We start from the raw sequence: 57,671 nt of genomic DNA on the forward strand, positions 1-57,671 counted from the left end.
GTCGGCCTATGGCACAAGTTCGCCTAACCCAATGGCGATTGGCCCCAGACGCGCTCGGCGACGCGACGGACCAGCGCGACCTTGGCCCACTGCTCATCCTCGGTCAAGATGTTGCCCTCCTCCGTCGAGGAGAAGCCGCACTGGGTGGAGAGGCGGAGCCGATCGAGCGGAACGTACTTCTCGGCTTCGCGAATGCGGGCGACAAGGGCATCCTCGCCCTCGAGCTCTGGCGTCTTGGAGGTGACGAGCCCCAGGACGACGACCTGGTCACGAATGTGCGCGAGCGGAGCGAAGTCTCCCGAGCGCTCGGAGTCGTACTCCAGGAAGAAGCCATCGTAGTTCGCCTGGGAGAAGAGCGCCTTGGCGATGGGACCGTAGCCGCCGGACGAGAACCAGGTGGAGCGGAAGTTCCCGCGGCAGATATGGGTCGTGATGGTCATGTCGGCAGGACGGGCCTCGAGGGCCTTGTTGATCGTGTCGACATAACGCTGCGCCAGGCGGTCGAGGTCGAAGCCCTGCCCCTCGTACGCCGCGCGCTTCCGGGCGTCGCAGAGCTCCCCCCAGCTGGTGTCATCGAACTGCAGGTAGCGGCAACCCAGGTCGTAGAAGGCCCTGATGGCATGCTGGTAGGCGACGGCGATGTCATCGAAGAGGGCGCCTTCGTCCTGATAGCGCTCTATGGGCTGGTAGCTGGCCTTGCCACGTACGCAGGGGATGAGGTGGAGCATGGAGGGCGCGGGGATGGTCAGCTTGGTGGGATAGCCGTCCGCAATCCGGACGAGCCTGCGGTAGTGCTCGAGGAAGGGATGGTCGGCGCCAAAGTCGACCCTGCCGGAGAAGCGCAGCTGGGCGCCCTTGGGCTTGGGGCCCTTGAACTCGACGGACCACCGTTCGGCATCGACGTGCTCCACGCCCTCGAGCGCCTCCAGGAAGTCCAGATGCCACATGGCACGGCGGAACTCGCCATCGGTCACGGCCTTGAGGCCGGCCTTCTTCTCCTTCTGGACGAGATCGGCAATCGCCTCGTCCTCCACGGACGTCAGCTGGGCGCGGTCGATCCTCCCGGCAGCAAAGTCCTCGCGCGCCTGCTTGAGGCCAGCGGGACGCAGGAAGCTGCCGACGATGTCGTAGGTGTAGGGCGGCTGCTTGAGAGTGGGCATGGGGGCTCCTGTCGGGTGGGACTCTGTCGTGGCAAGGCCATCATGACACGTCCTCGTGGCAGGGGGTATGACGAGATTCCTATGGTCTGCTATAGCCAGAGACGATAACGGCGGAGCACGGAGAGGTGCCCGTCACGCACTCATCGCCCGCCCGCCACTCGCGCGACACCCCTGCTACTCCTGCACCTTGAGGGCCTCGGCGAGCGACACGTGACGTACGCGCGCCACGTGGGCAAGGGCCACGACCGCATAGGACAGCGCACCGATCGCGATGGCCTGGGCCAAGGTCGACGGCGGCAGCCAGAGCTCGATGTTGCCGGAGTACTCCGCAAGCCAGGTCTTCATCAGCAGTTCGACCAGCCAGATGACGAGGGGGAGGCTCAGCACGAGGGACGCGAGCACCGTGATCGTGATGGAGCGCACGTAGAGCCCTTGGATCTCGCCGTCGTGGTAGCCAAAGACCTTCATGTACGAGATGTAGCGTGATGAACGGTCGATGACCGTCTTGGTGAGCAGGTAGATGAGCACGATGGAGATGGGCACGGCTATGCAGAGCATCATGGTCATGATCGAGCCCATGGAGGTCTCCATCTGGTCTGCGATGGCGGACATCTGGCTCGGGGTCATCTCGGAGGCAACGTAGCGCTCGTTGAGGTTGAGGGTCTTGTCGGACGCATAGCCATCGAAGTCGTCAGGGTCCGTGCCGAAGATCTCGGCATAGGTCTCGCGGCTCATGTACACGTTCGTGTCGGTCGGCTCGCCGGCAATCACGTCGGGGGAGATCGCGTAGCTGTCTCCTGTGTACTTGTTGGTGAAGGTGGCCTGCTTCCCCACCGCAAGGCCGCACTTCTCGGCCAGGCCCGTTCCCACCACGACCTTGCCGCCCGAGACGTCGAACTTCCAGTACGACGAGCTCACGGGGACGCCATATATGGCCACGTCCTCGCTGGAGTCCGCACGCAGGCGCTTGACCTCGAGAGAGACGGTGCTGAACTTCTCGGCGTCATCGATCACGACCGACGAGTTCTCCCTCGTGTTGAGGGGGTGCCCGGACAGGACGCGCGCGTCAGAGGCGATGGACTGCGCACGCGAGACGAGCCTGAGATAGTCCGCAGACGAGAGGTCCCTCTCGGGGTCCTCGAAGTCGGCCAGCTCGTCGGCTGCCTCCGCGGCGTCGCGCTGGGCCTCGGTCACATCCACCTCGAGCGGCGCCTTGAGGTAGTAGACGTGACCGGCCGGGACGCTGCGTTCCAGCTCGTCGGCGTAGTGCCTGATCATCGGCAGCATGCACAGGCCAAAGAGCAAGAGCAGCGTCGAGAACATGATCCCCACGAAGAGCACCGCGAAGTGAGAGGCGTTGCGCAGGAAGACGCGGACGCGAAAGCGCGTCGGAAAGCCCCAGCCATCGGGAAGCGAGGCGGTGCTGCGCCGTGACCTGTGGCCGATCTCGTGACGCAGAAACGCCAGGGGCGTCGCCCCCAGCTTGCGTCTCACCCCAATCCACGTGATCGCCACCAGCATGACGACAGGCACCACGGTGGTCATGCAGAGGACCTCGAAGGAGAAGTACGCCCTGAACGGTGGCAGGTCGTAGGAGCGGTAGTAGAGCCCGGACATCACGTCGACGAGACGGGCGTAGCCCACGGCGTTGCCCACGATGGCGGCAAGCACGCCCACCAGCGTGGGGAGCACCAGGTAGTGACGGACCAGCTCCCCCTTGCGATAGCCGGAGGCCAGCAGCATGCCGATGACCGGGCTCTCCTGCTCGATGGTGGCGTCGGTCAGGACCACGAACACGAAGGCGGAGATCACCAGCAGCAGGCCGCACATGACGGTCCATCCCAGCTGGTCCCCCTCGATGTCGTCGTCCGCGTAGGCGAGGGCCTGGTTGGCATCCCGGTCGACAAGGGAGCTCACCGTGGCGCCGTGGGCCTCGAGCGCATTGTAGGCGTCGGTCTCGTAGTCGGTACGGTCAACGAGAGGCATGTCCCTCTCGTCCAGCACGACGGAGTAATGGTAGACCACCGACTCCGCCAGCTCGTCGAAGGCCTCCGGCGTGACCTGGGCCACGCTGAAGCCTTGGCCGTCAAAGAGCAGGTCCGTGTTCTTGCGTATGAGTGCCTGGTAGTCGGGCAGGGAGACGAGGCCGCAGATGGTGAGGTCGCGTCCGTTCACGCTGACCGTGTCGCCGACGGAGAGGCACCTGTTCTCGCAGAAGGTGCGCGAGAGGGCGATCTCGTCGGTCGCTTGGGGCGCATGTCCCTCAACGTAGCTGGCCAAATCCACTTCGCTGCGGTTCTCGTACAGGCGCACCGTGACGTCGTTGACCGAGGGGCCGGCGGAGAGGGGCAGCTCGGCGTAGAAGTTCCGATGCACCTCGCAGCCAGACCGCACGCGCTCGACTGCGTCAAGGGCCTCGTCGGAGGCCTCGAACTGCGTCGTGAACGCAAAGTCCTCGACGTTGCTGGACGCCCTGGTGTCAGCGATGACGCGCTGGATGGAGCGGGCTGCCACGAGATATCCGGTCACCATCGCGATGGTGAGGGAGATGAGGAGAAAGAGGCCCAGGTACTTGCCGAGGTTATGCCTGAGCTCGCGCGGGAGGCGACGGCCGAGAGGTGACATCGCTCCTCCTACCACTCGAGTTCGGCGGCGGGGACCAGCTGGGTATTCCCCTCGTCCTCGACCAGGAGACCGTCGCGCAGGCGCAGGATGTGGTGGGACATGTGCCGGATGGCGTCGTTGTGCGTCACGATGACCATCGTGCAGCCGTAGGTACGGTTGACCCCCTCCATCAACTGCAGGATCTCCTTTGACGTCTTGTAGTCCAAGGCGCCGGTGGGCTCGTCGCAGAGCAGCAGGCCTGGGTTCTTGACCAGCGCACGGCCGATGGCGCAGCGCTGCTGCTGGCCGCCTGAGACCTGGCTGGGAAACTTCTTGCGCTGGTCCCACAGGCCCAGGGAGTCAAGCAGGTCGTCCACCGGCAGGGGGCTCTTGGAGATGTGGCGGCAGACCTCTATGTTCTCGCGGATCGTCAGGTCCGGGACGAGGTTGTAGAACTGGAAGATGAAGCCGAGCTCGCGGCGGCGATATTCCACCAGGTCACGAGGGGAGAGTCCGCACACCCGCTCGCCGCCCACGACGATCTCGCCCGAATCGGGCGGCTCGAGGCCCCCCACCAGGTTGAGGAAGGTGGACTTACCCGAGCCCGACGGCCCGAACAGCACGCAGACCTCACCCTTCTGGATGTCGGTCGTGATGCCACGCAGGACCTCGACGCGCGCATCACCGACTCCGTATGCCTTGCGCACGTCATCCATGTGCAGATATGCACCATCACCCATGCCGTCTCCCATGTCGTCGCTATGCCACGCCGTCACTGCCAGCGGGCCGCCGCCATGCATGGCAGGCGGTCCCCGACGTTAGTCCGAACCCGGGTCGAGTTTACAACAACTAACTATGCGACTTGCAAACGGACGGCTTTCCGCGGGAAGCTGTCGAACCTGACGGACCCTTTCCAGGGGAAACGCTCGGAAGGCTGCAAAAGACACGGGAGCGGAGTCACGGGAGCGGAGCGGAGGGCGCGGAAAGGGGTGGGGGCATATCGCATACGCTCGACAGCGCAACGCGGGAGGAACGGCAGGGCCTATCGGCGCGGGCGGGGCAGCAGGGGTCGCGCATTGAGCCCCGTCACCGCGAGCGTCGAGACGTTATGCAGGTAGGCAGCCGTCGTCAGGGGCAGTGCGCCCGCAACACCCAGGGCGATGAGACCAGTGTTGAACCCGACGATGAAGCGGTAGTCGCGGTGGATGCGGGCCATCAGGCGCTGGGCCAGGCAGCGCATGGTCACCAGCGACTCCAGCGATGCGTCCAGGACCGAGACGTCGGCGACCGCCCGGGCGATGTCACTCGCATCCGACAGGGCGACCGAGACGTCTGCGGCGGCGAGGGCCGGGGAGTCGTTGATGCCATCCCCCACCATGATCACGACATGGCCCTGTCTGCGCAGCTCGCCTACGTAGAAGCTCTTGTCCTCGGGCAGCACCTGGGCATGGCAGGCGTCGATGCCCAACCGATCGGCAACATAGCGAGCGCTCGTCTCGGCATCGCCCGTGAGCATGACGACCCTTTCGATGCCTAGGGACCGCAACTGCGCGAGGACGCCCGCGGCTTCGTCGCGTAGGGGGTCGCTGATGCAGAAGGCCCCCACCAGGACACCGTCCTGGGCCATGTAGACCACCGAAGCCGTGGGCGCGGCCTCATGGATCGCCTCCTCGATCCCCTCGGGCTTGGGAACGCCCTCGTCCTCAAAGACGAAGTGGGCGCTGCCGATCACGGCTCCCAGGCCATCGATGCGTGTGGAGATGCCATGGGCGACCACATATTCGACCTCGGCGTGCAGCTCGTTGACGTGCGTGAGGCCGCGCCGCTTGGCCTCGGCCACGATGGCGCGCGCCATGCTGTGGGGGAAGTGCTCCTCGATGCAGGCGGCGTAGCGCAAAAGGGTGTCCTCCCCCACCCCCGTGAAGCTCAGCACGCGCTCGACCTGTGGTGACGCATGGGTCAGGGTGCCCGTCTTGTCAAAGACGACGGTGTCGGCGCCCGCGAGGGCCTCAAGGTACCTGCCGCCCTTCACGACCACGTTGCGACGCGACGCCTCGTCCATGGCGCTCATCACGGCCACCGGCATCGACAGTTTGATGGCACAGGAATAGTCCACCATGAGGACGGCCATGGCCTTCCCGACGTTGCGCGTGAGGGCGAGGATGGCGAAGAACGCGAAGAGGTTGAGGGGGACGAGCGCGTCGGCGAGGCGCTCCGCATCGCTCTGCACGCCAGCCTTGAGCTCGGCAGACTGCTCGACCATCGTAACGATGTCGTCGATGCGGGAGTCCCCGGGCGCAGCCGTCACGCGAACCCTGAGGTCACCGTCCTCGAGAGCAGTGCCTGCGAAGACCGTGGAGCCCTCTGCCTTGTGGACCAGGCGCGACTCCCCCGTCATGGACGCCTCGTCGACCTCGGCCTCCCCATCGACGACCTTACCGTCCACGGGAAGCACCGAGCCCGCCATGAGGTGGAGCACCTGGTCGCGTTCGACTTCGTCGATGGGTATGCAGACGTCACCGTCCTCGCCGGAGAGCCAGACGCTCTCGGCACGCGTGACGATGCCGTCCCTCAGCGCAAGGTGCACCCGGCTTTGGACGTGGCGCTCCATGGTGGACGAGAGCCCCAGCAGGAACATGATGGTGTCCGCCCCGTCGAAGCTCCCCCGCAGGAGCGATGCCACGACTGCGGTGGCATCGAGCACCTCGACGGTAATCCGACCGTCCAGCAGCCGCCTCAGCCCCTCGGCCACAAAGCCGATCGAACGCAGCACCGTCCAGGCGACGCGCAGGGGAGCGGGCAGGAGGAGGCGCCTCAGCAGGCGCCAGGCTGCCAGCGAGGCAATCTCGAGCCGAAAGCGGTTGTTCTCTGCCGCGACCTCGATGGCAGCGGAGAACCCCTCGATGCCGACCTGCTCGCGTGGCAGGTCCAGCACATCGAAGGCGTCTATGGCCGAGAGCACGCGTCTCCGCTCGATGGGATCGAACGCCACAAGTATCGACCCGTTTGCCGGATGGACCTCGGCATGGCGGACCCCCCGAGTACGCATGAGCGCGTACGCGACGCCACGAGCCTCCTCGTCGTCAAAGAGGCCGGCCTGCGTCCTGAGCCGAAGGCGACCCGGAATGTCGGAGACGATCCTGTACAGCATGGGGCTAGGCCTGGGCGCCCTCGGCATCGACCTTGGCGGTGACCTCCCTGCGGATGTCCTCCTCGACGGCCGCCAGGCGCTCCCTGACGGCAGCGTCGATCTTGGACTGGCGACGCGCCTCGGCGGTGGCGTCAGAGGCATCGTCGACAATGCTCTGCGTCTCCGCAGAGACGACCTCGGCAACCCTCATGGCGCCTGTCGTGACGGCGACGGCACCCCTGTGCAGGACACCCTTGGAGGCAAGACCGGCCACGCAACCAGCGGCAGTGGCCCCAGCAGCAGCGATCCAGAAGTGATGAAGACCCATATCCTTCTCTCCCTCTCCCGAGGGGGACGCCGTACGCGCCCCTCCACATGCGAAAAACTCTGGGGCAGACGGTATATGGTGCCCAAGGCGCACACAACTCCAAGCGGTCAAAGGCAATCCATTCGGACGGCCTTGGGACGGATCATGCGCAGGTTGCCCACCCGAGGAATCGGGCTAGCCCTTCCGGCATGCCTTGCGCCAAGCGCTCGGAGGACAGCCCATGCAGTCGCAGAAGGCTCGGGAGAACTTGGAGGGGTTGGAGTAGCCTACGGCCAAGGCGATCTCGGAAATGGGCCTTGAGGTCCCCAGCAGCAGGTCGGCAGCCCGATGCATGCGGTACGAGCGATACCATGCGTAGACGGGAATGCCAAAGGTCTCGCGGAACGACTCCTTGAGCACGGTCGCAGAGACGCCGCAGCGCCCGGCAAGGGAGGGTATGGTGAGCGCTTGGGCCACGTTGCGCACCATCTCGCCCTGCGCGGCATGTGCGATCTGCTCGTGCGTGCGTCGCGCACCCGCGACGCCAGGCGCGCCGACGCCGCCATCTCTTGACCCACCGTACGTGGGAACGGACGAGAGGTCCCGCAGGAGCTCGACGAGCTTGATCTTGAGGTATCCCAGCGCCCCATGCCGCGGGACGCAGCAGAGCTCGCCAAGCACGCGCATCAGCTCCAGGCAGTCTCCCAGGAGACGAAACGATGGGCCCTGGCTGACAAGGAGACGCAGGGCCTCCGTGTCGATCTCGAAGTCCTCGAACGTCACCAGGGTCTGACGGGGGAGGCGATGCGGGTCCAGAAGCACGAACGCCCCTGAGAAGGGCCCTGCGGGAGACACGCCCCCCTCACGTCCGCCACCCCTTGGGCACAAAAAGCCGTCACCGGTCGGGACGTGTCGGGAAAGGCCCCGGACGGACACTTCGCATGACCCGCTGCGGCAATAGCCGACAAGGAGCTGACCCTCGCGCCAGCAGGGTGACATGCGGACGTCGCGCACCGTCGAGTGCACGTCGGCCAGGACGAGCGCGACGCCTTCGATCGGCTCGAGCGAGACGCCGCAAGGCAGCTTGCCGAGGAGACCGTCACCCATCTAGCGGCCGATCCCTTGGGTGGCACGCGGCAGGAGGCCCCGAACCGCAACGGCGGCGGGCGAGACGGCGGCCGCCAGAAGCACTGCGTCAAAGGCGCTCATGTCCCTCTCCCCCCAAGCTAAGACCAACCACATCTGACAACGAAACGGTAGGGACGCACCACCCAAGGCCTCCTGGGCGGTGCGTCCCACGACTCACGGATCACAGACCATATCGTGGCTCGTGACCGACCCCCTTCGCCCGGAGGGGCACGACGGGGTCTAGGCCAATCGCCACGCGCTGGCAGCTACGCCGCGTCATCGACGAGGCTGCCGAGGATCTTCTCGTCCCTCTTGTCCCACTTGGGCGTGGGACGGAAGAGCTGGAAGAGCATGGCGGCGAGCAGGACGAAGGCCACGACGGTCCAGACGCCGAAGTTACCGAAGGCGATCAGCTCGTAGAACTGGTTGATGAACAGGCCGATGACCCAACCGAAGACGCATTCGTAGATGATGGCGAAGGCCGTCCAGGCGGCGGAGTCCATCTGCTTGCGAATGGTGCCCATCGCCGCGAAGCAGGGCGCGCAGAGCATGTTGAAGGCCACGAAGGCGCACATGGCACCGACGTGCAGCGTGCCCGCGACCGTGAACATGCCGGCAAAGCCCTGCCACATGGAGACCGAGTTCTCGGTCGCATCGCCCAAGCCATAGAGGACACCGAAGGTGGAGACCAGGTTCTCCTTGGCTATGAGGGCCGAGATGGTCGAGGCGGTCGCCTGCCAGTTACCGAAGCCGAGCGGGGCGAAGAGGAAGCTCAGGGCGCCGCCGACGCCCGCGAGGATGGAGTAGTCCATGTAGCCCTCGGGCACGCCCTCGGCGGAGGGCAAAAAGCCGAAGGTGTTGGAGCCGCCCTCCCAGCCGGAGATGCCAAAGTTGGAAAGTGCCCAGATGCCCACGGCTGCGGCGAAGATGATGGTGCCGGCCTTCTTGACGTAGGCGGAGACGCGCTCCCACACATGGAGCGCCCAGGAGCGGACGGCCGGGAAGTGGTAGTCGGGCAGCTCCATGACGAACGGCACGGGCTCGCCCGAGAAGGGCTTGGTCTTCTTGAGCATGACGGCGGAGACGATGATGGCGACGATGCCCATGAGATAGAACATGGGGGCGACCCACCACATGCCGGAGCCGCCGGCGAGGACGCCCATGACCAGCGCGATGATGGGCAGCTTCGCGGAGCACGGGATCATGGTGGTGAGCATGGCGGTCATGCGGCGGTCACGCTCGTTCTCGATGGTCTTGGTGGCGAGCACGCCCGGGACGCCGCAGCCCGACGAGACGATCATGGGGATGAAGGACTTGCCCGAGAGGCCGAAGCGACGGAAGACGCGGTCCATCACGAAGGCGACACGGGACATGTAGCCGCAGTCCTCGAGGAAGCAGAGCATCACGAAGAGGACGAAGATCTGCGGGATGAAGCCGAGGACGGAGCCCACGCCCCCGATGATGCCGTCGACCACGAGGGACTTTACGACGGGCGAGGCGCCCGCGGCCTCAAGGGCGTTGGTCGCGGCGTTGGGGATGGAGTCGACGAAGCCGTCGTAGTCATGCTGGTCGGGCTTGGCGGCGGCAACCGCCGCCGCGAAGTCAGCCGACGTGACGCGGTCGATGACCTGGAGCTCCTGGTCACTGTCTAGGACGGGCTCGCCGTCTGCGGTCTCGGAGGTGATGGGCTCGTCGTCGGTGTCGAGGTAGTTGCCATCCTCGTCGTGCACGGGGACGTCGGTCGCGACGACGCCTGCCTGGGCGGCCGCAGCCTCGAAGTCGGCGACGGTCGCCTCGTCCTCGGCAGTGGGCTCCTCGGCGGCAACGGCATCGGCGACGCCCTCCGTGTCGACGCCGGCCTCATCGGCGGCCGCGATATAACCGTCGATCTGGTCCGAGTAGTGATGCGACGCGTACTCGTCAGACGCCTCGCCGTAGGCCTGCTCGCTGGCGCCGTTCACGAAGAAGCCGTCGGAGAACAGGTTGTCGTTGACCCAGTCGGTCGCCGGAGTGCCCACGGCGACGAGCGCGATCCAGTAGACGAGGACCATGGCGGCCGCGAAGATGGGCAGTCCCAGCCAGCGGTTGGTGACGACCTTGTCGATCTTCTGGGAGCGGGTCAGCTTCTTGGGGGCCTTCTGGACGCAGGCATCCATGACCGTCGCGATCCAGTCGTAGCGATCGGAGGTGATGATGGACTCCGAGTCGTCGTCACGGTCCCTCTCGACCGCGGCGATGAGGGGCTCGATGGCGGCGAGCGTCTCCTGGGAGAGGGAGAGGGGGGCGATGGCATCGGCATCACGCTCGAAGACCTTGATGGAGTACCAGCGGGAGAGCCCTGCGGGACAGCTGGACGAGATGCGCTCGGCGATCCTTGCGAGCACGTCCTCGACGTCGTCCGAGAAGCACCTGACCCCCTGGGGGGCCACGTTCTTCTCGCCAGCGGAGATGGCCTCGCCGACCAGCTTGTCGAGGTTCTGGTTGCGCAGGGCCGAGACCTCGACCACGGGAACGCCGAGCATCTTGGAGATGGCCGCCACATCGATGACGTCGCCGCGCTCCTTGAGCAGGTCGCACATGTTGAGGCCCACGACCACGGGACGGCCGGCCTCGAGCACCTGCGTGGTGAGGTAGAGGTTGCGCTCGAGGTTGGTGACGTCGATCAGGTTGATGACGGCGTCGGGGCGGTCGTTGACGACGTAGTCGCGGGAGACGACCTCCTCGGGCGAGTAGGGCGAGAGCGAGTATATGCCGGGAAGGTCGACGAAGGTGACGTCATGGTTGGCCTTCCAGGTCGCCATCTTCTTCTCGACGGTGACGCCCGGCCAGTTGCCAACGTAGCCGTTGGAGCCGGTGAGCTCGTTGAACAGCGTGGTCTTGCCACAGTTCGGGTTGCCGGCGAGGGCAATGTTGATCTTGTCAGACAATATAGTGCCTTCCTGCGAGTGCATCCACAATTGTTACCTTGACCATACTATTTGTTAGAATTCGGTAACTATTGGACCGAAAAAAAGAGCCACGTGCGAAGCCATCGCGACTGCGACTCCGCCTACGCGTTAGCCTTGGCGACGTCCGTGACCTCGACGCACTGGGCCTCGTCCTTGCGGAGCGACAGCTCGTAGCCACGGACGGTGACCTCGATGGGGTCGCCGAGGGGAGCCACCTTGTGCACCAGGACGTGGGTGCCCTTGGTTATGCCCATGTCCATGATGCGGCGCTTGATTGCGCCGGTACCGGAGAGCTTGGAAACCGTACAGCTCTCCCCCACCCTCACGTCTCTGAGACTTGCCATCTTTCCCCCTATACCTTCATCCGCCCGAGGGCGGCGTGTACAAAACCCGCAGAGACCGGCACCCGCCCGCAGCTGGCTAGCAGGTGACGATCTTCATCGACATCTGACGGCTGAGCCCGAAGGTGGCGCCCTTGACGCTCACGACCACGTCACCGTTGACGCGCGAGACGACCTTGACCTCGGCGCCCTGGACAAAGCCCAGCTCCGACAGGTGCTGACGGAGCTCGGCCGTACCACGGACCTTGGCGACGCAAACGGTCTCGCCCTCGGCCACCAAGGCAAGCGGCAGCTGTGCCCCGCTCAGGCGAGACTGTGCGTCAAAGTCCGCACCCACTACACCCATCGTCGCTTCCACATCTGCCTCCTTGGGCGCTCGTCCAAAATAAGCTCAGGGTAACTAACACAAAGTAGTATAGGGCTTACTCGCGGACAGGCAACCCAGGGAGCCAACTTCCCCACACAGTCCCCTCGGCGGATGTCCCAAAAGACATGGCACGGAGCCCCGGTGGTGCGGGTGGCCCGTCACCCCGTGTTCTGCAGACCGGCGGACACCCCGGAGACGGTACAGAGGATGAGGTAGATGAAGCGCTCGCGTTCCTCGGGGGTGAGCTTGTCCCCCTTGGTGCGCATCGTGGCGAGGGCACGGGCCTGCATCACGGAGAGCACGTTCACGAACGGCAGGCGCATGCGGATGACGGGCCCCAGGACGCGACGGTTCTGGAGCGGCCAGTCGTTGCCGGTGATGGCGAGCACCCACTTCCTGGTGAGGGCCATCTCGTCGAGGACCTTGGCGTTTAGATCCTCGCGGTCGCCCAGCGCGAGGTACATCCGCGCGATGCGCTCGTCGGTCTTGGAGAGCGACATCTCGATGTTGTCGACGAACGTGGTGAAGAGCGGCCACTCGGCATAGGCCTCGCGCAGGCGTTCCAGGTCGCCGAAGCGCTCGCAGGCGCTGCCCAGGCCATACCAGGCGGCGAGGTTGGTGCGCGCCTGGGACCAGGAGAAGATCCAGGGTATGGTGCGCAGGTCGTCGAGGGACTTGGCGCCCAGTCCGCGCTTCGCGGGACGCGAGCCTATGGGCATGAGGCCGATCTCGGTCAGCGGGGTGACGGTCGAGAACCATGCGGCGAAGCCCTCGGTCCCAAGGAGGTCCAGGTAGCGCTCGCGCGAGGCACGATCGAGCTCAAAGGCGAGCTCGGCGTACTTGTCCGTGGTCTCGGTGTTGATGTACTCGATGGCGGGCGCCGACTGCAGAAGCGTCGCGCCGGCGACGGACTCGACGTGGCGGCGGGCCAGGGTGGGGTCCCCGTAACGGGCGAAGATGACCTCGCCCTGCTCCGTCAGCTTGAAGCGGCAGTTGACGGAGCCCTTGGGCTGCGAGAGGACCGCACGGTTGGCGGGGCCGCCGCCTCGGCCGACGGCCCCGCCACGACCGTGCATCAGCACGAGGTCGATGTTGTTCTCGTCCGCCCACCGGGCGATGCGCTCCTGGGTGGCATGCAGGACCAGGGTGGCGGAGGTGGGGCCGGCGTCCTTGGAGGAGTCGGAGTAGCCGAGCATGACCTCCATCCTGCGGCCCGTCTGGGCCAGGCGGCGCTGGACGTCCGCGAGCTTGATGACCTCGTCCAGGGTGTCGACGGCGTTCTCGAGGTCTTCGACCTGCTCGAACAGGGGGATGACGTCGAGGGTGGGCACGTCCTGCTCGTGTGCGAACGCAAGGCGCGCGAGCTCGTAGACGTCTGCGACGTTCTGGGGGCTCTGCGTGAACGAGATGATGTAGCGTCGCGCCGCCTTGACGCCGTTCTTGCGCTGTATGGAACCGATGGCGCGGAAGGTGTCCAGGACCTCCTTGGTCATGGGCGCGAGCTCGCCCCGCTCGCCCCAGCGCCCATGCTCGCGAATGTCGGCAAGGGCACGGGAGTGGACCAGCGAGTGCTGGCGGAACTCCATCTCGACCATGTGGAAGCCGAAGGTCTCGGCCTGCCAGATGAGGCGCTGGAGGGGGCCGTAGGCCGTGCGGACGGCGCCGGCATGGGCAAGGGAGTGCTGGACGACGCGCAGGTCGGCTATGTAGTCCTCGGCCGAGTCGTACATCATGTCCGCCGTGCGGCCGATGGTCGCCTCGAGCCTGTTGGAGATCACGATCATGACCGCACGGTGGAGCTCGGAGGCGGAGACCTCGAGCGCGTGCGCGGTCAGGACCTCGCTCATCTCGACCTGATGGTTCCAGAGGTTGAGCAGCTGGTCGGAGGGCTTCGTCGAGGACGCGTCGAGCGTGAGGTTGCGGCCCGTGCGATAGGTGGCCTCGGTCAGGGTCTCGAGCATGTGGGTACGGAACTTCTCGGCCACCCTGCGGCTGACCCTGGCGGTGACGTTGGGGTTGCCGTCGCGGTCCGAGCCGATCCAGCTGCCCGGGTGGAAGAACGCGGGGCAGATGGGCGCCACGGTGCCGGCCTTCTCGCCCAGCTCCCAGTCGTCGAAGCGGCGATAGACCTCGGGCACCATGTCGAAGAGCGTGGCGTCGAAGATGTCGAGGATGGTGTCGGCCTCCTCGACGGGGGTCGGCTTCTTGATGGCGATGGGCGAGGTGCGCAGGAGCGCGTCGATCTCCTCGAGCATGCGCCGCTCGTTCTCGGCCAGCGAGGCGCCGCCCAGCCGCGGGCGCTCCTCGAGCAGGGCGGATATGCGACGGATCTTGCCCTCGACCGCCTTGCGGCGGGCCTCCGTGGGATGCGCGGTGAAGACGGGATGGAACTCCAGGCGGTTGAGCAGGGCCAGGGCCTTGCCGCGCCCGCACTCGTCCACCAGCTGGTGGTAGGCAACCGTGATGTCGTTGATGGGATCCTCGTCCTCGGTCGTGGGGACGGCCTGCTCGCGGGTGCGCAGGGACTTGACGCGATAGTTCTCCTCGCAGATGTTCGCCAGGTGGAAGTAGGCCGCGAATGCCCTCGTCAGCATGGTCGCGGGCCCGACGTCCAACGAGTCGATGATGGAGACGGCGTCGGCGAAGGCGGCCGCGCGGCCCTCGCTGTCGATGCTGGTGGCATCCTCCTCGATGTTGGCACGGATGGCGTCCGCCAGCAGGGCGTCGAAGGCATGGCGCAGTTCTGGGTCGTACTCGGTCAGGACCTTGCGCACCAGGCGCAGGAAGAGCGCCATGTTCTCCTTGAGGTCGTCCGGGATGTGGACCTGGGACAGCGCCGTTCGGGCGGCCGCGCGCTCCAGCTCGGCCTGGTTGACCCCAACCTCCGCCGCAGCTGCGGCGACCTCGTCCTTCAGTCGATCGACTTCAGACACTGTGCCTCCTTCTTGCCCCATTCTCGCTCCGCCGACGCGGGCACACGTCTCTACAAAGAGAATTGCGTCCCCTACCTTACAGTGCGCCCGTCCCACACACACCGCCGCCAGGACGCCGAAACTCAATATTCACTGGATGTGAACGTTTGCGAGACATCCGCAGGCGGCAGGCATACGCCCGCAGGCGGCATTTCGCACAGCCCTACAATGGGTGACCGGGAAGGTTACCGTGTCACGGCGGCCCTGCGGCGCACCGGCGGCAGGGACACCTCGCGCGGCCGGCGGCGCTGTGGTGCGGGCCACCCGTCGCTGCGCCGCCCATAATGTCACCAGCACGCCAAGGAGTCCCATGAGAAACCCGCTCGGCCACATCCGTGATACGCGCAGCCTGGTGGGTGACTGGTGGGACCGCCTGATAGGCGCCGTGTACTCCGGCTCGCTCGCCGACCAGACGGCGCGCTATGCGGCGCACAACGCCAGGCGCGACTACCTCTTCAACAGTGCGGGCCTGGCACTGTGGGGCGTGCTCTTCCCGCTGCTCACCATCATCGCCACGCAGCTCGTCGGGGCCGAGGCCGCCGGTCGCTTCTCCATGGCCTTCGTGATCGCCAACCTGCTGCAGTTCATCGGTATGTACGGGGTCCGCACCTACCAGGTGTCGGACGTGGACGAGATGGACTCCTTCGGCGCCTACCAGATCCAGCGCGTCGCGTCGTGCGCGCTCATGGCCGCGGCGTGCTGGCTGTGGTGCGTCGTGCGCGGCTACTCGGGCGAGATGCTCTCCATCTGCCAGGGCGTCTTCGCCTTCCGCATCGTCGACGCGCTGGCCGACGTGTACGAGGGGCGCCTTCAGCAGTACGACAAGCTGTGGCTCGCGGGGGTGTCGCAGGCCCTGCGCTGCGGTGCGGCTACCGTCGGCTTCACCATCGCGCTGCTGTTCACGGGAAGTCTGTCCATCGCCTGCCTGGCCCTCGCCATCGCCGCCGTGGCGTCGCTGGCCTTGGTGAGCGTGCCTCTCGCCTACTTCGAGACGCCGCGCTCGCGCGCGTGGGAACTCGTCGAGCTGCGCGAGATCTTCGTCGAGTGCCTGCCCGCATTTGCGGCGCAGTTCCTCTTCTCGCTGATAGAGACCGTACCCAAGTTCGCCATGGAGGGTATGCTGGCCTACGAGAGCCAGCTCTACTTCAACGCCATCTACTTCCCCGCGCAGGGTATCGCGATGTCCGTGGGGCTCGTGTACAGGCCGCAGCTGGTCCGCCTGGCCACCATCTGGGACGATCCTCGCCACCGCAGGCGCTTCGACCTCGTCGTGCTAGCCGTGGCGGGCATCGCCGTGCTCGTCACGGCGGGCGTGCTCCTGTTCAACGCGGCCGTCGGCGTTCCGCTCCTGAGGATGCTCTACGGACTGGACTTCGAGGGCTACCGCACGCAGCTCTACCTCATGGTGATTGCGGGAGGGATGTCCGCCGTGGCGGACTTCCTCTGCCAGATCATCACCGTGCTGCGCAGGCAGGAGGTCGTAACCCGCTCCTACCTGGTGACTTTTGGCGTATCGGTCATGCTGAGCCTCGCGCTCGTCCCCACGCTCGGCTTCGACGGCGCCGTATGGGCCTACGTCGTCTCCATGGCCACGCTCTTCGTGCTGCTCGTAGTCCAATACGTGCTGCTGCGCATGCGCAGGTAGCATGCGGGCCCAGGCGGCGCGCGGCATGATGTGGGATGCCACGCGGGCCGAATGGGGGCGCCGCATGGCCGGGCGAATGGTTGGGCGGACGGGGGCGCCGCATGGCCGGGCGGAACCGGGCGGAACCGGGCGGGAACTGGGCGGGAGTCCATCTCTGAGACCGAAAGTCACAGTTCTTCCTCTGCCGTCCATTAGGTAAAACCCAATGGATGACTAGAGAGATAGTGTGAGTGCCCTGCAGCCTATCACTCACAATTCTTCCCCAGCCGTCCACTTGGAACGGCGGGACGGACGTGTGGGGAGATATTGTGAGTCACTCCAACACCCTCACTCACAATTATTGCCCTGCCATCCACGAGACTTCGCCAAATGGACGGCAGGGCAACTTCTGTGAATCAAAATTTCATCTACTATCGGGGACCGAGCCCATCCTGACAACCCGTCAACCTGTTGCAGCTAGCACCGTCAGCCTGTTGCGGCTAGCAGGTGCCCGGCACAGCAGACCGCAAGCCTTCGGCCACGCCGATGGCCACGATCGAGAAGAGCCTCTCTGCGGCCGCGGCGTAGAGCTCCTCGGCGTTACCAAGCGCCTCCTCGAGCGGCATCGGCCCATCGGGCGTGGGCACCACGGCGACAAGTCCGTCGACATCCGCTGGTGACGTGCCCCTGGCCACGCCGCCCACGATTGCGACGCATGGCACGCCACGTCGCTTGCATGTGGCGGCCACGCCGGAGATCACCTTGCCGTGCGCCGTCTGGGAGTCAAGGCGGCCCTCCCCTGTCACGCAGAGCGCGGCACCCTCCAGGGTGGCGTCAAAACCGACGAGTCCGAGCACGCTTCCGATGCCGCTCTCCAGCGTGGCACCAAGAAACGCAAGGCAACCCGCACCGAGACCGCCCGCCGCGCCGGCACCGGGAACGTCGAACCCCTTGCCGAACGTCGCCTCGAGCACGTGTGCATAGCTGCGCATGCCACGGTCAAGCTCCTCCACGATTTCGGGCGAGGCGCCCTTCTGCGGGCCAAACACGAAGCTTGCGCCACCAGGTCCCACGAGCGGGTTGTCCACGTCACACATGGCATGGAAGCTCGCGGCTGCCACCCGCGGGTCCAGGCCGGAGGCGTCAATCGTCCCTACACGGCCCAGGTCTGCGCCGCAGCCCCCAAGCTCCCTGCCCTCTCCATCGAGGAAGCGCACGCCGAGTGCGCGGGCGCAGCCCATGCCACCGTCGTTGGTGGCCGAGCCACCGAGTGCGATGGTTATGTCCACGCAACCACGGGCAAGCGCATCGGCGATAAGTTCGCCCGTGCCATAGGTGCTCGTGAGGCGGGGGTCGCGCTCGGCATCGGTCAGCAGCGGCAGCCCTGAGGCGGCCGCCACCTCGACCACGGCGCGCCCACCCGGCAGCACGGCATAGCTGGCCACGAGTGGACGACCCAGCGGGCCGTGCACGCGTACGCTCACGACCTCTCCCCCACAGGCGTCCGCCACGGCCTCGGTCGTGCCCTCGCCGCCGTCTGCCATCGGCACGGCGACGCAGGCACAGTCTGGGAAGTGCCTCCTTGCAGCCTCCTCCAGGAGGACGGCGGTCTTCCGCGAGGAGAGCGTCCCCTTGAACGAGTCGGACGCGAAGACGAAGCGCGGTACTCTGATCATATCTACTCCTGCAGGAGCCTGACGGTAACGACGTTCGCAGCCGCGACGACAGGCGTCGCGTCCACCTCATTCTCCGCCACCTTGAATCCGCGAGGCTAGCTCAGCTACGAAGGTAGCATACGCCCGCACGGAGTCACTTCGATGGGGCCTGCGTTCCAGACCGTCGCCATCCCCCCCTGCCAAGGATGCCAAAGTCGCGGCAGACGCCCTCTGCCGCCGACGACCCCGTCACGCTGCCCCAGCGTCGGGGTGGGGTAGCTCGCTCATGAGCGCTATGGTGTTACCATGACGCGAAGACATCGTCACGAGAACTGCCACGAGAGACCGCTCACAGCCAGGAGGGACGCATGCCCACCACCCCGCGACATGGTGCGCACGATGCACGGCGCCGCAAGGACGAGGGTGCGTCTGTCTGGGCATGTACGCCGACACGCACTTCAGGGTCCGCGTCGGCACCTGCCCTGCAAAGCGCGCTTCCCAAGCGGCCGCAACGTGGCGGAGCGAGAAGGGCCCTGCTCTACCTCGTGCGAACGGTGCTTGCCCTGGCGGTGGTCGGCGGCATGGCCTTTGGCACCTACGTGCTCTACCTCGAGAGCCACTACACGCGCATCGCGGACAACACCCTGCTTGAGATCAACCAGGCAAACGCCACGGACGTGCAGCCGCAGCTGGTGGCAGGGCAGACCTACACCGCGACCACCTACAACATCGGCTTCGGTGCCTACACGCCCGACTACACCTTCTTCATGGACAGGGGCGCCATGGCAGACGGCACGGCCACTCAGGGCACCAGCTCGGTTGCGACAGGCGAGCAGTCCGTGCGGGACTGCACGGCAGGCGACATCGCGACCATGCGGGCGGCCGCAGGCGGCATGGCACCGGACTTCATGCTCTTCCAGGAGGTCGACGTCGACTCCGACCGCAGCTACCACGTCGACCAGCGGACGGCGCTCGCGGACGCCTTCCCCACCTACCAGTCGGTCTTCGCCTCCAACTTCCACGCGGGCTTTCTGGCCTGGCCGCCCACCAGCCCGCACGGCCGCGTGAGTTCCGGGCTGCTTACGCTGGCGGACGTGGACGTGACCTCGGCGCTCAGGCGCAGCTACCCGGTGGACGAGAGCTTCCCCACCAAGTTCTTCGACCTCGACCGCTGCTTCGAGGTCCTGCGCGTCCCCGTGTCGGACGGCCGCGAGCTGGTGCTCATAAACAGCCACCTGTCTGCCTACGACGAGGGCGGCACCGTGCGCGCGCGCCAGCTCTCCATGCTCGGCGCCGCGCTCTCGGCCGAGCGCGCGGCAGGCAACTACGTGATCGCCGGTGGCGACTGGAATCACGCGCTCTGCGGGTCGCTCGAGCTCTACCCCTCCCAGCAGCAGGTTCCCGACTGGGTTGCCACGCTTGACGACGAGGACCTCCCCGAGGGCTTCTCGGTCGTGAGGGCGGGGAACCTCGAGGAGGTCGCAAGCTGCCGTGGGGACGACATCCCCTACGAGCGGGACGTCACCTACACCGTGACGGTGGACGGCTTCGTCGTGTCGGACAACGTCAGTGCCACGGCGACCAACATCGACACCGGCTTCGCGACGAGCGACCACAACCCGGTGCTGCTCAGCTTCGCGCTGGGCGCCTAGAACGAGCAGCCGCTCCCATCGAGCGAGCAGGCGCCTCCGGCCGCGGACGTAGCGTCCTCCTCCTGCGCCGCCTTGTCCGCGCCAAACTCCCTGCCCAGGTAGTCGATGATGTCATTGGACTCATACAGCGCCTTGCCATCGACGAACAGGCAGGGGACCTGGCGCTTGCCGCCGTTCTCGATGAGGTAGGAGCGCGCGGCGGCGTCCGTGTCGATGTTGTGGGTCTGAAGTTCGATGCCGTTGGACTCCATGAAGGACTCGACCTTGGCGCAGTAGGGGCAGGAGGTCTTGACGTAGAGTTCGGGCTTCTCGGCCATGAGGGACTCGCTTTCGTGAGGGCCGGGCGCGAGGGACCGCCGTCCGGCTTGCTGTCATTGCAGAGGTGTATACCCGCACGAGGCGGATATGTACACACTCACCCCACCCGATCACCCCACTTGCGCACGCACCTGCCCTACTCGAGCTCGGACGAGCCCGTGTAGAGCTGCCAGTACTCGCCGCGCTGCGCCAACAGCTCCTCGTGCGTGCCGCGCTCGATGATGCGGCCGTGCTCCAGCACCATGATCGCATCGGCATTGCGCACGGTCGACAGGCGGTGCGCGATGACGAAGACGGTCCTCCCACGCATGAGGCCGTCCATGCCCCTCTCGATCAGGGCTTCGGTGCGGGTGTCGATGCTGCTCGTGGCCTCGTCCAGAATGAGGACCGGCGGGTCGGCGACCGCCGCACGGGCGATGGCGATCAGCTGGCGCTGGCCCTGGCTGAGGTTGGCTCCGTCTGCGGCCACCACCGTGTCGTAGCCCTTGGGCAGACGACTGATGAACGAGTCCGCGTTGGCGATGCGTGCCGCGTGCCTGACCTCCTCGTCGGTCGCATCGAGCCTGCCGAAGCGGATGTTGTCGGCGATCGTGCCGCTGAAGAGGTGCGTGTCCTGCAGCACGATGCCCAATGAGCGGCGCAGGCTTGCCTTGCTGATGTCGCGCACGTCGATGCCGTCATAGGTGATGACGCCGGAGCGCACGTCATAGAAGCGGTTGATGAGGTTCGTGATCGTGGTCTTTCCCGCACCGGTCGATCCCACGAACGCGATCTTCTGGCCCGGCTTGGCAAAGAGCGAGAGGCCCTCGAGCACCGTCTGCCCCTCGTCGTAGCCAAAGGTGACGTCGTAGAAGCGCACGTCGCCCGCAAGGGGGACGTTCTCGCCCAGCTCGGGGAAGTGCCAGCCCCAACCGGCGGCCCCTGCGGCCATGCGGTCGGCATCCAGCTCGTCGTCGCGCACGAGCTGGATGGTGCCCCGGTCCAGCTCGCCCTCGCAGTCGAGGACCGCAAAGACCCTCTCGGCGCCCGCCAATGCGGTAAGCAGGAAGTTGCCCTGCTGCGTCAGCTGGTTGATGGGCATGGCTGCCTGACGCACGAAGACCAGGTATGACGCCAGGGCCCCCACGTCCAGCGTCGATCCCATCGCCAGAAGGGCACCCACCATGGTGACGATGGCGATGTTGACGTACGAGACGGCGACGGTCACGGGGATCATCGTGGAGGCGTAGCCCTGGGCCATGGCACCGCTCTCGCGCATGAGCCCGTTCAGGAGGTCGAAGCCCTGCAGGCTCTGGGCCTCGTGGTTGAAGGTCTTGACGACCTTCTGGCCGCTCATCATCTCCTCCACGTAGCCGTCCAGCTCGCCCAGGGCCTGCTGCTGAGCCGCAAAGTAGTGCCCACTGCGATGGCCCGAGTAGCGCACGTAGAGCGCTATCGCCGCGTCGCAGGCCAGCGTGATGAGCGTAAGGCGCCAGTCCAGCACCACGAGCAGCGTGAAGGTACCCACCGTCTGGATGAGTGCCTGCACCGCGTTGGCGAAGCTGTTGTTGAGCGCCTCCGAGATGGTGTCGACGTCGTTGGTGAAGTAGCTCATGATGTCGCCATTGCGCATGCGGTCGAAGAACGACAGCGGCAGGCTCTCTATGTGGGCGAGAAGGTCACGCCTGATGTCGTAGACGACCCTCTGCGCCGCACGGACCATGGTCTGGGTGTAACCCCAGGCAGCCAGGGAACCCAGCGCGTAGATGGCCGCCGTGAGGATGACCAGGCGGACGAATCCCTGGTAGTCACCTGCGCCCACCGCGTTGACGACGGGCTTTATCATGTAGGTCCCCAGAAGTGCCGCAAGCCCGCTCGCCGTGACGAGCACCGCCACGGCCAGGAGCTGCACGCGCGCGTGGCCCATGTAGGCCAGAAGCGCCCGCAGCGTGTGGCGCAAGTCCCTCGGACGCGAGGGCGCCCCTCCCCTAGCAGCCATCCACGACCCTCTCCCCGTGGATGCCCGATCCTATCTGAGACTCATAGAGCTCCTGATAGATGGGATCGCTTGCAAGCAGTTCGGCATGCGTGCCCACGGCGTGGACGCACCCGTCGTCCAGGATCACAATCTGGTCGCAGTCCATGACCGAGTTCACGCGCTGCGCCACGGTGATCTTCGTGACGTCCGCAAGGCCCGCGAGCCCGGCACGGATCCTAGCATCGGTCGCCATGTCGACGGCGCTCAGCGAGTCGTCGAAGACCAGCACCTTGGGACGCTTGAGCAGGGTCCGCGCTATGGAGAGGCGCTGCCTCTGACCACCCGAGACGTTGTCGCCGCCCTGCCCCAGGTCCGCGTCGAGGCCACCTATGCGTTCGAGGAACTCGTCCGCACAGGCGATGCGGCAGGCCTCGAGCAGCTCCGCGTCCGTGGCGTCGGGATTGCCCCAGCGCAGGTTGTCGCGGACCGTCCCCGAGAAGAGCACGCTCCTCTGCAGGACGACGCCCACGGCATCGCGCAGGGCCGCGAGGTCGTAGTCGCGCACGTCTCGGCCACCCACGCGCACGGAGCCCGAGCTGACGTCGTACAGGCGTGCGACGAGCTGCACGAGGGACGACTTTCCCGAGCCCGTGGCCCCCAGCACGCCAATCGTGGACCCGGCGGGGAAGCTGAGGCTTATGTCCTCGAGAACGTCCTTTCGTGCGTCGGCATGATACTTGAAACTGACGTGGTCGAAGACGACCGAGCCGTCCGCGACGGTGGTGGCGGCACCCTCGGCCGAGCTGATCGCGGGCCTCTCGTCCAGGACCTCGCGCACGCGACGGATGCTCGTGAGGGCACGGGCCAGGAGCAGGAAGACGCCGGAGATCATCATCAGCGAGTTCATGATCTGCAGCACGTAGCTCATGAAGCCCGTGAGCGTGCCCACCTGCAGCTCGCCGACCAGGATCAGGTTGCCGCCAATCCAGAGGATGGACACGCAGGTCACGTACATCGACACCTGGAAGACGGGGGTGTTGAGCACGGCACCGCCAAAGGTGCGCGTCGCCGTGGTGGAGTAGGCCCTGTTGACCTCGTCGAATCGCGCCTGCGTCCAGTCCTCGCGCACGAAGGCCTTGATGGCGCGGATGGCACGCAGGTCCTCCTGCAGAGCGTCATTGAGCCTGTCCATCACGCCTTGCAGCACTGCGTAGAGCGGGCCCACGTGACGCACGATGAGGAAGAGCACCACCGCAAGAAACGGCAGGACGACGCAGAAGATCACGGCGAGGCGAGCGCTCATCACGAACGAGAGCACCAGGCCCATCACGAGCATGGACGGACCGCGCAGCATGGGTCGAAAGCCCATGACCAAGGCGTTCTGGATCACCGTGACGTCGGTGGTCATGCGCGTCACGAGGGACGAGGACTCGAAGGAGTCCAGGTTGGAGAAGGCGAAGTCCTGGATGTGGGCAAACTCGGCGCGGCGCAGGTTGGCGCCCAGACCCATGGCAGCACGGGCCGAGAGGCGCGCGTAGCCGCCGCCCAGGGCAAGCGCCGCCAGCGCGCAGCCCAGCATGGCCGCCCCGCGGGTCCAGACGATGGAGGCGTCACCTGTCGCGAGCCCGTCATCGATGATGGAGGCCATCAGGAGCGGGATCAGCAGCTCGAGCACCGACTCGAAGAAGACGCAGATGCCCGCACCCACAAAGTCACGCCGATAGGGGCCAAAGCTTCGCGCGATGAACGCAATGTCACCCACGGACGGCCACCTCCTCGCACCGAGCCAGGACGTTGCTCTCGGGCGGAGGCGCTCCTTGCTACAGGGGATTTCTTTAACCGATTTTTCTAATCGATTTCTTTGTCACCCAAACGATATGCCTGTTGGCTGGCATGTCAACTCATGTGGTGATGCGGTGTACAGAGACTGCCGTACAATCGAAGAGAGCTTTCGTTGATAGGCGGGAGGATCCATGGACGCAAAGTCGCTCAGCAGCAGGATCTCGAGTCATCGACGCGTACTTGGAATGACACAGGCTGCCTTGGCACAGATGCTTGGCGTAAGTGACAAAGCTGTAAGTAGGTGGGAACGAGGAGTAGGGTTCCCCGACGTTACATTACTTGAACCCTTAGCAACAGCCTTACAAATTGATTTGAGCGAATTAGTTATCGGCCCATGCGAGGTTGGCGCCTGCACCGAGGATGCCCACACTGAAACGGCTGATGCCGAGGAATCTAACGATAAGGGTGCCAGCGTCGAGGAAATCTCGAAAGACACTCCTCTTAATCAACCATACGTAGACAGAGTGACACAGTCAGGCATAGCTTTGCGAACTGATAGGCTATCGAAAACATCAACAGCACCAGAAAAGAGACCGACGCTAGGTAAAAGACGACGTCTCGTCAAAGCTGCTGCATATATTGCAGCAGCTACGTTTACGGCATTAATTGCAGCGTCTGCTGCCATCAGCTTGAGATCTCCATCAGAGGAGAATGTAATCGCATCAAACACGACAGCGGGAGGTTTCATAAACTCCGAGGGGCATGACGGCGTACCGTCAGCAAATACCAGCTCAAGCAACAACTCAAACGATAAATATGTATCCGAAGAAGACGGGGAGCTTGCACGTGAACAACAGGAATGGCGTGTTGCAAATCATATAGACACGAGCGAAGACCTAGAGTGGGATGCCGTCACACGAGATGGTATAACCGCTTTTGCTGCAGAGGTTAAGGTTCGTAATGTCTGTCAGACATCGTGTGATAAAACATTCGATCCTGACCTAGTTTCTGGCATAACAAAGCTGCGCCTCTCTGAGGACAAAGCGCAGCTTCAAATCGAAATTCAGGGAACATATATCGATGGCTCACACGGTACCTGCACGGCGATAGTAGTGGGTAACGAAGCAGAGCCTTACGTGCAGGAGCTACAAATCAGACATGTATAAGAATAGGTATATCTACCATACCTTGTAGTTACACCTATACCTTGAAATATTTCCATAGTCACCTTTGGGCGAATATCCCATGTATGATTCAACGAACGAATCACTGAGGCGTGCATATGAGTGTGTATAAGTAAGTTTTTTATATGTCTTTAGAAACCCCGATACGTAAGATCCACTCGCGCTAGATGGCTTGAAGTTGCAGTAGGTATCAAGAACGTCTGCCATCGGAGCTCTAAGAATAGGCGACGCAGCATAAGCCGTGCTTGGAATAGAGAGCGCTACGCTGGCGGCAACCAAGAACGCTCCCCAAATTACTACAAACCTACGAGATATACACTTTGTTGATGACATCATTTTTTACCTCTTCTCAACTTTTTTCAGTTTCCGCACTAGCTGCTTGTCCCTCCTCTCTCATCCCGTATGTCTCCTCAAACACGATGTGTGAAGGGTTGTCCCGCCTCACGAGCACCGGGCCTTCATGAACGAAGAGAATGAGCTGGTCGCAAAGCTCGTCCACGTTATCAAGCAAGTGCGAGGACATAACAATACAGGTGCCATTGGCACGTAGTTGCCGGATGAGGCTCGAGAGCAGAAAAGTCTTTTGTGGGTCGAGTGCATTCATGGGCTCATCAAGCAGCAGATAGCGTACCTGCGCCATACGCGCCATGGCAATCGTCACCTGCTGGCACATGCCCTGAGAGAGCTTCGTGACACGACGGTCGAGAAAGCCCGAGATCCCGCACTCGCGAGCAACATCATCGACATCCAGCGACGATTGCCAGGCGCTTCTCGCAAGCTCGAGGTGCTCCCGTACCGTTGCCCCTTCGCAGAGCATACCGCCCTCACCGGGAACATAGAGTGCCATGCGCCTGAATGCCGCATCCTCACAAGAGATACCATTGGCGGTTGTCGCACCGCGCCGCAGGCAGATTCTCTCGCCCACAAGAGCGCGCATGAGGGTGGTCTTGCCGCAACCGTTCGGCGCGATAATGCCGATTGACGAGCCTTCTGCTAGTACTAGGTTCACGCTGGGAAAGAGCATCCTGCCACGATACCCTACGGCTATACCATCTGCCACAAGCGCGTGTTGTGCAGCAACTTTTGCATGGATTCCGGATTGCGCATGTGCTGCTGCGTGGGCATTCTCGCTGATAGTTCGTTGCACCCGAATGCGAGACATCGCGCCGCGCACTACGAGTACAACCACAGAAATAAGGACCGTACACGCTACCAGCACCACGAGCGCATCAAAGATCGTCAGTCTCTCCAACGGCATGCTGTCGTGACCGATTGCGTACATTGGGCGCCCCACAATATCCGAAATACGCAGGTATGTGATAGGCAGCCAACGAATACTGCCCGCAAGAGGCGAGGTGGTACCAAACAGATCAGGAACCATGGGCGATAGCGCAAGGACGCCCGCCAACGCAGCCCCCACAACAGGCCTTCTTGTAGCAACAAGGGCTGCGCAGGACACAGAGCTCAAGAAAAGGGTCGACGCTGCCACGAGCACAAGAATCTTAAGCGCCATAGCACCTAGGGTCGTGGTGACGATCTCTCCTCCCTGAAACAGTGCGATGGGATACTCGGGACTGCCAAGCCCATTGCGCAGCGCAAAAGAAACAAGACAGGGCAGCAGGGAAATTAAAGCCACCATGATGGCGACGAGGGACGAGGCTAACCACGCATCGAAGAAGTAGCGCCACTCAGGCAAAGGAAGCCGACCCGCCAGACGGTCCTTGTCTATCGCCCTTGCGCAGAGCGCTGCCGTCGCGATGGCAGGGACAAGCCACAATGTACCCGGTACCCACGAGAAAGCATCAACGAAGTAATAAAGTGCCGTCTCTTCTTGCTCTGAACCGAACACCTGCACACCATCGTACGAACTAAGTAGGTGAGCGTAAGTGGAGAGAAACTCCATATCCTGCCTGTCAGCCGAGAGGTAACCTGCGTCATACTCCTTCAGCTGCACGTCATAGTAACTGGCGAAGTAGCTTAGACGTTCCTGGTCACTTTGCGCGGAAACCACACTGCGCAGCAGCTCACGCTCCTTGTTGGTATATGCCAGCAGTTCTGCGGGAGCCGTATCGTAGGCTCCAGAAGACACACCTTCATCAAGAATTTGCAGGGTTTCTCGCGCGCTCGCACTATCAAAGTTGTAACTCATCCCACTTGCGTCGAACATGAGGGGCATGGCAAACGCGAGTGCAAGGATAATCGCCAGCGCGTAAGGAATGGGATTTCTCAGCAGGATGCGAACGAGGAACCTGGTACGACTCATAGCTGCCTCCCTCATCGTAACTAGGGCGAGCGTAGTACGACGAGCCTATGGCGGCAATCTACGATCCGTTGACGGGATAACGGCTATCATCTATGGGTCGTTACCTGGTCATTCTCAGATGCGTTGAGCGTATGCGAATGACGCGCAGGTAGTGCGAGCGGTGCATGAGAAGCGCACGGGCAGTGCGCGAGAAACACGCGGGCGGTGCGTCCAAAACTGTTTTGCAACTTTCCGGGCGTTTGCCCAGGAAAGATTTTGCCCATTGGAGCAACTTCCTGCGGGAAGTTGCTCGTTTTACAAAGAATGACTGGTAGACGGTGGTGCGAGTTTTACAACTTTCTGCAGAAAGTTGTTCGCTTGGGAGGCGCGGACATGGAGCATGCGGATGGTGGCGCGCGGGGTGCGGCTAAAATCCGAACCCCGGCACGCACCCCCACGCGCTACGCTCTTCTCCCCTGCTACAGCAAGCGGAGCGAGACCTCCTTGAGCTGGCGACCGGACACCTCGCCCGGCGCGTCGCTCATCAGGTCCGAGCCGCTCGAGGTCTTGGGGAACGCCATGACCTCGCGGATGGAGTCCGATCCCGCAAGCAGCATGCACACGCGATCGAGTCCCAGCGCGAAGCCGCCCATGGGGGGCGCACCGAACTTCAGGGCCTCCATGAGGAAGCCGAACTGCTCCCGTGCGCGCTCCTCGGTGAAGCCCAGCTTCTCCAGGATGCGCATCTGCAGGTCGGCATCGTGGATGCGCATGCCGCCGCCGCCCGCCTCGAAGCCGTCCATCACGAAGTCGTAGGTGTGAGAGCCCACGGAGAGCGGGTCTGCGTCCAGGAGCTCGACGTCCGCCTCCATCGGCTGGGTGAAGGGCTGGTGCTCGGCGGCATAGGCACCGCGATCCTCGTCCCAGTGGAAGAGCGGGAAGTCCACCACCCACAGGAAGTCGTGCCCCTCCCGCACGAGACCGAGCGCATCGGCCATGTGGCTGCGCATGCCGCCCAGGATCTCGTCGGCCGCAAGGCGGCCCTCGACGGCAAACATCACCAGGTCACCTGGCTCGACGTCCATCTCGGCCCTCAGGGCCGCCATCTCCTCGTCCGAGAAGAACTTGACGATGGGGCTCGTGACGCTGCCGTCCTCTCTGAAGGCGATGTAGGCCAGGCCCCTCGCGCCGAAGGCAGACGCGACGTCCGCCAGCTTGTCGATCTGGGCGCGGGGCCACTTGCCGGCGCCCTTTGCGTTGATGGCCTTGACGTAGGTCTTGGGATCGGTGGCGGCGCTGGAGAAGAGCTTGAACTTGGACGACGAGAAGATCTGCGTCACGTCATGGAGCTCCATGCCGAAGCGGGTGTCGGGCTTGTCGGTGCCGTAGGTGTCCATGGCCTCCCAGTACGGCAGGCGGCGCAGGGGCAGCTGCATCTGGACGCCCACCTTGGAGAAGGCCTCGGCGAGGACGTCCTCGAGCGCGGCCATGACGTCGTCCTGCTCGACGAAGCTCATCTCGACGTCCACCTGCGTGAACTCGGGCTGTCGGTCGGCCCTCAGGTCCTCGTCGCGGAAGCACTTGGCGACCTGGTAGTAGCGCTCGACGCCACCCACCATGAGCAGCTGCTTGAGCAGCTGCGGAGACTGCGGCAGCGCATAGAAGTGACCTGGCTGCGTGCGGCTCGGCACCAGGAAGTCGCGGGCGCCCTCGGGCGTGGACTTGAAGAGGGCTGGCGTCTCCACCTCCATGAACGCACGGTCGTGGAGGGCCTGGCGGATGGCGAAGGTGAAGTCGGAGCGCAGCCTGAGGTTCGCCATCATCTTGGGGCGACGAATGTCCAGATAGCGATAGCGAAGACGCACGTCCTCGGCGGCGTCCACATGGTCCTCGATCTGGAAGGCGGGGGTCCTTGCGGTGTTGAGCACCTCGATCTCCGAGACAAGCACCTCGATCTGACCCGTGGCGAGCTTTTCGTTGGCCTGCCCCTCGGGGCGCTCGCGCACGGTGCCCACGACCTTGATGGGCCACTCCGAGCGGATGGTCTCCGCCGTGTGGAACGCGATGCCACCGGAATGCTCGGGGTCGAAGGAGACCTGCGTGACGCCCGCACGGTCGCGCAGGTCGACGAAGATCAGGCCACCGTGGTCGCGGCGATGCCATACCCAACCGGTAAGTGCAACCTCGCGCCCGATGTCCTCGCGTCGCAGCTCGCCACAGGTATGGGTATGCATGCTGTGGGAATCCATGTGAATCCTCCCGTCTCTGCCGCCCCGTGCCGTGCGGGCGGGCTCCCAGCAGACAGCGCGCCGGCGTAGACGGCGTCGGCGCACAGGGTTTCACATAATAGCAGCATCGGATAGCCGAGAGGCCCATGTTCGCAAGGTTGGCCCATCGCGAAACCAAGCTGTCACGCTCGACCGCCGCCAGCCTGGGCCGAGCATCCATCCGCATGTGCGACCGCCCGTCTGCGCAGACGGGCGCCCACACACCGTCCTGGCTGCCCCCGCATGTCCGACCGTCCGCCCACACAACCGCTCGCTGACGCTCGCGGTACACTCCCCTTGAAAAGCGCCTTGGCTTTCGTCTAGATTCTTGCGATAAGTCCAACGCCCCCAGAAACGTAGCAGCAGGAGGGAGTCCCCATGGCAGCTCACGACGACCTGGCCAGCACCGGAAACACATCCCCCGTCGCCCGGAAGCACGCAGGGCCGACCCCGCCCATCCCGGTGCTCGAGCGCGCCTCATCCGCACCCGATGCGGCCACCGCAGACGCGGGCGGCACAGGCACGGCCGTCACGGGCGGCACGACCGCCCCGACCGAGGCGATCCTCACGGACGGTGCCGTCGCTCCCGACGACGCCACCTCGGTGGCCCTGCGCAACATGGAGCGGCGTCGGCGCGCACGGCGGCGCAAGCGTCTCATACGGGTCGCCATCGTCGTGGGCACCATCGTGGCGCTGGTGGCCGGCACGGCGATCGTGAACATGTTGAACGCGGCGGGCGCCGGCGGCGGAGGGCCGGCGACGGCTGTCGTCACCCGTGGGGACCTCACGAGCTCGGTCAGCGCGTCAGGCAAGGCGGAGCCCATCTCGTCCACGGTCGTGACGCCCGAGGTCGACGGCATCATCGAGAACCTCCAGGTCGCCGAAGGCACCACCGTGAACGCCGGCGACGTGCTCTTCACGCTGAGAAACGACTCCCTCGACAAGGCGGTGCGCGAGGCCAGCCAGCAGGTGAGATCGGCGGAGGTGGGGGTCAGCGGCGCCCAGGCCTCCCTCGACAGCGCGAGGTCGAACTACAACACCGCGCTCAACGCCTGGAACAGCGCCCCTGACGGGGAGACGCAGGCCACCCTGACCGATCCTGACACCCTCTACGACGCCGTGGTGTCGGCCCAGTCCTCGCTCGAGGCCGCCCAGGTCACGCTCCAGGGCGCACGCGAGGCCTACGACGAGGCCGTCGCCACAGCCGGCAAGCGTACCGTCAAGGCACCCATCTCGGGGAGCGTCGTGGCCGTCGGAGCCGTCGCGGGCGCCTCGACTGCCAGCAGCGCCGCGCCGTCCCAGCAGGGCTCGAACACGCCCTTGGTGCAGATAGCCGACGTCTCGCAGATGACCGTCACAGCCCAGGTGAACGAGGTCGACATCTCAAAGCTTGCCGTGGACCAGACGGCGACCGTGACCTTCTCGGCACTGCCGGGGACCACTATGGACGCACGCATCACGCACATCGCCACCGTTGCTACGAGCGGCGCGGAGGGAGGCGCCGGCGTGGTGACCTACTCCGTGGAGCTCCTCATCCCCAACCCGGACCCCAGCCTCAAGCCGGGCATGACGGCCAGCGCCACCATCGTCACGCAGAGCGTGACGGATGCCCTCATCGCCCCCGTGGCCGCCCTCTCCACCCACGATGACGGGACCACCACCGTCGACGTCGTCACCTACGCCGCGGACGGCAGCTCCATCGAGTCCGTGGAGACCAGGGAGGTCACCGTCGTGGCCCAGAACTCCAATGATGCCGCAGTGGAAGGGCTCTCCGAGGGTGACGTGCTCATGCTCCCCTCGACCGACGGTGCCACGGGGATCGGGCCCCTGAGCGAAGGGTCTGCGGGCGGCTCCTCGGACACCGCAGGCGCGGGGCGCTAGCATGGCAGCCGTCCTCGAGGTCACCGACGTCCACCGCATCTACGAGACGGAGGCCGGCCTCACCCACGCGCTCAAGGGCGTCTCGCTCGCGGTGGAGCGCGGGGAGTTCCTCTGCATCATGGGCCCCTCGGGCTCGGGCAAGTCCACGATGATGAACATCCTGGGCTGCCTGGACACGCCCACCTCGGGCAGCTATCGCCTGGAGGGCATCGACGTCTCGACCCTGGACGACGACGAGCTGGCCGAGATCCGCGCGACCAGGATCGGCTTCGTGTTCCAGTCGTTCAACCTGCTGCCGCGCTCGACGGTGCTGCGCAACGTGATGCTGCCGCTCATCTACTCCGACTGCCCCGTCTCCGAGCGGGAGGCGCGCGCCGTCCGGGCCCTCACGTCGGTCTCCCTGCCCGAGCAGTACTTCGAGCACAAGTCCAACGAGCTCTCGGGCGGGCAGATGCAGCGCGTCGCCATCGCCCGCGCCCTGGTGAGCGACCCCGCCCTGATCCTGGCCGACGAGCCCACCGGAAACCTCGACTCGGCCACCGGCGAGATGGTCCTCTCCACCTTCAGGCGACTGCGCGGCGAGGGAAAGACTATCGTCCTGATCACGCACGACCCAGAGGTTGCCAACTGGGCGGACCGCACCGTGCACATCCGCGACGGGCGGCTGCTCACCGACGAGGAGGAGCGCGTCGCCGTGGCAGGCAGCATGACCGGAGGGAGGGGCCTCACATGAGGGCAACGGACCTCATCACGGAGACCTGGGAGGCCCTTGACGCCAACCGGGGGCGCTCTCTGCTCACCGTGCTGGGCATCGTCATAGGCATCAGCGCCGTCATCTCCATGACCGCGCTGATCGGCGGCATCAAGGAGGCCATGGTCAGCAGCCTGGGGCTCGGCCAGGCACGAGCCGTCTACATCACCCTCTACACGGGCGGCGACGTGACCCGGGACGACGTGAGCCTCATCGAGCGCTCAGTCGACGGCTACGAGTTCGTGACGGGCCTCTCGCAGGGCTCGGCCACTGTCACGACCGGGAAGAAGCAGGTCTCTGCGCAGGTGCTGGGAGTCAGTCCGGAGTACTTCTCGGCCGTCGATGCCAAGCCGCGCTCGGGACGCCTGATCAACGCCAGCGAGGCGGCCGGCATGGCCAACGTCTGCCTTCTGGATCAGAACGGCGTCAAGGAGCTCTTCGGCGATGTCGACGCGGACGCAGTGGGCAGGACCATCCGGATGGGAAACGATGACTACACCATCATAGGGGTGCTTCCCTCCAAGAATGCCTCCATGGGAGGCGGCATCGCCGCCTACGTCCCCCTCAGCACCTGCATGGCGCGTGTCACGGGCAGCCAGTCCATCGATCAGATCGTGGGGCTCGCGCGCGAGGACGTTGACGTGGAACAGCTGGTGAAGGACACGGACGGCTGGCTGAGGGAGCACTACGGCATCCCTCCCGAGACCGAGGGCTACGCGAACATGGACGTGAGCGGCGGCTACGTGTACGTCTACTCCATGAAGTCCATCGCCGACCAGCTTGATGCCACGACGATGTCGTTCCAGGTGCTCATGACCGCCGTGGCAAGCATCTCGCTTCTGGTGGGCGGCATCGGCATCATGAACATGATGCTCACCAACGTCACCGAGCGCATACGCGAGATCGGGCTGCGCAAGGCCCTGGGAGCTCGGCGCTCGGACATCACCCAGCAGTTCCTCCTGGAGTCCGTGTGCCTGTGCCTGGCCGGGGGTGTGATAGGCATCGTCTTCGGCTACCTGGGGGCGCTGGCGCTCTCGGGACTCGCATCGGGACTGACCGAGGGCATGAGCGTCACGCCGCAGGTCTCCCTGTCCGCCGTGGCGCTGGCGACGGGCATCTGCGTGGTCATCGGCGTGGTCTTTGGCTACTACCCGGCGCGCCACGCGGCGCGGCTCGATCCGGTGGAATCGCTACACTTCCAATAGGGGTACGGGCCCGAGGCGCAGGCGGAGACGCGGACGCGCGCTTCGGGTGGCGGGGGCTTCCAATGGCAGGCACTTCGAGTGGCAGGCACTTCGGACCTGCGAGCGCCCCAGATGCGCGATGATGGTGGCAGGGCGACGCGAGAGGAGGCGGGGCATGGCATACAGGGCGGCCATCTTTGACCTTGATGGGACCCTGCTTGACACCCTCGACGACCTCTGGCACGCCGTGAACTTCGCCCTCGGCCAGGAAGGCGAGCCCACACGCAGCCGCGACGAGGTACGGGCGTTTCTGGGCAACGGCGTCGCGCGGCTCATGCAGCTCAGCATGCCCGAGGGCAGCGACCGCGAGCGCACGGCACAGGCACTCGCCACCTTCAGGGAGTACTACGCGCACCACAACGCCGAGTTCACCGCTCCCTACCCTCAGATTCCCGAGCTGTTGCACGTGCTGGCAGGAGAGGGCGTGCTACGCGCCGTGGTCTCCAACAAGCCCGACGCGTACGTGCAGACCCTCGTGGCAACGCACTTCAAGGGGCTCTTCAACGCCGCCGTAGGCGAGCGGGCGGGCGTCCGTCGCAAGCCGGCGCCAGACGCTCTGCTCGCCGTGATGGACGAGCTGCGCTGCGCGCCTGACAACACGGTCTACGTGGGCGACTCCGAGGTGGACCTCCAGACGGCCAAGGCCGCTGGCGTCGGGTGCATTGCCGTGAGCTGGGGGTTCAGGGACCGAAGTTTCCTGGTAGGCCAGGGTGCCACGTCCATTGCAGACTCCACCGAGGAGCTCGCCGAGAAGATCTTGCTCTAGCCGCTCTAGCCCCACCGGGCACGCCGATCCCAGACGGAAACGCTTAGCCACAACTGGCATCCGCGTCAAGTGGTCCCCATCCACATGCCACTTGGGCGCGCTTGCCTAATGGAACCATCATTGATGAATAGTCCCAGGGGACGGGCGGTAGAATCTTGCCATCGGAAGCGTTTTCCTTCTTCAAAGGGACCTCTTCGGGAAAGGACGCATCATGGGTAAGAAGGCAGCTGAGGCACTTGAGATAAATTACGATGACCTGGCCGACTACCTGCACAAGAACCACTCGGTCTACATGCGCGTCGACAACGACGTTTACTACCTCACCGACGTCAACTACGAAGCTTGGCGTGCGCAGGACACCAGCCTGCGTAACTCGAAGAATCACTTCGTCGACTGCAGCGACCTGGTTCCCACGGTCGACGAGTTCCTCGCGCTTCCGTTCGTGAACGGCCGCACCATCAAGGATTCCTTCTCTCACGCAACGTTCTACGAGAGCGTGAAGGGTGTCAAGCAGCCGTAGGTTTGTCACAGCGCAGCGAATGTGGCGCAGCGAGCACCGCTGCAACGTGCCCGGTCGGTCGGTTCCGACCGGGCGCTATATTACCGCACGATGGCAAAGTTCGGTGGCAGGCGCACGTTATCAGCCCGCCAGGTCAAGTGATCTCAGCTCGGCTGGCGGGCCGCCGTATCCAGACGCGTCCAGATGCGGCGGAATCCCATCCCGAAAAACTGTATGCAACAAAATCGGCGGTTATGTGTGGATCAGATCCGTTTCACGGGCGCTTCCGCATCATCCCAAGATGACCTTCGATAGAACCGATTCTTATATCCGCTGGTCATAGCTATATAAATTAATTAATTTCTTGGAAACGGTGTGAGGGTGGATGACACTGACACCCGCAAGGCACACATAACTGTCAATTTTGTGTCATCCACATTCTCAATCACCCGCAAACCAGCGGCCGCAACCCACGACCGACCCGTAAACGCACCAACAGGCGAGCCGGCGCTCGCATTCGCCTGTTGGTGCATGCGCTTACCTGGGCAAAGACGCGTCGCGCGTCTCCTCAACCTCACGGTCCTCGTCCTGCTTGGTGAAGCCCCTCTCCAAGGCGGGGATCAGCATGCGATAGGCGTTCTCGGTCGCGTTCTCGTGCAGGGAGCGCTTGGCGTAGCGGTGGACGGCGCCCGTGCTCTTCTTGATGTTGACCAGCGTACCGGCACCTGCGACGCAACCACCCGGGCAGGCCATGCCCTCTAGCAGGTAGCCAGGGTACTTTCCCTTGACAGCGTCCTTCATCATCTTGCGGCAGTCCTCGAGGCCTTCCGCGTTCGCCACGTTGACCTCGCGATCGGGATAGCGACGGTGGATGGCGTTCACCACGGCGCTCGCAACGCCACCGGACACGGCGAAGTTGCGCCCATCCGCCGAGGCCACGTCGAAGTCGCTCTTGTCATCATCCTTGAGGGCCAGGTAATCGATGCCCCGGGCCTCCATCATGCCGGCCATCTCCTCGAAGGTGAGGACGAAGTCCACCTCGGAGCGCACGCTCCTGCGCATGGCCTCGAGCTTCTTGGCCGCGCAGGGCCCCACGAAGACGATCTTGGCGTTGGGGTGCCGTGTGCGAATCATGCGCGCGGTCAGCGTCATGGGCGTCAGTGCCATCGAGATACAGTCTGCATGCTCGGGAAACTCCTTCTTTGCCATGACCGACCAGGCCGGGCAGCAGCTCGTCCCCATGAACGGCAGCTTGTCGGGAACTTCGTCCAAGAAGTCATCGGCCTCCTGCACGGTGCAGAGGTCAGCGCCCAGCGCGACCTCCTCGACCCCCGAGAAGCCCAGGCGCTTGAAGGCCTCGCGCAATTTGCCCACGTTGCCCTTGCCGCCAAACTGTCCCACGAACGAGGGCGCCACGGCAGCGATGACCTCGTCACCGGCCAGTATGGACCAGATGACCTGGCCGATCTGGCTCTTGTCGGCAATGGCCCCAAACGGGCAGTTCACCAGGCACTGGCCGCAGCTGACGCACTTCTCGTAGTCGATGTCCGCCCGCCCATGCTCGTCCGATCCGATGGCGTGCATGCCACAGGCCGCGGCGCAGGGTCGCACGTGATGGTGTATAGCGTGGTAGGGACAGGTCCTCTCGCACATGCCGCACTGAACGCACAGGTCCTGGTCTATGTGGGCCCGCTTGTCCACGAAGCTGATGGCCTGCTTGGGGCAGATCTCGCGGCAGGGGTGCGCCAGACAGCCCTGGCACTGGTCCGTCACCGTGTACACGTTGTCCTTGCACGCGTTGCAGGCGAACTTGATCACGTTTATCAGAGGGGGCTCGTAGTACGCCAGGTCGCCGACCTCGCTGTTCGCGAAGCCCTCGCTGATGCGCGCAGGTCGGTCCACGCCCTGCAGCGACAGCCCCATGGCCAGGCGTATGCGTTCGCCGATGATGGCACGCTCCAGGAAGACGCTCTCGCGATACGTTGCCACATCGCCCGGCAGGATCTGGAACGGCAGCTCGTCGAAGCGTGCGTCGAAGTCCTCGTCCGTACCATCGGGATTGTCGTTGAGCGAATAGCAGACCCTCGCCACCTCCCGGAAGACGTCTCGACGGATCTTGGTCAGGTTGGTGTACACCCCACGCATGGTATCTGCCATGAGTCCCTCTCCCTGGACAACGGCACCCTCTACTCCCCCTGTTCCAGTATGGACCAACCGGATGCGTCCGCAGCCGAGAAGAACGCGTCGAATCGCTTGGGCCAGGCCGTCCTCAGGACGAGCTCCTCGCCCGTGACGGGATGTACCAGCCGCTCCTCGATGGCGTGCAGCATGAGGCCACCGGTGGCGCGACTGCCGTGCCCACCGCGCCCCGCACGGCCACCACACCCTGCAGGCAGGGCGCCGTAGAGCCTGTCTCCCACGATGGGATGCCCCGTCGACGCAAGGTGCACGCGAATCTGATGGCGTCGGCCCGTCCCAATCCTGACCAGCAGCAACGTATGGTCCCCGCGTGTGGCCAGAGGCCTTGCCCACGTGCGCGAGGACTTGCCGCCCGCACTCACGCGCATGCGACGGGCGTCGTGGCGGTCGCGCCCGATGGGGCGGTCGATCAGCATCGTCCCGGACGGCCATGGTCCTCGCACCACGGCAAGGTAGCGCTTCTCCGTCACGCGACCCGCCATGAGCGCGTCGAAGGCCGGCTGTGTCTCCTCGGCCAGCGAGAACAGCACGAGCCCGGAAGTCTCGACATCCAGGCGCTGCAACGCCTGGGGAACCAGCCGTGCGACTGAGTCGCGCCCCCCGTCCGGCATGCGACCGGGCGGGCCCTGACCGTCAGGCCGACCCTCGTGATCAGGCCGGCCCTCGCGGTCGAGCAGGCCCTGCACGCGTGCGGTCAGGGTCTCTCCCACGCCGCCGTCCGCATGCACCAAGATTCCAGCAGGCTTGTCGACCGCCAGCGCAAAGCGGTCGCGCCAGACCACCACGGGTTCGGCCTCGCTTGCGGGACCCGGCACATGCGTATGCGCGAATGCCAGACCAACCACGTCGCCTGGCGCAAGACGGCTCGCAGGCGCCAGCCCCGCACCGTCAAGAGACAGCCTCCCCCGTGCCAGCACGCGCGCTGACATCTGTCTGGAGCACGTCAGCTCGCGCAGCAGCTCGAGCGCAGAGACCGGCCGTGCGACCTCCAGCTCCATATGCGCACGGTCGCAGCAACGTAGCCGGAAGCTCTTATCGGCCACCTTCTCGGCCATGCTCAGGTCCTCCCCCGGTGCGCCAGACGCACCGCGTCGTCGGAGAGCTGCTCGTCCAGCAGTTCGCAGAATGACTCGATCACGCTCCAGACATGGGGAGCGGCGCGCCATGCCACGCTGATGGAGATCTGGGCTTCGGGACCCAGGCCGATGGCGCGCAGGCCGCGCGCGCCGCCGCCCCCGACGGCCAGCACGCTGCTCGCAAGGTCATACGGCACGAAGCAGGCCCCGACCCCGCGCGCGGCGAGGTCGACCAGCGTCTCGGAGTTTCGCGAGCGCACGCGCTCCCACGGCGAGACGCCCGATGCCGCGAGTATGCGCCGCGAGAGGTCGCCGGGCTCGTCTCCCTGACCCAACAGCATGAACGGGCACGCCGAGAGCGGGGCCAGGCTGCCCGTGCGCTCGACTTCGGCGACGGCGGCGGCAGGGTCGTCGCACGCCCTGCGCAGGAGGTCATCCGTCGCCAGCAGCACCACGCGCTCGTGATAGAGCTCGCGCACGACGAAGCCCGGCTCGTCCTCGGGCACGCTCGCCACGATCACGTCGACGCGGCCCTCCCTCAGAAGCTCGATGAGCACGGCGTTCTCCTCCTCGTGCAAGAGCACGTTGACGCCCGGATGTGCCTCCTGGAACACCGAGAGCGCCCGCGGCATGATCATGCGGCCGCGCGTGGAGGCCACACCGACGCCCAGAAGGCCGCGCTCGTCTCCCGATATGTCGCGGAACTCCTGTCTCATGGCACGGTGCTCCGCCTGGAACCTGCGGGCATACGAGAGGAACTCGTGGCCGGCGTAGGTAAGCGTCAGCGGGACCCGACGATTCACCAGGCGCACGCCCAGCTCGCGCTCGACGCCCGCGATATGGGCCGAGAGCGTCTGCTGGGTGACGGAAAGGCGCCTGGCAGCATGGGTGAAGCTCCTCTCCTCCGCCACCGCTATGAAGTAGTCCATGCTCTGGAAGTTCACGACAGCCCCGATCGCCCAGCGAGCTCTGGCGCAAGGCCCGCCCTGCGGAGGGTCTTGGCACGGGAGCACCTCCTACTGAGAGGAACTCAGATTACCAACAGATCCTGTGATCAATACCGAATATAACAGTTGGACCCCTTATGAGGGCATGCATAGATTACTTGCTTGGGCAAACGCTCCGTCGGCGCCCTCAGGTCGGCGTCCACACACCAATGTCCGTGCATGCGGACGAGAGGAATGTCGCATGGTCGAGTCGGCAGTGCTTGTGCTCTTCGCGGCGATGCTCGTCGGTGGCGTCATCGCGGGCGTGCCACTGCTCGCGCTGTTGGCCTTGGGACTGCTGCTGTTCTGCGCCTATGCCGTCTACCGCGGTCACGGCATACGCGAGATTGCGCGCATGGTGCTGCAAGGCCCCCGCACGGCCATCCCGGTACTTGGGATGTTCGTGCTCATAGGGGCCCTGACCGCAAGCTGGCGTGCGTCGGGTACCATTCCTGCCATCACCTGCTGGTCCGTACAGATGGTGAACCCCAGGACCTTGGTCATCGCATCGTTTCTGCTGTGTGCCGCCATGTCCATGCTGACAGGGAGCTCGTTTGCGGCCGCAGCGACCGTAGGGGTCATCTGCGTGGCCATCGCAGGCGCCATGAGGGCCGACATGGCACTGGTGGGAGGGGCCGTCCTAAGCGGCTCGTTCGTGGGCGACCGCTGCTCTCCCCTGTCAAGTACGGCCAATCTCGTGGCCACCCTCACCCATACGCATGTGTTCGACAACGTGCGGCGCATGATCCGCATCGGGGCGATCCCGTTCGCGCTGAGTTGCGTCGTCTATGTCACTTTGGGCGTGAGTTCGGGCGGTACGGGCATGGCGCCCTCGTTTCGGGGATCCTTCGCCGCAAGCTTCGATCTCTCGTGGGTCACGATCCTGCCGACGCTCGTGGTCCTGACTCTCTCCCTCGCGCGGGTGAACGTGACGAGGACTCTGCTCGCCAGCCTGGGATGCGCGCTTGCCATCTGCACCCTGGTGCAGCACATGCCCCTGGAGCAGATCCCGAACATGCTGGTCTTTGGCTACCACAGCCAAAACCTCGCAATCGCGCGCATGGTCAACGGCGGGGGGATCGCCTCGATGATCGACATCATCCTGATCGTCGCGATGGCCTCGACCTATGCCGGCATCTTCGAGGGCACGGGGTTGCTGCTGGGCCTCACGGAATTCGTGAACAGGGTCGCGCGGGGTGCCACGCCATTCGCGAGCGTGCTCGTGACGAGCATCGTGACCTGTGCCGTAGCCTGTGACCAGGTTGTCGCGCTCATGCTCACGGCCCAGCTCTGCGCGGACACCGAGCGCGGCGGGAGCGCACTGGCCCTGGACCTCGAGAACAGCGCGGCGATCATACCGGCGGTCATCCCTTGGTCCACCTCATGCATCGGCATCATCGCGTTCGTGGGCATGCCGCTGACGTCGGTCGCCTTCAACTGCCTCTGCTATCTCATTCCGCTCTGGACACTGGCCGTATCCGTCTACCAGCACCGTCATCCTGCGTTCGTCCATGGCAGGTGCGGGAGGCTGCTGGGTCTGGACGCCCGTGATGACGCCCGTGACGACGCGAGCGGGTGACAGGGACCGCCGGAAGCGGACGGCATGGAGGTGCAGCACGCGGACGGCAGGCGAGATACAGCGTACGGACGGCAGGCGAGATATTGTGAGTGGCTGTGGGGAGAATCTCACACTTCTTCCCCAGCGGTCCACTTTTCAGGGCCCTTGGGATGGGAGAGAAGCTATTGTGAGCGGTGCTCTGGACCTCACTCACAATAGCTTCTCTGATGTCCAGCAAGGGACCATCTAGCGGACGTGTGGAGAAGTACTGTGAAAGTGGTTAAAAAAACTTTCACAATAACTCTCCAGACATCCACATGGACCGCAAAAGTGGATGGCAGGGAAACTTGCGTGAACGGACTGCCACGGCAGCCGCGCTAGTCCACCGCCAACCTCAGCGCCACGCGCGAAGGGCTACGCCATAGCGCAACGCACCTCTCTACCCCAGCTTCTCGACAACGCGCGCGGCAAGCTCGCCCATGGGGACCCGCCCCTGCTCGTGGGTTCGCATGTCGCGCAACGTCGCCACACCCGCAGCGATCTCGTCGGAGCCCAGCACCACACAGAGACGGGCACCCAGCTTGTCCGCCTGCTTGAACTGGGACTTGAGCGAGCGCCCCTGGTAGTCGGCCTCGGTGCGGACGCCAGCCCCGCGCAGCGCAAGCGTGGCCGAGAAGACCGCGTCCCTCTCGGCCGCAGAGGTACAGGCTACGTACACGCACCCCGGGTCCTCACCCTCGACGTCCACGCCAAGCGACCGCAGCGCCAGGCACATGCGCTCGAAGCCCACGGCGAAGCCGATGCCCGGGGTGGGCTTGCCGCCCTCGAGCTCCATCAGGCCGTCGTAGCGACCGCCACCGCCGATAGCACCCACGCGCGAGCCCTCGCACTCAACCTCGAAGACGGTACGGGTGTAGTAGTCCAGGCCACGAACCAGCGTGGGGTCCTCGACGTAGGTGACACCCGCCTCGTCCAGGTACTGCTTGACCTTGGCATAGTGGATCGCGCATCCGTCGCAGAGGTTGTCCTTGGCAAGGGGTGCGGTGGCCATGACCTCGCGGCAGCGGTCGTTCTTGCAGTCGAAGGCGCGCAGCGGGTTGATCTCCGCACGCTCGAGGCAGTCCTCGCACATCTCGTCAGCATGGTCCAGGATGAACTGGCGCACGGACGCGCGGTAGGCGGGGCGACACTCGGCATCACCCATCGAGTTGATGCGCAGCTGGAGCCGCTCGGCCGGGAAGCCCAGACGCTTGTAGAACTCCATCAGCATGATGATGGACTCGGCATCGGCCGCGGGGTCGGAGGCACCCAGCCATTCGACGCCCACCTGGTGGAACTGGCGCAGGCGACCCTTCTGCGGACGCTCGCCGCGGAACATCGCCCCGGCGTACCAGAGCTTGGCGGGAGCCCCGCCCTGCGGGACGAAGTTGTTCTCCACCGCAGCGCGCACCACGCCGGCCGTGCCCTCGGGGCGCATGGCCATGCGCTGCTTTGCCTTGAGGCCGCCCTCGCTGCCTGACTCAAGCAGACGCTCCATCAGGGCGCCGGAGAACACGCGGAACATCTCCTTGCGGACGACGTCCGTGGACGCGCCGATGCCATGTACGAAGGTGTCCACCTGCTCGATCGCCGGCGTCTCGATCATGTCGAAGCCGTACGTGCCAAGCAGTTCGCGGGCAACGTCCTGCATGTGCTGCCAGGCGCGCATGTAGCCGCCGAACAGGTCCTCGGTCCCCTGGATCCTCTGTGCCATGAAAGCTCCCCTGCGTCCGTAGGTGTCCTAGGGAGTATAGCGCCCTGACACCCTACAACACATGCAGCCCAGCCGCGAAGTTCGCGAACGACAGGGACGGGCCCAGGCACAAGCTCGGCCATCTGCTCGAAAGCCCTGGCTCGGACAGGATCGGGCCTGACCATCCAAGCGCCCCCGCAGGTGATGACGGACGGACATGCCAGGCGCTACCCAGCGGGCGGGGATAATCCCCGCCCGCTTGTCCGAGGGACAGCCCCTGCACTTCAAGGGGTGTCCCCTCACTCACTCTGCAAAACGGTTCCTGTGATCCCAGTCATGAATCCAAAGTTTGTCGGAGACGAGGTAGTCGTAGATGCTGTCGACTATCTCGATGCCACCCGCCGCATCGCACTTCGCCTTGCGGATGAGCGCCCGCTCCCCCGGGTAGTAGACCTTGTCGTAGCCCGGGGCAGGCCTGACGGCGCCAAGCTCGTCGAGGGTCTGGCTCATCTGCTCCTTGAACTCTTCCAGACCCACAAAGCGCGACGGATCGATGACGATGTGCAGATGACCGAGGTCGCGACCTTCGGAGAGGTCGTGGTACATGGAAGAGACGTTCTTGCCCGAAGGCACGCCGAGCAGCACCCCGGAGAGGATGTCCACCATCATCATGAGACCGTATCCCTTGGGTCCGGCAATGGCGCGCAGAGCATTCACCTCGTGAGGATCGGTGACAGGGTTGCCCTCCACGTCCACCGCCCAGTCATCGGGTATGAAGCGGCCGGCGCTCTTCGCGTCAAGAATCTTTCCCCGAGCCTGCACGGTCGTCGCCATGTCAAAGTTGACGAAACGCTCGTCTGCCGTCGGCGCACCAAAAGCGATGGGATTGGTACCGTAGAAGGGCTCCGCGCCACCATACGGGATCACCATCGGATCGGACTGGCACATGGTGAGACAGCACAGGTCACCCTTCGCAGCCATCTCGGTATAGTAGCCAAGGGCGCCCGTGTGCGACACACGGCGCACGCCCACGACGCCGATACCATTCTCCTTCGCAAGCCCCATGGCCTTCTCGAGTCCCAAGATCGCAAACGGGTATCCACAGCCGTTGTCACCGTCCACGACACCGGTGCAGGGGCCGGTCTGCTCCCAAGACCACTTGGGATCCACATTGATACCGCCCTTGTAAATGCGTTCGGTGTAGTATTCGACACGTACCTCACCATGGCTGTGCAAGCCCCGTTCGGAAGACCAGGTAAGGACCTCCGCAGTCTGGTCGGCATGATCCTCGTGAAGGCCTCCTACCATCAGCTTCCTCTTCATGAGTTCCTTGAGTTCCTCGCGCCGCACCAACATGGCAACCGCCTTTCTGACATCTGACATGGAAACGCTGAACTGACTGCGCCCTTCGCCCTTATGGCCTTGGCGCTGGGCTGCCCCCGGCGCTACGACCAGTTACGCCGATTCTCTCGAACGAGACGGCAGGGGTGCCACGTCGAACTCCAGCACCCTGGACCAGCCCCCACCCCATTCGCACGTCGCCCTCTGGCGCACTCCTTCCCCTGCCCAGGGCGAGGGCAAGTCCTAGGAGCGTGTCACACCCAGAGGTATGCCCGTAGTCACGGACACGGGCGATGAAGCCCCCGAGGGCGTCGCCTTCCCCCGCCGCACGCAAGAGGTCCAGCACCCCCTCGTTCGCATATCCCTCTGCCATAGCGTCAAGGTACGCCTCGCTCACGTACGTGGTCCTGCGGACCCTGCGGGCGTCACGCATAGAGGTACAGAGCACCTCGTGGGCACCCGCCTCCCCACGCACGAGAAGCCCGACACCAAACCCGCAGAGTATATCGTCCCCCGAGGGCGTGAGGCCAGGACCCCTCCCCAGGAGCCAGCGGACCGCAGCGGGCCAGCCGTCCGTTGTGGACCCGGAAAGTTACCTGAGCACGCACCGAAGGTTCTCATCTGGCTCGAGACCCACACCAAACCCGACATCGGCGCAGGCAAGCGACCGAGCAAGGTGAGCGAGGGCGATATCTGGCAACGGCCCGGAAAGACGGAGATCAACCTCCTGTGCCTCGTGCAGGCTCACGGTCGCCACAGGAGCACCATTCCTGAAGAAGGAGGCCCTTTCGTCCGAGAAGAGCACATCGTCACCAGGCTCCACAAGACGCATCGCGCGGCCCAGAGTCGGTGCCGGAAGCTGTGCCCCCACGCAGGAAAGAGGACTGCCGAACCCACCGAGGTAGACGAGGGACCCCTCCTGGGGAGGGCGTTATGTTCGAGTACACGCAGTCGCACCACTGCCCCGACGGCTTCTCGTTCTCCGCCGTCGCCCGGCGTGAGGGATGGGCCAGGGCCACGCGCTCCTTGTCGGATTGATACGATGCCTCGACGCCTCGCTGCAGTACGACGCTGGACTCGTCACGCACAACGAGGCAAAACTGTCAGTCAGCTTGGGTCGAGACACACGGCAAGGACGCTGATCGGATCCGCTGGCTGGTCAGCCTAAGGTAGCCTGCCAACCCGATTCCGGCTCACAGAAGTTCTTCTCGCATCCATCTTTGGCGGTCCCGTGGACGGCAGGGGAACTTTTGTGAGTCGTCACAAGGCCTTTTTCACAAAAGCTCGCCACGCATCCACGGATAGGACCGTTCTTGGACGGCTAGAGAACTTTTGTGAAAATAGTTGCAAAACTTTTCACAAAAACTACCCAGCCATCCAGAAGAGTCCGGAAAACGGACGGCTGACGAGGTAGTGCGAAACCCGACCGGCGGCGACTCACAAAAGCTTGCCAACCGTCCAGCCAGTTGACCACCAGCCGTCCACAGGTCCGTCATCTGTCGCGATCCTGCTTGGTGCTACGTTCTACTCCACGTCGATCTTGTGGACCCAGCCAAACCTGTCTTCGATCTCACCGGACTGGATGCCGGTCAGGGTCTCGCGCAATCTCTGCATCACAGGGCCCACGTGGTCCATGCCGTAGACGACCTGCTTGTCGGCGGCATCGACCTCGCCCACCGGCGAGATGACGGCAGCGGTGCCGCACATGCCGCACTCGACGAACTGGTCGATCTCGTCGAAGCGCACCTGACGCTGGATGACCTTCATGCCCAAGTAGCTCTCGGCCACGTCCACCAGAGAGCGGCGCGTGATGGAAGGCAGGATGGAGTCGGTCGCGGACTGCGGGACGACCAGGTTGCCGTCCTTATCGACGAACAGGAAGTTGGCACCGCCGGACTCCTCGACATAGGTGCGCGTCTCGGGGTCGAGGAACATGTTGTCGGCGTAGCCCGCGGCGTGGGCCTCGACGGAAGGATAGAGGCTCATGGCGTAGTTCAGGCCCGCCTTGATGTTGCCGGTGCCGTGCGGGGCGGCGCGGTCGTATTGGGAGACCTGGACCTTGACCGGCTTGACACCGCCCTTGTAGTAGGCGCCGACGGGAGTGACGAGGATGCGGAACTGGTACTCGTCGGCCGGCTTGACGCCGATGACGTCACCCGTGGCGACCATGAGAGGACGGATGTAGAGCGTGGCACCCGAGCCGAAGGGTGGGACCCAGGCGGCGTTGGCGCGCACGACCTTCTCGACGGCGTCGACGAAGCGGTCCTCGGGGAAGGGGGGCATCACGATGCGACGGGCGGAGTCGGCCATGCGGTGGGCGTTCTGGTCCGGACGGAAGCAGACGACGTCACCGCTCTCGGTGGTGTAGGCCTTGAGGCCCTCGAAGACCTCCTGGCAGTAGTGGAGGATGCCCGCGCACTCGGAGAGCCTGATGGAGTGGTCGGCGGTGAGGGCGCCGTCATCCCAGGCACCGTCCCTGTAGTTGGACACGTAGCTGTAGTCGGTCGGCTGGTACTCGAACGAGAGATTGGCCCAGTCCAGATCCTTCTTCTCCATGCAGATGCTCCTTCGCTTTGCAAGAGGTCGGTGCGCCCGTCGGCAGATGTCGACGTTCAGGGCGAGTGTACTACCGCCCACACGGGCCCCTCCCACGCGAGACAAGCCTGAAACATCGTCGGCACCACAGCCCCACACGCCCCGAGCTTCGACCCTGGCATTCGACCCCGACGTTCGGGGGACGCACCCTCACAAGTCCTCGCCCATCTCATACGGCATGCGCTCGACCAGGTAGCCGCCCGAGCCGAGCGCGTCCTCGATCTCGTCCAGGATCTCCTCGGACGGCGCCGTCACGTGATGGAAGTGGTAGCCCGAGGTGATGCGGCTGATGGGAGCCGACTTGCTGGTGGCCAGGTCGCGCACGAAGCGGTCTATGTCCCGACGGCTGCCGATGCCCAAAGGGGCACGCACCCGCCCGTAGGTGCGATGGTTCACGACGACGTCCTCGACGGTGCCACCCAAGTCCACGACGAGGCGGAGCTCGTCGGCCATGCGGTCCTCCCCGTGGCGCACCTTGAACGTGCGACGGCACGCGGCGGGCACCCCGCCCTCCACCAGCACGTAGCCACGGTTGGTGGAGGCCACATTGACGCCGGCGCTGCGCAGCAGGGCGATGTCCTGCACGATGACCTGTCTGCTCACGCCCTGCTCGGCCGCAAGGTCACTGCCACGCACGGGAGACTTGGCCGCACGCAGGCGCTCGACGACCAGCCGCCTGCGCTCCTCTCCGCCGACGCGTCCCTCGCGCATGCCACCCACGCCCATGGCGCCCCGTACGCCCGCGTTAGCCGCGTCCCCGCTCATGCGTCGAGCACCACGAGGTGCTTGAGGCTCAGGTCCAGGATGGGGGCAGAGTGCGTCAGAGCCCCCGACGAGACGTAGTCCACGCCGAGGTCCGCCAGTGCGGCCAGGCCCTCCTCGTCCACGTTGCCCGAGGCCTCGACCCGGGCACGACCACCGATGACCGCGATGGCCTGGGCCATGGTGTCGTGATCCATGTTGTCGAGCATGATGATGTCTGCACCGGCATCTGCGGCCTCGCGGACCTGGAGCAGGCTCTCCACCTCCACCTCTATCTTGCGGACGAAGGGCGCGTGGGCGCGGGCCAGGCGGATGGCCTCGGCGACACCCCCAGCCGCATCGATGTGGTTGTCCTTGAGCATCACGCCGTCAGACAGGTTAAAGCGGTGGTTGCCGCCCCCACCCACGCGCACGGCCTCCTTCTCGAAGACGCGCATGTTAGGGCAGGTCTTGCGGGTGTCGACCAGTCGGGTCTTGCTAGCTGCCAGAAGCGTCGCCATGCGACGCGTCTTGGTGGCGATGCCGCTCATGCGCTGCAGGTAGTTGAGGGCGACGCGTTCGCCAGAGAGGAGCGCCCGGACGTCGGCCGCAAGGACGCCCAGCTCCTGGCCGCACGTGACCTCGGCGCCCTCGCGGACGCCAGCGGCAGGCGCAAGGGTCGCCGCGGCGTCGAGCAGCTGGAACGTGCGCAGGAACACGTCGAGGCCGCAGATGACGCCCTCCTGCTTGGCGATCAGGCGCACCTGGCCGGGCCGGGCCTCGGGCATGACGGCAGCCGTCGAGACGTCCTCGCTGGTGATGTCCTCGCGCAGGGCAGAGAGTATCAGCGGCTCCGCCTGCAGCCTAAGCGTAACGGGATCCATCGCGATGCCTCCTTCTGACGATGTCACGCGCGGCCAGGCGCGCGAAGACCAGGCTCTCGAGCAGGGAGTTGCTGGCCAGACGGTTCCTTCCGTGCACGCCGTTGCAGCTGGTCTCGCCTGCGGCGTAGAGGTGGTCCATGGTGGTCCGTGAGTCCTGGTCCACGCGGATTCCTCCCATGAGGTAGTGCTGGGCGGGCACCACGGGGATCGGCTCGCGGCAGATGTCGTAGCCCTCCCGCAGGCAGTGCTCGTAGATGTTCCCAAAGTGGGTCTTGATCTCCTGCTCTGGCACAGCCGAGAAGGACAGACGCACGTACTTGCTGCCCTCCCTCGCCATCTGCCGCTGGATGGCCGCCGAGACCACGTCGCGTGGCTGGAGCTCGTCCGTGAATCGCCGACCGTCCGCCCCCAAAAGGACCGCCCCCTCTCCGCGACAGGACTCCGAGATCAGAAACGCACGGCCGGGACGTGTGCTGTAGAGCGTGGTGGGATGGATCTGCACGTAGTCCATGTGCTCCAGCTCCACGCCGTGCGCCGCCGCCACGCGACAGCCATCGCCCGTGAGGCTGCGGAAGTTGGTGGAGTGCTCGTACAGGCCGCCGACGCCGCCCGTTGCCAGGACGGTGTCATGCGCATGGACCTCAACGCGGGAGGCCGCGCCCCTCTCGGACGCAGCCTCCTCGGATGCGCCCTTCCCGGCAGCGTCCCGCTCGACCACGACACCCGCACAGGCGTCACCCCCCACCAACAGGTCAACCAGGGGACTTCCCTCCCAAATGGCCACGTTTCCCAGCTGGCGGACCTGTTCCAGGAGCCGGGTCGTGATCTCGCGGCCAGTCACGTCCGCATGGTGCAGGATGCGCTTGCGGCTGTGAGCCCCCTCGCGGGTGTAGTCCAGCGCACCCGTCTCGTCACGGTCAAAGCGGACGCCCAGGCGCATGAGGTCGCCGATGACGTCGCGACTGGACCAGATCATTGCGTCCACGGACTCCACGCGGTTCTCGCCATGCCCCGCCCGCAGGGTGTCGTCGAACCAGGGGCCGTAGTCGTCATGGTCGCGCATCACGCAGATGCCGCCTTGGGCGAGCATGGAGTCGCAGCTGGCTACATCCTCCTTGCAGAGCATGAGGACCCTGAGCGAGCGTGGGAGGTTCAGGGCCGCGTACAGCCCCGCGACACCACAGCCCACGATCACGACGTCGTACGTCAGCCTGTCTCCCACCCGCGCGACTCCCGTCTGCATGGCCGCCGCCTCCGCAGCATCCATCCACATGGGCACCGTCTGGGCAGCGCCTGCCTCCATGACCGTCATCCGGACAGCGCCCGGTTGCGCAACCCCTGACTGCAGCCTCACCATCGCCCTCCCCTAGCGTGCGGCAAGCTCGAGCATGCGCTCGAGGGGTTGGTTTGCACGATCGGCATTCGCGGGCAGGGGCACCTCGCCCAGGCCTTGCTCGAGCGAACGCAGGACCTTGTCGGGCGTGACCATCGCCATGTTGGGACAGAGGGGTGTGGTCTGGGGGAAGTAGATTCGCTTGTCCTGCCCCTCGGTAAGCCTGCCGATCTGTGCCGCCACGCCCACGACAGTCAGCACGATGAACTCATGCCGGTCGCTTTGTGCTATGCGCTCTATGATCTGCTTGGTCGACCCGATGAAGTCCGCCTCGCCCAGGACCTCCTCGCTGCATTCGGGATGTGCCAGGACCTCGGCATCGGGATGGGCGACCTCGAGGGCCTCGACCTCTGCGGGGATGATGCGCTGATGGGTGGGGCACCAGCCGCGGTTGAGGATGAAGTTCTTCTCGGATAGCTGCTCGGCAACGTAACGGCCCAGGTTCATGTCGGGAATGAAGAGAATGTTGCGCTGGGGCAGCCCGCGCACGACCTTCACGGCATTCGATGAGGTCACGCACACGTCCGACCATGTCTTTATTTCGGCGGTCGAGTTGATGTAGCACACGACGGCCAGATCGTCGTAGCGCTTGCGGACGGCATCAACATCGGCCTTGCGGACCATATGCGCCATGGGACAATCCGCGCGCGGTTCGGGGTTGAGCACCATGCGCTCGGGGTTCAGGAGCTTGACACTCTGCGCCATGAACGAGACACCGGCCAGGACGATGGTCTTGCAGTCCAACGTACGAGCAAGACGTGCCAGGTAGAATGAGTCGCCCACATAGTCGGCGAGCGCCTGGGTCTCGGCCGGGACGTAGTAGTGCGCCAGGATCACGGCATCGCGCTCGTGTTTGAGCTCGGCCACCCGCTTGGCAAGGCCTCCCAGGGTCGCTGGGTCGACGGGCTGGTATGCAGCGAGCGTTCGCTCGTAGCGCCCCATCTCATCGTCATGCTCGTTCGTTCCAACGACCGCATGCGTCGACTTCTCCACGCCTCTCCCTCTCCCCGAGTGCACGTTAGATGCACGTTGTTGAGAGGAGAGTATGTCACGATGCCCATCTACTGACAAGTCATCTGTCTTGTCAGTAGGAAGAGCGAGGTGTGACATGCAATGCATGTACGTGGGGTTATTACGTGGAGTTGGATGCGGCACGACATGCAGGGGCCAGGCACGGCGTGATGCGCGGAAGACAAGCGTAATTCGATGCGCAGATGCTGGATGTAACAAAATTGGCAGTTATGTGTGTTTGACAGCTCGATTAGAGGCACAAGTGAGCCTCATCAGAACAGCAAACTCATCGGGCACTGTTTCGCCAATGCGGGGTGCCATACAAAATGCCTGCTAAACATCATAATCAAAAAATATATCTATATCTCTGGCGTATAACTGAAAAATGTACTTTTGATACAGACATATTTTAATCCACACATAACCCTCGATTTTGTTACATCCAGTGTTCGCACTCGAGCGTCACGCCCACCCAAGGCAGCGCATCATGGCCCCAGAGCATCAAGTGCCGCGTCAGCGCCGATTTCGTGTAGCTCCACCTCAAACGGAACGTCCACCGCGACCGTGATCACGCAGCCATCGCGCTCGCAGCTCCACAGCTCCCAGCCATCCAAGGCCTCCGGATGCTTACGTGGGTCGAGCGAAAAGCCCGTGCCCCTTGCCTTGAGGATGGCCTCCATACGCGTCCAGGCCTGTGCCCAAGCGACACGCTGGTCATACGCAGAGCCATCGCCAATCCGGGCCCGCTGCTCCTCGCTATAGTACTTACGAGCGACGAGCTCGACGGGGCTCGTGTAGGTCGCGGGTACGTTCTCGATGTCGACCCCTATGGGTCGAGCGCTCACGGCAAGCACCGCAAGTCCCACGTCATTGGAGAGGTTGAACTCGAGGCCAATGCCACCTGCAGCATCATCATCGAGCCTGGAGCCAACACCGCCCGCCGCGTCACTCTCGGCACTGGATGCAGTGCCAGCCGCATCCCCGCGCCCCGCTTCCGCGCGCGTCGCGGTGCCCTCCCCTGCAGCCCGCCATGATCTCGCCAGCCGCGTTCTGGCCAGCCGTGCCCTAGCCAGCCGCGGCTTGCCGAACTCGCCAAACGCCAGGTCGCTATCGTGACGCACGCCCAGGACGTAGCGCAGCAGAAGGCCACAGCCCAGCTCCTCGAGCCGGTTGCGCTCGGGTCCGACCTCGGAGGCCTGGCGGTAGCGCCCCGCCACGACCGAACGGGCCTCACCCATGCGCGCGGCCAGAGGCGCAGTGTCCAGAACGTATAGCCTGACCTCAGCAGCACCCACAGCGTCAGCAGAGGGTTACGCGCTCTTCATCACGATGCTGCGCACGACGCCGGCGGCGTGGTCGCAGGCGTCAAGCGTGCCCTCCATGCGATCGAAGATGCGCAGCCACGCGACGACATGTCCACGGCGGGCATCGTCGATGCTCTCGGAGTGGAAGAGGCCATAGAGGGCACTCTCGTAGACGGCATCGCCCTCGTCCTCGATGTGGCCGATGGAGATGGCCTTGCGCATGACCTCGGGGTCCTTCTTGTACTCGGGCAGGTGGTCCAGCATCTCCTTGACCTCCCTCACCGCCGCGAGCGCAAGGTCGGCGAGCTGGCGGGCGTTGCTGTTGGTGCCCGAGGTGTTGAAGAGGTTCAGGCGGATGGCGACACCGGACATGCTGTCGCAGATGTCGTCGAGCTTGAGGGCTAGCTCAGAGATGTCATTGCGATCGAAGGGCGTAATGAACGAGGAATAGAGTTCCTGCATGATCTGCTTCACGCACTCGTCACAGCGGTCCTCGTGCAGCTTCATGATGGGGATGAGGCTGTCCGTCTCGGGGAAGCTGTTGATTAGCTTGTCATAGTCCTCGGCGGCGCTGACGAGCTCATCTCCAAACTGCTTGAACAGGGTGTAGAAGACGTCCTCTTTCTTGGCGTGTGCCATGTGATGCTCCTTTGGGTGGAAGACGGTGCTCGCACGTGCAGACGGTCAGTGCAGGGAATGAGCGGGGGCATGCCCTAGTAGAACACATGCCCTAGTAGAACACATGCCCTAGAACAGGACGAGGAAGAGCTTGGCGAGAAAAAATCCGATGAGGCCGCAGCCCGGGAAGGTGAAGACCCAGGTATAGACCATCTCCTTGGCGACGCCCCAGTTGACGGAGCGAACGTCCTTTGCGGCGCCGGCACCCATGATGGCCGCCGTCTTGGCATGGGTCGTGGAGACAGGGAGACCCGTGAGCGTGGCGACCAGAAGCGAGACGGTGGCAGAGAGCGAGGCGGCGAAGCCCTGGTACTTCTCCATCTGCACCATCTGCATGCCAACCTTCTTGATGATGCGCTTGCCACCGACCGCAGTGCCGATGGCCATGGTGGCGGCGCAGAGCACCTCGACCCACAGCGGGAAGCCCCCCATGTCGGCGACGCCCAGGCCGGCCGAGAGGGCGATGGCGAGCATCGCGGTGGACATGAACTTCTGGCCGTCCTGCGCACCGTGCATGAGCGCGACGCCAGCGGCGCCTATGACCTGCAGCCTGCCGAAGAGCTCATCGGCGTTCCTGCGGTTCACGTTCCGGCAAGCCGTACGTATGAGCTTGGTCACCAACCAGCCCGCGACGAAGCCCGCAATGGTCGAGAACACGAGGCCATAGACGACCTTCATCCACTCGCCCATGTTCACGCCGTCCAAGTTCCCGTTGACGGCAAGGGCGGCCCCCGTCAGACCCGCTATGAGCGCGTGTGACTCGCTGGTGGGGATGCCGAACACCCAGGCGCCCACACCCCAGGCGACGATGCCTACGGTTGCGGCGGCAAGCGCTATGAGGGCGGTGTGGGTGTTGCCGCCAAAGTTGACCATGCCGCTTATGGTGTCCGCGACGGCGGTCGAGATCATCGTCATGACCACGAGGCCCACGAAGTTGCAGGCCACGCTCATGGCGATGGCCGCATTCACACCTATGGAACGGGTGCCGATGGGCTCGGCGATGGCATTTGCCGCATCCGTCGCGCCATTGACGAAGATGGTCCCCAGCACAAGGGCGATGACCACTGCGAGAAACGGGTTCGTCTGCAGCATGCCAAGAAATTGCTCGAAGCTGATCACTATGGTCCCTTCCTTTTGTGCTCACATCTTACTTTAAGAGGGAGAAGCGCAAGCTACGAGAATCGATTTGTGTGGGAGCAGGGCCAACTTTTACGAATCCGTGGTCAACTTGCCCAGGGCAGCGCGGCGACCGGGTCCGCTCAGGGCAACGCAACCCGAAGGCATCGAAAGCATCGCCGGCACCGGGCCCTACAGCGCGTCAAGCGCGAGCTGCCTGAACTCCACATTGCCCATCGCGTCATGGACGAGGACGTTCGTGTGGGTGAAGCCGCACTCGATCGCCGTCGCAACCGCCACGTCGAAGGCGCCGTCGATCAACTCCGCGTGATGCGCGTCGGAGCTGATCACGATCTCGCCACCAAAGTCGCGAAGCGCGCACAGCAGCTCACGACGCGGATAGAGCTCGCGCCTGAGGCCACGATTCACCGCACCGCAGTTTATCTCGAGGGGAACGCCCTCGCCCACCAGCGCCTCCATGGCATCAAGTGCCGGGCCCAAGTAGCGTGCGTCCGTCTCGTCCACGAAGCGAAGCTCGTCGTTGAACTTGGCGACCAGGTCGAAGTGGCCCACGAACGTGCAGCTGGTGCGTTCTACCACCTGCGCCTCAAGCTCAAAGTAGGCGCGGCAGAGGGCCAGCCAGTCTCCACCGTAGTAGTCACGGCAAAGCTCCTGGAGCATGCGGGGGCTGTTGTCGACGCTCATGGGCACGGGCGAGTCCACGGGCAGGAAGTGCGTGGAGCCGATCGTGTACTCGGCACCAGGTGCGCACGCGGGATCGTAGACGCCGTCCAGCTCGACGCCCGCGAGAATGTCCAGCCGGTCTCCATAGAGCGCGCGCAGGCGGCCCATCTCGGCCATATATGCGGGCCAATCCATATGGATGTCGGGGTCCATGTGGCCCGAGAAGCCCAAATGGAGGAAGCCGCGACCGAGGGCGGCCCGCACCATCTCCTCGGGCGTGTCGCTCCCGTCGCAGAACACCGTGTGCGTGTGGTAGTTGGCCCTCAGCATCTTGGTCAGCCCCTTCCTGTCTGACCCACCATACCCAAAGCCGCGGGCGATGCACAGCGGTACCGCTCGCGGACGACTCGCGCCGTTTGCCGCCTCTTCCCGCGATATGAAATCGTTCTCACATATCCTGAGAGGGACGGACATGCCGGTGGCGACTCCCCCGTGGCCTGACGGCCGACGGGACGTCCGCGAGAGGAGAACGAGAATGAGCAACGATTCCTGGCGTCCCAAGCTGCACCTCGCCCCACAGAACGGATCCATCTCCGATCCCAATGGGCTCTGCCAGTTCAGAGGCACGTACCACGTCTTCTGCCAGAATGCGCCCGAGTACCCCGGCAACCTCGACAGCCCTCACGGCTGGGGGCACTTCGCCAGCCGTGACCTGGTGAGCTGGGTCTTCCTGGGCTGCCACGTGATGCCCGACGCCCCCAGCGACCGTGACGGATCGTACTCCGGCGGTGCCTACGTGACCCAGGACGGCGAGGAGCTGTGGCTCTACTACACGGGAAACGTCCGCGAGCCGGAGGGCGACGGCACCTATGCGGGCCGCCTGGCCAACCAGACCCGCATGCGCTCCTACAACGGCATCAACCTGGGACCCAAGGAGGTCGTGCTCGACAACGCGGGCTATCCCGCCTACTGCTCGAACCACGTGCGCGATCCCAAGGTCTGGCTCCAGGATGGGACGCTCCACATGATGCTGGGCGCCCGCACCCGCACGGACTCGCGCGGCTCGATCCTCATGTACGACTCGCCTGACGGGGAGAGGTGGGGGCTCTCGGGCTCGCTCACCAACCAGGGACCTGCGTTCGGCTACATGTGGGAGTGCCCTGACCGCATCGTGCTGGGCGGCGAGGAAGGTACCCGCGAGTTTCTCGCCTGCTGTCCCCAGGGCACCGATAACTATGCCCACAAGTGCCAGAACGTCCACTCGGCCGGCTACTTCCCCATCGAGGGGACGATCTGCGACCTCATGCGCGAGGACGCGCTGCTCATGGGCGCCTCCGCGCCGCATGCCACGGACCAGGCCGGCGTCAGCGCCGACGGCTTCGTGGAATGGGACCATGGCTTTGACTACTACGCCTGCCAGACCCTCGTGGACGAGCAGGGTCGCACGATCCTCGTCGGATGGATGAGCCTCCCCCACGACAAGAACGACGTACGACCGTACGACAATCCCACGGACAGCTGGCGCGGCTGCCTCACCGTCCCCCGCGTGCTTTCCCTGGACGAGAGGAGCGGGCGCATCCTGCAGCAGCCAGCGGCGGAGATCGACTCGCTTAGGGGCGAGCGGCTCCCCATCGAGGGCGAGGGGCCCTGTGCCGAGGACGGCAGGCACCCAGGCCAGGGCACACAGGGCGAAGCCCAGCGCCGCAAGGTCACCATCTGCGGCAAGGTGGGCGACGTGCTTCTCGGCGGCGTGAGCGGCAACGGGGTCGTGCGCTTCGACGACTTCCTCGAGCTGCGCATCGCGGACGGCGTGGCCGAGCTGGCCTTCACGGACGATTCCGTGGGGCAGGGGCGCACGGTGAGGCAAGCGCTTTGCGGTGAGGTCCATGACCTGCGCATCCTGGTGGACACCTCTGTGCTCGAGATCTTCCTCAACGGCGGCGAGACCGTCTTTGGCACCCGCTACTACGCCGAGACAGACGCGCTCACCCTATGCGCGACGTTCGGGCGGATCGGCGAGGCAGCTGCCTGGAGCATGAGGCCCCTCTCGGTCAACTACCTGGTCACGCGCTAGCGTGCGGCCGACCCTGACGCTTGCCTGCGTGTCTGAGGACAGCGGTACGGGCTGTAGCGCGATGCGCTAGGAGAGGCTGCATTACGGTAGGATGGGCTGCATTTTTCACCTTTTTGCAGCCATGTCATTCGCTGCGATCCGAAGGACGGCGCAAGCCGACGCCGTCATCGGGCCCTCGTCATCGGGCCCTTCCCCTGACACTGAAGAAGACGACGAGCGCGCTTGCGACCAGCTGCACGACGCTTCCCGGCAGAATACCCAGCCAATCGTAGAAGAACAGGAACACGCGCGGTATGGGAATGCTCCCGGTCAGGCTCTCCGTCAGATAGAGCGCCAGTATGAGCGCGGCCATGAGAAACCATATCGTCCCGAAAACGATGCCCACCCAATCACGCTTCCTACCCATATCCACATCTCCTTTGTCATGTTGCGTCTCTCTGCCCCCCTGTTTATAGCGTTTCTTGGCGACGTGTCGCACCGTGATTTACTGAACGGCATGCACGGACCTGTCACAGAGGGAGACACTCGTGAAGCGTTGGGCTCTGTAGACCTATCCATCAGCTGGGTTCCCCTGCCGCTACGCTGTACTTGTTACAGGAGGCAAAAGAGGCAAAAATAGGCAAAGGAGGCAAAAACAGGCAAAGGAGGCAGACCCGTGAGCCAGCCCAATCCTTTCACCCCAGCATTTGGCACGGCCCCCGCCATCCTCGCGGGACGAGACGCACTGCTGCAAGAGATGCATGGCGCCCTGGAGCAAGGACGGGGCAATCCCAATCTCTCAAGCATCCTGATCGGAGCGCGCGGCACCGGGAAAACGGTCTGCCTCTCGTACATCAGCGAAGATGCCGAGGAAAACGGCTGGGTTGCCGTCAGCACGTCCGCCATTCCCGGCATGCTGGAGGACCTCTACGAGCAGGTTCTGCGCAAGGCGCGGGGATTTATCAAGACGCATGAGGGGGTGCGGCTGACGAGCTTGGGCATTGGCCCCGTAAGCGCTGGATGGGAGCACGGCGGCCGGCAGGCGAGCAACTGGCGCACACGCATGAGCGATGTGCTCGACGATCTGGGCGATCGGGACGTCGGGCTGCTCATGACCATAGACGAAGTGGACGCCAGCCTAGACGAGATGATTGCGCTCGCCTCCGTCTACCAGCATTTCGTGCGAGAGGGCCGCAAGGTCGCCCTCGTCATGGCCGGTCTTCCCGGCAACGTAAGCGCACTCCTCTCGAACAAGAGCGTCTCGTTCCTCAGGAGGGCCCAGCAGCATAGGCTTGCGCGCATCAGCGATGCGGATGTCGCCGATGCCATGCGGAGGACGATCGAATCTGCTGGGAAGGCAATCGACGAGAGGGCGCTCTCTGCCTGCATCGAGGCCGTGGACGGCTTTCCCTACATGCTGCAGCTCGTGGGGTTCAGGAGCTGGCAGGCGGCACAAGGCGATGCGCGCATCTCGCTTGCCGCGGCACGGCATGGCATCGCTGGCGCGCGGAGGGACTTCGAAAGCCATGTGCTCGCGTCGA

General features: G+C 64.6%; 43 protein-coding genes (1 of these 43 only partly in view). 11 read left to right on the forward strand and 32 right to left on the reverse strand.

Annotated features, from left to right (window positions below; translation table 11 throughout):
• Positions 1–23: 23 nt before the first annotated feature.
• The 10 genes from OLSU_RS06770 to OLSU_RS06815 all read right to left on the reverse strand — a co-directional run bounded on the left by OLSU_RS06770 (position 24) and on the right by OLSU_RS06815 (position 14,939).
• Positions 24–1,160: a 5-methyltetrahydropteroyltriglutamate--homocysteine S-methyltransferase gene (locus OLSU_RS06770; RefSeq protein ID WP_013252208.1), complete on the reverse strand. Its 1,137-nt coding sequence runs from the start codon at positions 1,158–1,160 to the stop codon at positions 24–26.
• A 174-nt stretch (positions 1,161–1,334) separates the two neighbouring features.
• On the reverse strand, positions 1,335–3,785 hold the full coding sequence (locus OLSU_RS06775) for an ABC transporter permease (RefSeq protein ID WP_013252209.1): 2,451 nt from the start codon (positions 3,783–3,785) through the stop codon (positions 1,335–1,337).
• A gap of 8 nt (positions 3,786–3,793) precedes the next feature.
• Positions 3,794–4,504, reverse strand: coding sequence for an ABC transporter ATP-binding protein (locus tag OLSU_RS06780; RefSeq protein ID WP_013252210.1), 711 nt, complete (start codon positions 4,502–4,504; stop codon positions 3,794–3,796).
• Between the two features lie 302 nt (positions 4,505–4,806).
• Positions 4,807–6,915, reverse strand: coding sequence for a heavy metal translocating P-type ATPase (locus OLSU_RS06785; protein ID WP_013252211.1), 2,109 nt, complete (start codon positions 6,913–6,915; stop codon positions 4,807–4,809).
• A 4-nt stretch (positions 6,916–6,919) separates the two neighbouring features.
• Complete coding sequence (locus OLSU_RS06790) at positions 6,920–7,222, reverse strand: hypothetical protein (RefSeq protein ID WP_013252212.1); 303 nt, start codon at positions 7,220–7,222, stop codon at positions 6,920–6,922.
• A gap of 174 nt (positions 7,223–7,396) precedes the next feature.
• Positions 7,397–8,308 carry a helix-turn-helix domain-containing protein gene (locus OLSU_RS09150; protein WP_013252213.1) on the reverse strand — a complete coding sequence of 304 codons (912 nt, stop codon included), beginning with the start codon at positions 8,306–8,308 and terminating at the stop codon, positions 7,397–7,399.
• 287 nt (positions 8,309–8,595) lie between these two features.
• On the reverse strand, positions 8,596–11,256 hold the full coding sequence (feoB, locus tag OLSU_RS06800; RefSeq protein ID WP_013252215.1) for a ferrous iron transporter B: 2,661 nt from the start codon (positions 11,254–11,256) through the stop codon (positions 8,596–8,598).
• A 122-nt stretch (positions 11,257–11,378) separates the two neighbouring features.
• Positions 11,379–11,621 (reverse strand): FeoA family protein, encoded by a 243-nt coding sequence (locus tag OLSU_RS06805; RefSeq protein ID WP_013252216.1) that lies wholly within the window; start codon positions 11,619–11,621, stop codon positions 11,379–11,381.
• Between the two features lie 76 nt (positions 11,622–11,697).
• On the reverse strand, positions 11,698–11,976 hold the full coding sequence (locus OLSU_RS06810; protein WP_013252217.1) for a FeoA family protein: 279 nt from the start codon (positions 11,974–11,976) through the stop codon (positions 11,698–11,700).
• A 167-nt stretch (positions 11,977–12,143) separates the two neighbouring features.
• Positions 12,144–14,939, reverse strand: a complete 2,796-nt coding sequence (locus OLSU_RS06815) for a phosphoenolpyruvate carboxylase (RefSeq protein ID WP_049765173.1) — start codon at positions 14,937–14,939, stop codon at positions 12,144–12,146.
• A 328-nt stretch (positions 14,940–15,267) separates the two neighbouring features.
• Between OLSU_RS06815 and OLSU_RS06820 the strand changes: the two genes are divergently transcribed.
• Positions 15,268–16,602, forward strand: a complete 1,335-nt coding sequence (locus OLSU_RS06820) for a lipopolysaccharide biosynthesis protein (protein WP_013252219.1) — start codon at positions 15,268–15,270, stop codon at positions 16,600–16,602.
• A 479-nt stretch (positions 16,603–17,081) separates the two neighbouring features.
• Here OLSU_RS06820 and OLSU_RS06825 read toward each other — a convergent pair whose 3' ends face one another.
• Positions 17,082–18,257, reverse strand: coding sequence for a glycerate kinase (locus tag OLSU_RS06825; protein WP_013252220.1), 1,176 nt, complete (start codon positions 18,255–18,257; stop codon positions 17,082–17,084).
• Between the two features lie 524 nt (positions 18,258–18,781).
• Here OLSU_RS06825 and OLSU_RS06830 point away from each other — a divergent pair.
• On the forward strand, positions 18,782–19,888 hold the full coding sequence (locus OLSU_RS06830; RefSeq protein WP_236697185.1) for an exonuclease/endonuclease/phosphatase family protein: 1,107 nt from the start codon (positions 18,782–18,784) through the stop codon (positions 19,886–19,888).
• On the opposite strand, the gene OLSU_RS06835 is transcribed toward OLSU_RS06830, so the two are convergent.
• From OLSU_RS06835 to OLSU_RS06845, 3 genes are all read right to left on the reverse strand, one after another.
• A complete protein-coding gene (locus tag OLSU_RS06835; RefSeq protein ID WP_013252222.1) occupies positions 19,885–20,205 on the reverse strand; it encodes a glutaredoxin family protein in 321 nt (106 codons plus the stop codon). The genes OLSU_RS06830 and OLSU_RS06835 overlap by 4 nt on opposite strands.
• Positions 20,206–20,342: 137 nt before the next feature.
• Positions 20,343–22,184, reverse strand: a complete 1,842-nt coding sequence (locus tag OLSU_RS06840; protein ID WP_013252223.1) for an ABC transporter ATP-binding protein — start codon at positions 22,182–22,184, stop codon at positions 20,343–20,345.
• Positions 22,174–23,925, reverse strand: coding sequence for an ABC transporter ATP-binding protein (locus tag OLSU_RS06845; RefSeq protein WP_013252224.1), 1,752 nt, complete (start codon positions 23,923–23,925; stop codon positions 22,174–22,176). Before OLSU_RS06845 ends, OLSU_RS06840 begins: the two co-directional genes overlap by 11 nt.
• 211 nt (positions 23,926–24,136) lie before the next feature.
• Between OLSU_RS06845 and OLSU_RS09380 the strand changes: the two genes are divergently transcribed.
• Entirely contained in the window at positions 24,137–25,111 is a 975-nt protein-coding gene (locus tag OLSU_RS09380) for a helix-turn-helix domain-containing protein (RefSeq protein WP_013252225.1), read from the forward strand.
• Between the two features lie 367 nt (positions 25,112–25,478).
• On the opposite strand, the gene OLSU_RS06850 is transcribed toward OLSU_RS09380, so the two are convergent.
• Positions 25,479–27,392, reverse strand: a complete 1,914-nt coding sequence (locus OLSU_RS06850; protein WP_013252226.1) for an ATP-binding cassette domain-containing protein — start codon at positions 27,390–27,392, stop codon at positions 25,479–25,481.
• Positions 27,393–27,850: 458 nt separating this feature from the next.
• A complete protein-coding gene (aspS, locus tag OLSU_RS06855; RefSeq protein ID WP_013252227.1) occupies positions 27,851–29,620 on the reverse strand; it encodes an aspartate--tRNA ligase in 1,770 nt (589 codons plus the stop codon).
• A 396-nt stretch (positions 29,621–30,016) separates the two neighbouring features.
• Here aspS and OLSU_RS06860 point away from each other — a divergent pair, with 396 nt between their 5' ends.
• The 5 genes from OLSU_RS06860 to OLSU_RS06880 all read left to right on the forward strand — a co-directional run bounded on the left by OLSU_RS06860 (position 30,017) and on the right by OLSU_RS06880 (position 34,800).
• Positions 30,017–31,519, forward strand: coding sequence for an efflux RND transporter periplasmic adaptor subunit (locus OLSU_RS06860; RefSeq protein WP_013252228.1), 1,503 nt, complete (start codon positions 30,017–30,019; stop codon positions 31,517–31,519).
• Position 31,520: 1 nt separating this feature from the next.
• Positions 31,521–32,252 carry an ABC transporter ATP-binding protein gene (locus OLSU_RS06865; protein WP_013252229.1) on the forward strand — a complete coding sequence of 244 codons (732 nt, stop codon included), beginning with the start codon at positions 31,521–31,523 and terminating at the stop codon, positions 32,250–32,252.
• A complete protein-coding gene (locus OLSU_RS06870; protein WP_013252230.1) occupies positions 32,249–33,475 on the forward strand; it encodes an ABC transporter permease in 1,227 nt (408 codons plus the stop codon). The genes OLSU_RS06865 and OLSU_RS06870 overlap by 4 nt, the downstream gene beginning before the upstream one ends.
• Positions 33,476–33,629: 154 nt before the next feature.
• Positions 33,630–34,280, forward strand: coding sequence for an HAD family hydrolase (locus OLSU_RS06875; protein ID WP_013252231.1), 651 nt, complete (start codon positions 33,630–33,632; stop codon positions 34,278–34,280).
• 211 nt (positions 34,281–34,491) lie between these two features.
• A complete protein-coding gene (locus OLSU_RS06880) occupies positions 34,492–34,800 on the forward strand; it encodes a hypothetical protein (protein ID WP_013252232.1) in 309 nt (102 codons plus the stop codon).
• Between the two features lie 516 nt (positions 34,801–35,316).
• Here OLSU_RS06880 and OLSU_RS06885 read toward each other — a convergent pair.
• The 3 genes from OLSU_RS06885 to OLSU_RS06895 are packed head-to-tail and all read right to left on the reverse strand — an operon-like array spanning position 35,317 to position 38,998.
• Complete coding sequence (locus OLSU_RS06885; protein WP_013252233.1) at positions 35,317–36,936, reverse strand: 4Fe-4S dicluster domain-containing protein; 1,620 nt, start codon at positions 36,934–36,936, stop codon at positions 35,317–35,319.
• A gap of 29 nt (positions 36,937–36,965) precedes the next feature.
• Complete coding sequence (locus OLSU_RS06890; protein WP_013252234.1) at positions 36,966–38,033, reverse strand: RluA family pseudouridine synthase; 1,068 nt, start codon at positions 38,031–38,033, stop codon at positions 36,966–36,968.
• Positions 38,034–38,035: 2 nt separating this feature from the next.
• Positions 38,036–38,998: a LysR family transcriptional regulator gene (locus tag OLSU_RS06895; RefSeq protein WP_041548971.1), complete on the reverse strand. Its 963-nt coding sequence runs from the start codon at positions 38,996–38,998 to the stop codon at positions 38,036–38,038.
• A 244-nt stretch (positions 38,999–39,242) separates the two neighbouring features.
• Here OLSU_RS06895 and OLSU_RS06900 point away from each other — a divergent pair, with 244 nt between their 5' ends.
• Positions 39,243–40,619, forward strand: a complete 1,377-nt coding sequence (locus tag OLSU_RS06900) for a Na+/H+ antiporter NhaC family protein (RefSeq protein WP_013252236.1) — start codon at positions 39,243–39,245, stop codon at positions 40,617–40,619.
• A gap of 418 nt (positions 40,620–41,037) precedes the next feature.
• On the opposite strand, the gene hisS is transcribed toward OLSU_RS06900, so the two are convergent.
• The 12 genes from hisS to OLSU_RS06965 all read right to left on the reverse strand — a co-directional run bounded on the left by hisS (position 41,038) and on the right by OLSU_RS06965 (position 54,551).
• Complete coding sequence (gene hisS / locus OLSU_RS06905) at positions 41,038–42,351, reverse strand: histidine--tRNA ligase (RefSeq protein WP_013252237.1); 1,314 nt, start codon at positions 42,349–42,351, stop codon at positions 41,038–41,040.
• A 282-nt stretch (positions 42,352–42,633) separates the two neighbouring features.
• A complete protein-coding gene (gene allD / locus OLSU_RS06910; protein ID WP_322785172.1) occupies positions 42,634–43,713 on the reverse strand; it encodes an ureidoglycolate dehydrogenase in 1,080 nt (359 codons plus the stop codon).
• 31 nt (positions 43,714–43,744) lie between these two features.
• Positions 43,745–44,215, reverse strand: coding sequence for an oxamate carbamoyltransferase subunit AllH family protein (locus OLSU_RS09920; protein WP_081439268.1), 471 nt, complete (start codon positions 44,213–44,215; stop codon positions 43,745–43,747).
• 980 nt (positions 44,216–45,195) lie between these two features.
• Positions 45,196–46,227, reverse strand: coding sequence for a branched-chain amino acid aminotransferase (locus tag OLSU_RS06925; RefSeq protein ID WP_013252239.1), 1,032 nt, complete (start codon positions 46,225–46,227; stop codon positions 45,196–45,198).
• Positions 46,228–46,416: 189 nt separating this feature from the next.
• Entirely contained in the window at positions 46,417–47,031 is a 615-nt protein-coding gene (locus OLSU_RS06930) for a transcription repressor NadR (RefSeq protein WP_013252240.1), read from the reverse strand.
• Positions 47,028–47,891, reverse strand: coding sequence for a carboxylating nicotinate-nucleotide diphosphorylase (nadC, locus tag OLSU_RS06935; protein WP_013252241.1), 864 nt, complete (start codon positions 47,889–47,891; stop codon positions 47,028–47,030). Before nadC ends, OLSU_RS06930 begins: the two co-directional genes overlap by 4 nt.
• Positions 47,872–49,203, reverse strand: coding sequence for an L-aspartate oxidase (locus OLSU_RS06940; protein ID WP_236697184.1), 1,332 nt, complete (start codon positions 49,201–49,203; stop codon positions 47,872–47,874). Before OLSU_RS06940 ends, nadC begins: the two co-directional genes overlap by 20 nt.
• A gap of 54 nt (positions 49,204–49,257) precedes the next feature.
• A complete protein-coding gene (gene nadA, locus OLSU_RS06945; RefSeq protein ID WP_013252243.1) occupies positions 49,258–50,277 on the reverse strand; it encodes a quinolinate synthase NadA in 1,020 nt (339 codons plus the stop codon).
• Positions 50,278–50,780: 503 nt separating this feature from the next.
• A complete protein-coding gene (locus OLSU_RS09155; RefSeq protein WP_013252244.1) occupies positions 50,781–51,533 on the reverse strand; it encodes a 4'-phosphopantetheinyl transferase family protein in 753 nt (250 codons plus the stop codon).
• A 72-nt stretch (positions 51,534–51,605) separates the two neighbouring features.
• Positions 51,606–52,238, reverse strand: a complete 633-nt coding sequence (locus tag OLSU_RS06955) for a DUF47 domain-containing protein (RefSeq protein WP_013252245.1) — start codon at positions 52,236–52,238, stop codon at positions 51,606–51,608.
• A gap of 108 nt (positions 52,239–52,346) precedes the next feature.
• Positions 52,347–53,396, reverse strand: a complete 1,050-nt coding sequence (locus tag OLSU_RS06960; RefSeq protein ID WP_013252246.1) for an inorganic phosphate transporter — start codon at positions 53,394–53,396, stop codon at positions 52,347–52,349.
• A gap of 189 nt (positions 53,397–53,585) precedes the next feature.
• Complete coding sequence (locus OLSU_RS06965) at positions 53,586–54,551, reverse strand: histidinol-phosphatase (protein WP_236697183.1); 966 nt, start codon at positions 54,549–54,551, stop codon at positions 53,586–53,588.
• Positions 54,552–54,612: 61 nt separating this feature from the next.
• Between OLSU_RS06965 and OLSU_RS06970 the strand changes: the two genes are divergently transcribed.
• Entirely contained in the window at positions 54,613–56,151 is a 1,539-nt protein-coding gene (locus tag OLSU_RS06970; protein WP_041548977.1) for a glycoside hydrolase family 32 protein, read from the forward strand.
• A gap of 178 nt (positions 56,152–56,329) precedes the next feature.
• Here OLSU_RS06970 and OLSU_RS06975 read toward each other — a convergent pair whose 3' ends face one another.
• Positions 56,330–56,557: a hypothetical protein gene (locus OLSU_RS06975; protein ID WP_013252249.1), complete on the reverse strand. Its 228-nt coding sequence runs from the start codon at positions 56,555–56,557 to the stop codon at positions 56,330–56,332.
• Between the two features lie 249 nt (positions 56,558–56,806).
• Between OLSU_RS06975 and OLSU_RS06980 the strand changes: the two genes are divergently transcribed.
• Positions 56,807–57,671: the 5' portion of an ATP-binding protein gene (locus tag OLSU_RS06980; RefSeq protein WP_013252250.1), read on the forward strand. The gene runs 236 nt beyond the window's last position; only the first 865 of its 1,101 coding nucleotides appear in the window; its start codon is at positions 56,807–56,809; the stop codon falls past the right edge of the window.

Source organism: Olsenella uli DSM 7084, from assembly GCF_000143845.1.
Lineage (GTDB): Bacteria > Actinomycetota > Coriobacteriia > Coriobacteriales > Atopobiaceae > Olsenella > Olsenella uli.

Bases quoted from the DNA above. Each gene is read 5' to 3' on its own strand.
- OLSU_RS06955 (WP_013252245.1), bottom strand. From the start codon at position 52,238: ATGGCACACGCCAAGAAAGAGGACGTCTTCTACACCCTGTTCAAGCAG.
- OLSU_RS06770 (WP_013252208.1), bottom strand. From the start codon at position 1,160: ATGCCCACTCTCAAGCAGCCGCCCTACACCTACGACATCGTCGGCAGC.
- OLSU_RS06880 (WP_013252232.1), top strand. From the start codon at position 34,492: ATGGGTAAGAAGGCAGCTGAGGCACTTGAGATAAATTACGATGACCTG.
- OLSU_RS06790 (WP_013252212.1), bottom strand. From the start codon at position 7,222: ATGGGTCTTCATCACTTCTGGATCGCTGCTGCTGGGGCCACTGCCGCT.
- OLSU_RS09150 (WP_013252213.1), bottom strand. From the start codon at position 8,308: ATGGGTGACGGTCTCCTCGGCAAGCTGCCTTGCGGCGTCTCGCTCGAG.
- OLSU_RS06805 (WP_013252216.1), bottom strand. From the start codon at position 11,621: ATGGCAAGTCTCAGAGACGTGAGGGTGGGGGAGAGCTGTACGGTTTCC.
- OLSU_RS06835 (WP_013252222.1), bottom strand. From the start codon at position 20,205: ATGGCCGAGAAGCCCGAACTCTACGTCAAGACCTCCTGCCCCTACTGC.
- OLSU_RS06850 (WP_013252226.1), bottom strand. From the start codon at position 27,392: ATGAGTCGTACCAGGTTCCTCGTTCGCATCCTGCTGAGAAATCCCATT.
- nadC (WP_013252241.1), bottom strand. From the start codon at position 47,891: ATGGATCCCGTTACGCTTAGGCTGCAGGCGGAGCCGCTGATACTCTCT.
- OLSU_RS09380 (WP_013252225.1), top strand. From the start codon at position 24,137: ATGGACGCAAAGTCGCTCAGCAGCAGGATCTCGAGTCATCGACGCGTA.
- OLSU_RS06875 (WP_013252231.1), top strand. From the start codon at position 33,630: ATGGCATACAGGGCGGCCATCTTTGACCTTGATGGGACCCTGCTTGAC.
- aspS (WP_013252227.1), bottom strand. From the start codon at position 29,620: ATGGATTCCCACAGCATGCATACCCATACCTGTGGCGAGCTGCGACGC.
- OLSU_RS06940 (WP_236697184.1), bottom strand. From the start codon at position 49,203: ATGACGGTCATGGAGGCAGGCGCTGCCCAGACGGTGCCCATGTGGATG.
- OLSU_RS06840 (WP_013252223.1), bottom strand. From the start codon at position 22,184: ATGGCTGCTAGGGGAGGGGCGCCCTCGCGTCCGAGGGACTTGCGCCAC.
- OLSU_RS06775 (WP_013252209.1), bottom strand. From the start codon at position 3,785: ATGTCACCTCTCGGCCGTCGCCTCCCGCGCGAGCTCAGGCATAACCTC.
- OLSU_RS06780 (WP_013252210.1), bottom strand. From the start codon at position 4,504: ATGGGTGATGGTGCATATCTGCACATGGATGACGTGCGCAAGGCATAC.
- OLSU_RS06925 (WP_013252239.1), bottom strand. From the start codon at position 46,227: ATGGAGAAGAAGGATCTGGACTGGGCCAATCTCTCGTTCGAGTACCAG.
- OLSU_RS06865 (WP_013252229.1), top strand. From the start codon at position 31,521: ATGGCAGCCGTCCTCGAGGTCACCGACGTCCACCGCATCTACGAGACG.
- OLSU_RS06885 (WP_013252233.1), bottom strand. From the start codon at position 36,936: ATGGCAGATACCATGCGTGGGGTGTACACCAACCTGACCAAGATCCGT.
- OLSU_RS06970 (WP_041548977.1), top strand. From the start codon at position 54,613: ATGAGCAACGATTCCTGGCGTCCCAAGCTGCACCTCGCCCCACAGAAC.
- OLSU_RS06975 (WP_013252249.1), bottom strand. From the start codon at position 56,557: ATGGGTAGGAAGCGTGATTGGGTGGGCATCGTTTTCGGGACGATATGG.
- hisS (WP_013252237.1), bottom strand. From the start codon at position 42,351: ATGGCACAGAGGATCCAGGGGACCGAGGACCTGTTCGGCGGCTACATG.
- OLSU_RS06815 (WP_049765173.1), bottom strand. From the start codon at position 14,939: ATGGGGCAAGAAGGAGGCACAGTGTCTGAAGTCGATCGACTGAAGGAC.
- OLSU_RS06890 (WP_013252234.1), bottom strand. From the start codon at position 38,033: ATGGCCGAGAAGGTGGCCGATAAGAGCTTCCGGCTACGTTGCTGCGAC.
- OLSU_RS06825 (WP_013252220.1), bottom strand. From the start codon at position 18,257: ATGATCAGAGTACCGCGCTTCGTCTTCGCGTCCGACTCGTTCAAGGGG.
- OLSU_RS06900 (WP_013252236.1), top strand. From the start codon at position 39,243: ATGGTCGAGTCGGCAGTGCTTGTGCTCTTCGCGGCGATGCTCGTCGGT.
- OLSU_RS06785 (WP_013252211.1), bottom strand. From the start codon at position 6,915: ATGCTGTACAGGATCGTCTCCGACATTCCGGGTCGCCTTCGGCTCAGG.
- OLSU_RS09155 (WP_013252244.1), bottom strand. From the start codon at position 51,533: ATGGGTGAGGCCCGTTCGGTCGTGGCGGGGCGCTACCGCCAGGCCTCC.
- OLSU_RS06860 (WP_013252228.1), top strand. From the start codon at position 30,017: ATGGCAGCTCACGACGACCTGGCCAGCACCGGAAACACATCCCCCGTC.
- OLSU_RS06965 (WP_236697183.1), bottom strand. From the start codon at position 54,551: ATGTCCGTCCCTCTCAGGATATGTGAGAACGATTTCATATCGCGGGAA.
- allD (WP_322785172.1), bottom strand. From the start codon at position 43,713: ATGTCAGATGTCAGAAAGGCGGTTGCCATGTTGGTGCGGCGCGAGGAA.
- OLSU_RS06820 (WP_013252219.1), top strand. From the start codon at position 15,268: ATGAGAAACCCGCTCGGCCACATCCGTGATACGCGCAGCCTGGTGGGT.
- OLSU_RS06870 (WP_013252230.1), top strand. From the start codon at position 32,249: ATGAGGGCAACGGACCTCATCACGGAGACCTGGGAGGCCCTTGACGCC.
- OLSU_RS06930 (WP_013252240.1), bottom strand. From the start codon at position 47,031: ATGAGCGGGGACGCGGCTAACGCGGGCGTACGGGGCGCCATGGGCGTG.